Origin of the sequence: Paenibacillus sp. RC21 (assembly GCF_044907935.1) — a bacterium.
Taxonomy (GTDB): domain Bacteria; phylum Bacillota; class Bacilli; order Paenibacillales; family Paenibacillaceae; genus Paenibacillus; species Paenibacillus terrae_A.
This window is the reverse complement of the sequence record NZ_JBIYCS010000002.1, coordinates 57672-115342: the sequence shown is the minus strand read 5'-3', so window position 1 is coordinate 115342 and position 57671 is coordinate 57672. Positions and strand designations below refer to the sequence as shown.

Sequence of the window (57671 nt, the reverse complement as noted above, 5' to 3'; positions counted from 1 at the left end):
GTTCAGAATTGAGCTTGGCGAGGTTGAATCACAAATCTTGAAAATGGAAGATGTGCAAAAGGCCGTCGTGCTGGCTCATGAGGACAAGCAGGGAGAAAACCAACTGGTCGCCTATTATGTGGCGGAGCGGGAAGTCAGCTCAAGTGAATTACGTAGCTTGCTGGCTAAAGAGCTTCCAAACTACATGGTGCCTACGTACTTTGTACAACTAGAGCACATCCCGCTGACCCCGAACGGCAAAATTGATCGGAAGGCACTGCCAGCACCAGAGGGCAAATTGCAAGATGGAATAGAACATATTGCACCTAGGACGTGGGTAGAATCGAAGTTAGCGATGATCTGGAAGGAAATTTTAGATCTAGCGCAGGTCAGTGTGAAAGATAACTTCTTTGAAATAGGTGGGCATTCTCTGCGAGCGACGACGCTGGTTTCGAAAATTCATAAAGAACTGAATAAGTCGCTTCCACTGCGCAGCATTTTTGAAGCTCCAACAATTGAGCAGTTGGCGGAAGTGATGGACGGTTTGGATCAGCTGGCATACGCGTCCATTCCGTTGGCAGAAGAGCGCTCGTTCTATCCGCTGTCCTCGGCACAGAAACGGATGTATGTGCTCCAACAATTGGAATCGAACAATGTGAACTATAATATGCCGGCTGTGCTTCAGGTAAGTGGACCGCTTAATGTGGAGCGTGTGGAAGAGGTGTTTTGTCAATTAATTGAACGACATGCATCCTTGCGTACCCGCTTTGAAATGATAGGGAACGAGCCTGTACAGCTTATTGAGGACGGGGTGTCGTTCGAAGTAGAATATGCGAAAATACGGGTAGAAGGTGACCCCCGCGATGTAGCACACGCGCAGGCTGTAAACCAGAAAGTCCAAGAGCGGATTCAAGCTTTTGTGCGCTCATTCAACTTAGAAACGGCTCCGCTGCTGAGGGTGGCTTTATTGGACCTTGGGGAACATGGAACAAAGCAAGAAGCTCAGCATTTCTTAATGCTGGATATGCATCATATTATTTCGGACGGTGTATCAGCAGGGGTGCTGACCGACGAGTTTGTACGTCTGTACAGCGGTGAGGAGCTGTCTCCGCTACGAATTCAATACAAGGATTATGCTGTATGGCAGCAGAATGAAGCGCAGCAAGCGTGGATAAAACGTCAGGAAGCGTATTGGCTAGACACCTTTGATGGTGAGTTACCCGTCTTGAACCTGGCGACTGATTTTGCTCGTCCAGAGGTGCGAAGTACAGCAGGGGCTACAGTGGAATTCGAATTGGACGGGAAGGTCAGCCAGCGCCTGAAAGAGCTGGCGGCCGAAACAGGCTCGACGCTGTACATGGTGCTGTTGGCAGCCTATACAGCATTGCTGCATCAGTACACCGGGCAGGAGGATATTATTGTAGGTAGCCCGATAGCCGGCCGACCGCATGCGGATCTGGAGCCAGTCATTGGAATGTTCGTTGGGACGCTGGCTATGCGTAATTACCCAACCGCAGGGCAAACATTCCGTAGCTATGTGGAGAATGTGAAGAAACATGCATTGAAGGCGTATGAGCATCAAGACTATCCATTTGAGGAACTGGTGGACAAGCTGAAGGTGAAGCGTGACATGAGCCGCAATCCGCTGTTTGATACGATGTTTGTGTTGCAAAACACGGAGCAAAACGAGTTGAAGCTGGCTGACCTGAGCTTCCGTCCATATGGGATGGAGCAAGCCCCGGCAAAGTTTGATTTGACGCTGGAAGCCAGTGAGGGAGAAGCGGGTATTCAGTTCGGATTAGAGTATGCGACATCGCTATATCAGCGGGAAACAGTAGAGCAGATGACGCGCCACTTTGTACGATTGGTGGAGACTGTTGTGGTGAACCCGGATCTATCACTTGGAGAGCTGGAATGGGTCACAACGGAAGAAACGGTGCCTGTTCTGAAAGAGCATCAAGAACGCCAAAAAGCATTACGCTACTGGAGCAACTATCTGGCCGGGTACGAGGAACAAGCCCATTTACCGCAGGCTAAAAAGCAGAATCAGACAACATATCAGGCGGAGTATGTAAACCTGGATCTGGGTATGGAGCTGACCGCCGGAATACGACGAATCGCCGAGCAGGAAGAGGTATCGGTCAGTACGTTACTACAGGCGGCATGGGGGATTTTACTGCAAAGATATAACGGAACTGAGGACGTTGTGTTCGGCAGCGTACATTTAGTAGGTCAGGCGGCTGATATGGCAAATACAGAAGCAGTGACGGGGGCATTTATAAACACGATGCCTGTGCGTATCCAAGGCGGAGAAAACAGTTTGTTCACAGAATTAATGAAGCAAAACGAAAAGTTACTCAAGTATGCACGTGTGCATGCCACATATCCACCCCATGAGAATCAGGGGCTATCTGAGCTCATTCAGGATTGGATCAATCATAGCGTGATTTTTGCAGATGTTCTGGTCGAGGAAGAAGTGGAGCATATGAGTGATGGTGAAGAATTCGACCTCAGCCTATGGACAGCAAAGGTAGCCAAGTCAACGACCGACGACTTTAATCTGGCGGTGTTGCCAGGAAAAACGATCCAAATGAGCTTTAGCTACAATGCATTGGTGTTTGACCGTACGAGTGTAGAACAAATTCAGGGCCATCTAGTACAGCTGCTGGAGCAAGTGGTGGCGAAACCGGACATTCGAGTGCGCGAGTTGGACATTGTGACGGAGCAGGAGCGCGAACAAATTCTGGCGATTTGGGGAGATACGGCAGCAGAGTACGCGCACGAGCAGACGATTCACGGTTTGTTTGAAGCGCAAGTGTTGCAGACGCCAGAGCAGATCGCCTTGTATTTCGAAGGAGAGCAGTTGACCTACCGTGAGCTGAATAAGCGCGCCAATCAATTGGCAAGAACGCTGCGATCTTATGGAGTGCAGTCAGATCAGCGAATTGGTTTACTTGTTGAACGTTCTATTGAGATGATCGTAAGCATATTGGCAGTGCTCAAGGCTGGTGGGGCTTATGTGCCAATTGATCCGACGTATCCGCAGGAGCGAATCCAATACATGCTGGAAGATTCCGGAACAAAACTGCTGTTGACGCAAAGTCATCTGGTGGAAAAAGGGATGTTTGAGGGTCAGGTGCTGGTCCTGAATGGGAAAACATCCATATATCACAAGGATGGTTCAAACCTAGATTCGGTAAGTGGTTCAAATAACCTCGCGTATGTTATTTATACATCGGGAACCACGGGACAGCCGAAAGGAGTTATGCTGGAACACCGAGGATTGTCCAATCTGAAAACGTATTTTGATCAAACGCTACAGATTATCTCATCAGATCATGTGTTGTTATTCGCCAGCTATTCGTTTGATGCATCCTGCTGGGAAATCTTCCAGGGGCTATTCAGTGGAGCGACATTGTACGTACCGACACAAGAGACGATTTTGAATTATGAGTGGTTTGAGAAGTACATGTCGGAACATCGAATTACAGTGGCCACACTCCCACCTACCTATACGGTGTATCTGGAACCAGCACGTATGCCAGACTTACGCATTTTGGTCACAGCAGGCTCAGCAGCCTCAATAGAGCTGGTGCTTAAGTGGAAGGAGAAAGTGGCGTATTACAATGCTTACGGTCCAACAGAAAACTCGGTCGCGACATCGGTATGGTCCGTGTCTGAAGATCCGCGAGCTGAGGATCTGATTACAATCGGGCGTCCTATACCGAATCATCGCGTGTACATGGTGGATGCGCATGGTCGTCTAGCGCCGGTGGGTGTACCAGGTGAACTGTGCGTATCCGGTCCGGGGTTAGCGCGGGGTTATCTGGATCGTCCGGAGTTGACTGCTGAAAAATTCGTGAAAAATCCGTTTAGTAGCGGAGAAGCAAGTTATGAACGGATGTACCGAACGGGTGACTTGGCAAGATGGATGCCGGATGGCAACATTGAGTATTTGGGCCGGATCGACCATCAGGTAAAAATCCGAGGGTATCGAATTGAATTGGGCGAGGTCGAGGCGCAAATTTTGAAAATGGAGTCTGTACAAGAGGTCATTGTGCTGGCAAGTACGGATGAACAGGGGCCAGACCAACTGGTCGCATACTATGTGGCAGAACGTGAAGTAAGTGTAAGCGAACTGCGCAACACGTTGCTGAAAAATTTACCCAATTACATGGTTCCTTCATACCTTATGCAGTTGCAGTATATGCCCCTGACCCCAAATGGGAAAATCGACCGCAAAGCGCTACCCTTACCGAAAGGGACAGGTAGTTGGAATGAAGAATACGTTGCCCCGAGAAATGCATTAGAACAACAACTTGTTGAGCTTTGGCAAACGGTGCTTGGTGCGGAAAAGGTAGGCATTGACAATAACTTTTTTGAACTCGGAGGTCAATCTCTAAAGGCTATACTGCTTGTCTCTAAAGCACAGGAAAAAGGTATCTATCTAGGAATCCATCAGGTATTACAACATCAAACTATTCGTGGTTTGTCTGATTTGTTGCAAGCTGAACGTTGTGACACACACCATAACACATCATGGATTTCCAGTATCACGGAAGCTGAACAGTGGATTAGCAACACTTTTGATGTACAAGCTTTGCTTCAATTTGTGTCGGTTGATGAGCAAGACTATCTGTTTCTACAAGTACATCCATTTCGAGCAGATCAGGTTGATAAGATCGTTGCTTTCATTCCGTCTCATGTACATCCTGACCTGCATCCGCATTACATTGTGCCTATGGGTGGAGAGGATGCAGGCCAGTCGATTGAAGCTCTGCTCACGATGATTACAATAACAGATGATGAACAGGAAGACGTTCTTCACTCTCAATCAATGGAATTTATTTCAATAATTGATGAAATGAATGCAACTTGGAATGGTAGTTTGCTAAGCTCAGAGGCGATCGGACAGTTTCCACCGGCACCTGCTCAACATTATCATTTGCAGCATCCTGCTTCTTCTGGCACGGTGATTCATCTGAATCACTATGTAGATAAGCAACGTCTGTCCACAGCTGTTCAGCAGCTCATGCGCAGGCATGAATTACTGCGTAGCGTACTGATTCAATCGGATGGGGGTTGGGCTTGGGAAGTCCGATCAATCCCGGAGAACTTATCTTTACCTATGGTGGATCTATCGGCATATCCGATACCAACCCAGCGCAAGCTCCTTTCGTCTATCATGTCGCATCTTTATTTTGAACCGTATGAGCAGACGAAATCTTTGCAATACCGAATTGCGTTGATTCGCTTGAATTTGCGGGAACACTTATTGCTTCTGCCGTGCTCACACATTATTTTCGATGGCACGAGTAGCATGATTTTGGAGAGTCAGTTACTTGAAGAATATGAGGATCCACAACTGGAGCATACAGCAGAGGTATTCCATTATATGGACTATGTCAAACATATCCGTCAAGGACCACAGGGGATGAGTGATCAGCAAATTGTTGAGCAATATAAGCTCCAGTCATTTGTTGAGAATACAAGTCAAATTTATAAGCTGACCCGGGAATTCAAATATGGACAAATGACAACGTATCAATGGGATATAACACTACCGAGTATTTCAATGCAGAATGATTCTGTAAACCTATGGGAGATTTCGCTCCAAATGGCATTCCGATTTTTTAGTATTTATTTCCAAAAATCAGAAATTCCGTTATGGTTAACGCAGTATGGAAGACAGTATGGGGATCGGAATTACTTTGAATCCGTGGGAGAATACATTGATCATATTCCCGTGTTACTCCATAAGGAAGAAATGCCATCTTATCATGCGGTGATCAAAAAACAATTAAGCGTTGCTGCAAATCATCATTTAAACTTCTTTAATTTAATTTTTAATGAAGAAATGGAGCCTATCTATCCGCAAGCAAGCAGTATGCTAAAAAAGGGACTTGGACAATTACCAATCGTGTTCAATTACCTGGGAGAAATGCAAGAGGCCTCGAAGATGTTGAGCACCTTAAACAGAAGTACAACCTTAGTTGACGGAGAAGAAGTGATTTTCTTTGAAGCTGCCCATACTGGAGCAGTACTTCAAATATTCCTGCGCCTACCATATGAAGAGAAACATGAGGATATCTATCGAATATTGCAAGCTGCTAACGATAAGATTATTTCTGACCTAGCCATACGGCAGTAGGGAGCTGAAAACGTGAATCATTTATTCAAAGACAATCGGTTTGTCCGCTTTTTTGCTTCACGTACGGTGGCAAATATAGCGGATAGCATTTATTCCATTGTGTTGTTATATTTTGTTCAGCAATCGACGCAGTCAGTGGCATTTACCAGCTTCACGTATGCGGCGGTATCTACAGCATCTATTTTCAGCTTTTTTGTTGGCCCACTCGTAGATCGCTATTCACCCGCACGCTTGGCCAGCATTGCTTTGTTTGCGCAGGCGATTCTAATTTCGATTGTCCCGTTTCTTATTCGAGACGGGATGACCAATTTGATAATTATCCTCGCGATCGTTTTTATAGCGTCTTGCTTCTCCATGCTGTTCTATCCTGCTAACAGTAAAATGCTGCCTCAACTTGTTCGTGTACCAGATTTAATTATTAGGGCGAACTCTATGATTTCATCGTCGGACCAGATCATTAATATCGTTGGTTATTTGGCTGGAGCTTCGCTCATTATCGCTATGGGTATGCAAAACACCTTTTTACTGGCCAGCGGTATGCTGTTCCTTGCAGGTGTCGTATATATTAGACTCAGCAAACAGCTCGACACTCATTCAACGGAAGGGACACATAGCGAGGGCTCGCTAACATTAGGGCACTATTGGAGAGAACTGAAAGAAGGATATACCTTTGTAAAACGCCACACCTTTTTGCGAATTATGTTGCCATTCTTTGCTCTTGCCAACTTTTCAATGGCTTTTCTGATTATTACTATGCCCTCCATTGCTGTCGATTACGGTTCGCCAATCTATTACAGTTTGCTGTATATTTCTTATTTCATCGGCATTTTTGTAGGTTCTTTTCTGGTAAATGTGCTTAAAAGGAACGGTCTTACCATTGCAGCTGCATGGGTAGCTACAGGACTTGCCATTTTCCTGTTTTCTGTGATGCCCCAGATGTGGATGAAACTACTGGCGGCTCTCCTAATAGGTGCTTTTACAGGTATAATTAATGTATTGCAAATGTCTTTGATCCAAATTATTACTCCCTTACCGCTGTTAGGACGTGTGATCGCCTTTACGAATACCCTCTCGAATGCGGCCCTTCCGCTGGGAGCTCTGATTGGCGGCGCGTTAGCTTTGCGATTCTCACTGCCTGAGGTCTTGTTTTTCAGCGCCCTGATTACCGTATTGTCTGGACTAATCATGTTCTTTATCAAGACAGTTCGTCAGTTTGAAATTCCATTAGAGAAGGCAGGTGGGTTGGGGCATCCTCATGCAACAAATGAAGTAAGTTAAAAGTTTTAATGTCTGTTTTTCATGTAAAATAGATGATCAACTTTGTGTGGGAATTTTCTCACAACAATGCCAAGTCCTAATTATAGGGCTTGGCATTGTTTGATATGTCATGACTATTAGGGCTTACGTGCTTGTTTACTAAGATGCTTAGGACATTAACCTAGGAGAAGTGCTCAGTTTCCAGATAAAAAATATTTTTTTGCCGAATACACTTGTAATTAGAGCGCTTCCATATTAAAATGAAGTCAATCCCACTTGTACGTACAACTAATCATTTTTCATCATAATATTGATAAAAATATTATATTGTACGTACATAATAGTTTATCTAAGAATACAGCTGCAACTATACTTATTTCCTGACAGGAGGAATTTTTAATTATGAAACCGTTTAAATTTTGGTTTGCTACAGGAAGTCAGCATTTGTATGGACCCGAGACGCTCGATCAGGTACAAGAGCATTCTCGTCAAATTGTAGAGGGATTGAACCGTAGTGGTCATTTACCGTTTGAAGTGGTACTCAAGCCGGTTCTGACAAATTCCGACGCGATTCGTCGTCTCATTATTGATGCGAACGGAGATGACCTGTGTGCAGGGATTATTACCTGGATGCATACATTTTCTCCGGCGAAAATGTGGATTGCTGGCTTGACGCGTTTGGCAAAGCCTTTGTTGCACCTGCATACTCAATTTAACCGTGATATCCCTTGGGATAGTATTGATATGGACTTTATGAACCTGAACCAATCCGCGCATGGTGACCGTGAATTTGGCTTTATCGGTGCCCGTCTGGGTGTAACTCGCAAAGTCGTCGTAGGCTATTGGGAGGAAGAAGGCGTTCAGAAACGCATCGGAGGCTGGATGTCCACGGCTGCTGCTTATAGCGAAAGCCAAAATCTCAAAGTAGCCCGTTTTGGTGACAATATGCGTGAAGTAGCTGTAACCGACGGCAACAAAGTATCTGCTCAGGCCCAGTTGGGCTGGTCCATCAACGGCTATGGTGTGGGTGATCTGGTTGAGGTCGTTAATAGCGTGTCAGAGGGGGATATCAACTCTCTGTTCGAGGAGTATCACGACCTGTATGAGTTGTCCGCAGAAGCCAAGCAACCGGGTGCAGTACGTGATTCTATTTTGGAGCAGGCTCGTATTGAGCTGGGCTTGAAAAAGTTTTTGCAGGACGGAGAATTTGGAGCCTTTACGACAACGTTTGAAGACCTGCATGGTCTGAAACAACTGCCTGGTTTGGCGGTGCAGCGTTTGATGGCCCAAGGTTACGGATTCGGCGGCGAGGGTGACTGGAAAACGGCAGCGTTGACGCGCCTGATGAAGCTGATGGCGAATAATGTGGATACCTCCTTTATGGAAGATTACACATATCATTTGGAGCCGGGCAATGAACTGAATTTGGGTTCTCATATGCTGGAGGTATGTCCGACAATTGCTGTGAACAAACCGCGTATTGATGTTCAACCGTTGGGTATTGGCGGCAAAGCCGATCCGGCTCGTCTTATTTTTGAAGGCAAACCGGGTAAGGCGCTCGTAGCATCCATCATTGAGCTGGGAGGACGTTACCGTCTGATCATTAACCAAATCCATGCTGTGGAAAATAAAAACCAAATGCCGAAACTGCCTGTAGCCAGCGTTTTGTGGAAACCAGAGCCTTCGCTGGAAGTGTCCGCAGAAGCATGGATTCATGCGGGTGGAGCGCATCATACGGTGTTGTCCTATGCTGTAACCACTGAGCAATTGCTGGATTACGCAGAGCTGACAGGCATAGAAGCCGTCGTCATTGACAACAACACGAACATCCGTCAGTTCCGTCAGGAGCTGCAATGGAATGAACTGTACTGGCGTAATAAATAATGGATGCAATAAATAAACAAGTTGCTTGTTGAAGCAGCTTACTCATAGGGTTTATCAGCGAACAGCCGCATGCTATGCGGCTGTTTTGCGTATGTTGCACCATGTGTAAAACACTTATTTTAAATTAATATTTGACAATGAGAATCATTATCAAATATTATTTGAGTAATAGGGAATGAATGCATTCCATATGTCAAACAAAAGTGAGGGATGAACTTGGGTAAAATCATGATTGCTTATGCCAGTATGACTGGTAATACAGAGGAAATCGCAGAATTGATCGCCGAAGGCGTCCGCCAGGCAGGACATGAGGCGGAGTTGAAGGCTTCGTATGATTGCAGCGCGCAGGAACTGCTCGGTTATGACGGGTTCCTGTTGGGTGTATATACATGGGGAGATGGTGAGCTTCCTGATGAATTTTTAGATTTTTACGAGGAACTGGATGAGCTTGATCTATCCGGTAAAAAGACCGCTGTATTTGGCAGCGGAGATACATCCTATACACTATTCTGCGGCGCGGTTGACCTGGTAGAGGAAAAAGTCAAAGAACGTGGCGCAACTGTTATTCAGGAGAGCTTGAAGATCGAATTCAACCCACTGGACGATGAGAAGGAAAATTGCCGGGCTTACGGAAGACAATTTGCACAGGCTGGTATTGGGGTGTCCTGAGAAGAGAGCGAGGGATAGGTATGCGCAACAGCGATAGCTTAAGCGGCTTTCCTCTTCTGCACGACTATCAGCTTGAGGAGATGTGGAGAACTCCGCAGTCTACCCGTCAATCGCAGGGAAAACGCGGGCGTGAAGGCTGGAATTGGAGGCAACGGGTTCAATATGCGGTAGGGCATGCGCTAAATGAATACTTTGGAATGGAAGTAGAGGTGCGGCGGGAAATCCCCGTCCAGTATGTGCTGGAGAAATGGTGGCCCACACAGCCAACCGGCTTCGAATCGTTGTTCCATTACTGGGATGTCAAAAATAAAGTGTCAGGCGAGCTGTCTAAAATTTGTGCGTTAAATAGGGACTTGTCAGTGCCAGTGATGTTGTACGAGCAATTTTGCACGCCGGTCCCTGAGCTTGAGGTCGACATTTCGCTTATTGTGCAGGCTGCCTGGCAACTGTCAGCTGGAGCCGATTCCTTACTGATTCAGAAGTACATCGTGGATTATAATCCCAACGTTATTCATACATTTCAACATTTGACGAATGTTTTTTGTTATTATGCATTTGGCGCTCTTCCGCAGCTTACTGAGGTCTACTGTTTGCTGGAAGGCAAAAAAGTCCGCTTTATCCCGGGTCCTGCTTCTTTACAGCAATCTCTGGATTACGTTCGGTTATTGCGGGACTCCAGAGAGGATGTACACGCGACAACAGAACGATGTCGTTGTGGAGCCTGCATAGGGGAACAACGATCACAGGGCAATAGCAACAGGATGGATAAGAACAAAAAAGAACAGCAGGAGGCCAAAAACCGTAAAGAACGGTTATTGGGACCTTTGCTTTTCTCTTAGTACATTTTTTAAACCCTTTAAATGTGAATAATCCCTTTTCGTTGAAGAAGCCTTGGAAAACAAGGCTCTTTTTTATGAAATTTTTTTTGAAAAACTGAAAATTTATATTGCCTGAATAGATAAATATAACTATAATACTTCAATGTACGATATTTATATGAAAATATTTAAATATAAAAGGAGACGATGTGTGTGAGCATAGACAAGGATTACCTACGTACATAGATAATGTTCTTTCTTTATGCATGGTATCCTGCTATGTGCTTATTTTACGTTCACGGTTTGGTTTGATGGCCTAATATTTCAAAATTAAAATATTAGCGTTGAATAATAAAATTTTTTGGACAACAGGGGTGGAAGAAGTGAGTAAGAAAACCGTACTGCCAATTCTCATCATACTGCTCATTCTGAGCGGCGGAACCATTGGCTACTATTATTGGTATCAGGCAACACACTTTGTTAAGAGTGACGATGCGCGTATTCAAGCGGATCAATATAAGGTAATGCCGCAAATTTCCGGAGAGATTACACACATTGATGTGGAGGAAGGCGATGTTCTTCAGCGCAATGAACCGATTGCAGAGCAGGATGTATCGGGGCTGGATTCCAGCATGATCAGCAAGTCCGTACTGCGTGCGCCGATCAATGGTACCGTTATTAAGATTTATTCGAAAGAGCATGAAATCGGTTCTCCGGGCAGTGCTGTTGCGACCATGGTTGATATGAACAGTCTGTATGTCTCCACGAATATTGAAGAAACCGATATTGACCGCATTAAACCGGGACAGCTTGTTGACATTACGCTTGATGCAGCAGGTGACAAGACGATTCAAGGCAAAGTTCGCAAAGTGGGCGAAGCCTCAAATGCGGTGTTCTCGCTCATTCCTGCGGTAAACACAAGCGGTAACTTTAACAAGGTGACCCAGCGTGTGCCTGTAGAAATAGCTGTTAACAAGCCGAAGGATATGAAGCTCATTCCAGGAACGAACGTGGAAGTTAAAATCCATACACCTTAAAAAGGAGGGGTCCATGTGGCTGCCAATGAAACTGCTGCTGCTCCTTCGACAGATTCTTCCAAAGAACGCTGGCTTGCTTTTTTTGCCATCGTTTTAGGCGCCTTTGTCGCCATTCTGAACAACAGTCTGATCAATGTCGCCATTCCTCGATTGACGACGGACTTAGGATCAACGACGACACGTATTCAGTGGGTTATTACAGGTTACACGCTTGCATCTGGTGTAATCGTCCCGATTACCGGATATATGGAGCAGCGCATTGGATACAAAAAGTTTTTAATACTTGCGCTCAGCGTGTTCTCGCTGGGAACGGGAATATGTATTTTTGCATGGAGTGATTCTTCCCTGATCGCAGCACGGGTACTGGCTGGACTGGGAGGCGGTGTCATTATGCCGCTGAGTATGACGATTATTTACAAAATCATGCCGCGTGAACAAATCGGTATGTCCCTCGGGATATGGGGGATCGCCGCAATGGCGGCTCCAGCCGTTGGACCTACACTGAGTGGGTACTTGATTGAATGGTTTAACTGGCGTTTCTTGTTTATTGTCAGTGTGCCGGTAGCTTTATTTGCAATTTTAATGGTTATTCTTCTGATCAAGGAACCGCCTAAAGCAACACCAAAGCCGTTTGATTTGCCAGGTTTTTTGCTGGCCGCAACTTGCGCAGGAACACTCTTGTACGCACTGACAAACGGTCAGCATGATGGCTGGACTTCTTTTAAAATTATATCTCTACTGTTCGTCGCCTTCTGGGCGCTTGTCTTTCTTATTTATGTGGAAAGCGGAAAAGACAATGCTGTAATTGAAATTTCATTATTTAAAAACTCAAAATATACGATTAGTGTCATTGCCTCCAGTCTGGTCATGATGGGGATGTATGGAGGAACGTTTTTGACACCGTTATTTTTGCAAAATATTCAGCATGTGTCACCGATTGATACCGGAATCATCCTCATTCCACAGGCGATTGCAATGGCGGCTATGATGCCGATTGCCGGGCGGTTATTTGATAAATTCGGCATTGTGCCCCTGGGACTTGTTGGCCTGACGCTGACCAGCTTCATGACATATCATTTGCATCAACTTACGCCAGACACACCGCATATTTGGCTGGAAACCGTAATGGCATTTCGGGGCCTGGGAATTGGTATTTGTATGATGCCATTGTCTACCGTTGGTATGAACGCTGTTCATCCGAGCAAGGTAGCGAATGCGTCTACAGCATCCAATCTGGTGCGTACCGTTGCAGCATCTATGGCCATAGCAGTGTTGACAGCGATTATGCAAAGCCGTTCGGCAGCTCATGCCCAACAAATTTCGGAGACTGTTACACCGGACGCGGCTCATGCGCTGCAAGCGACGTTGGGCAGCTCTTGGGTGTCATCTATAAGTGGTTTAATCACGCTGGATGCCACATCAAGAGGAATTGCGGATACCTTCCTCATTTCATCCATACCGCTGTTTTGCACGATTCCACTAATCTTTTTGTTTATTCAGAGGAAGAAAGCAAAGACACAGCCGGAAGCTTTATAAAGAACTACAAAATATCGACTGGATGGCTTACATTATTTCCACGGACAGAAAGAAAGGAAATTATCATGAAAATATTGAGAGTAGAAAGTACATTAGCGGTCTTAGTGCTCGGCGGCGCAGTGCTGGCAGGCTGCTCCAGTAATAGTGGAGCGGCGCAGGATATGGTCGTTCCTGTCAAGATCAGCCAAGCGCAGCAGGGTATCATTGGGCAAGGGAACATTTATACAGGAACGGTAACTCCTTCGGAGACAGTGAATATCGTTCCAAAAGTGGGCGGTAAAGTAGTTGAACTGCCTGTGGATATTGGCTCAGAGGTCAAAAAAGGTCAAGTGCTGTTCAAGCTTGATGACAAGGACATGCGGAATAATGTAGCGAAGGCCCGCGCCGCAGCAGGTGCGGCAGCAGCAGGAGTGAGTTCTGCTCAGGCATCCCATGAATCGACGATGGTTCAAGCCAACTCGGGCGTAGTACAATCCAAAAGCGGCGTGATTCAGTCCCAAAGCGCAATCAATCAGGCGCAGGGAGCCATTAATCAGGCTACTACAGCCGTAGAACAGGCGACACACGGCGTCTCCTCGGCGGCCAATACGGTGAAGCAAACGCAGCAAGCGCTGGCGGATGCTCAGAAAAATGTAACGCGTACTCAAAGCCTGTTTGATGCGGGTGCGAGTACTCAAGCACAACTGGAACAAGCAAAAACAGCCGTTGTGAACGCAGAAGCGGCATACAACAATGCGCAGAACGCACAGGCTAATGCCCAGGACCAACTGGTGGCTGCTCAGAAGGCGCTCACTACGGCCCGTAACAGCTACGATTCAGCAAAAAACAGCTACAGTAATGCCAACAGCGGCTACAGCAATGCGCAAAATCAACTGAAGGTATCTCAAAATACAGCCGTTATCGAGTCCAGCCAACAGTCTCTCAAGCAGGCTCAGCTAAATGTGAGCATCGCTCAGGACGCACTCGACGATACAGTGATTACATCACCGATTAACGGTATTGTAGGTACGAAAAATGCAGAAGTAGGCGAAATGGTATCCGCTCAGGCTCCTGCGCTAGTCATTGCCAACCTGAGTACAGTTAATACACTGATCTATGTACCGGCTGAGCAGATCAACAATGTAAAAGCAGGCGACAAGGTACAGGTACGTGTAGCAGCTTCGAATATTGTGACAACAGGTACAGTTAAAAATGTAAGCCCGTTGGACGCAAGTGGAAAAGGATATCCTGTGAAAATTTCGGTGGCTAATCCGGACGTGAAACTGAAATCCGGTATGCTGGCTGATATCAGCTTTGTCGCTGCGAATGCACAAGAAGGTATTGTCGTTCCTACCGCAGCGATTCAAAAGGATCAAGGTAAGCAATATGTATACGTTGTGAATGGTGACCATGCGAAACGCAAGGAAGTGAAGACGGTTCAGACGACAGGCTCACAAACACTGGTTACCAGTGGCTTGAGCAACGAAGAGAATGTAATCGTAAATAATCTGGCGTTGCTGTCTGATAACTCACCGATCACCATTAGCCAATAATTCGGCTTCAAAATCTCTTGTATTATATAGTAGAGATTTATTAGGGAGTATAAGCGCAGGGCAGACCGGAGCAGTTTACCGGGCTGCCTTGTTTAATTTCATCGCTTACATTTTACATAGGATTGATGTCGTCAGGGGTCTATTTTTGACGAACATTGGTATGATAGGATAGACTAAACTGGAAATAGATAGTTTACGAGATAGGGATTTATTACATTTTCAGATCAGTGATCGGAGGTATTACGAGATGGAAGTAAAGCTGGTTGTGGATTATGAAGCTTATGAGAAGGGTCAAACGATGGCTAATTCTATTGAAGAACTGGCAGTCAAGCCAGAGAGCGCAGAAATAACGGATTTGATTATTGGAGACTGGGGCGGAGCCTATGAACAATCGCCGGAGGATTTTATACCGGTGCTGGTGAAGCACAAAGATCAATTTCCGAAGCTGCGTAAGCTGTTTATCGGGGATATGGAATATGATGAGTGTGAGGTTTCGTGGATTAACCAGACGAATCTGTCTCCGCTGTTGGAGGCGTTTCCAGCTTTGGAATCCTTTTATGTCAAAGGAAGTCAGGACCTGAGCCTGGAGCCGTTACGGCATAAAAACCTTCAGGAATTGGTTATTATTTGCGGGGGTTTGCCTGCGAGTGTCCTTCAGGAAATTCGTAATGCCGAGCTGCCTGAGCTGCGCAAGCTGGAGTTGTATTTGGGCGTGGATCAATACGGCTTTGATGGTGGCCTAAAGGATGTATTACCGTTCCTGAACGACAATCTTTTTCCAAAGCTGACCTATTTGGGGCTGAAGGATAGTGAAATACAGGATGAAATCGCGATTGCTGCGGCAAACGCACCTGTGATTGGACAACTGGAGGTACTGGATCTGTCTCAAGGCACGTTGTCCGATAAAGGGGCTGAGGCACTGCTCGCTAGTGAAAGTATCAAAGGGCTGAAGCATCTGGATTTGAGCTATCATTATATGTCGGATGAAATGGTAAAACGTTGGAAAAACTTCGGACTGTCTGTGAATGTAGAAGATCAGCAGCAAGCGGACGAGGAAGATGATTGGCGTTATCCATCGTTGACCGAGTAATCCATAAAAAGGATCCTTTACGATCAAGTTTATTCAAAAATTAAAGTGAGGCGGCTTTATGGTTGGGATATCAGACAGCAATATCAGCGAGCCGTTTATTTTGTTCGGCAATCCGGGGAATCGGCGGACCACAGGACTACAGGAGGCGCGAAGCAGATTGAAGCTGCCGCCCGCTGTTGAGATTTCCTATAAAAATGTGCTGGAAGCCATCCGGGAGAAGCAAAGTCTGGGGGAGTTATTGGCCCGAATAGCTGCACAGGCTGCGCCAGACAGCGTAAATGCTAGTGTTTATGTGCAAGAGAGCATCCGTCAGTTACAGACGGGGCGGGCGGACATTAGTCCGCTGCTTCGTCTGGATGCACCGGGTGAACGCTTTGAGGTAGAACGTGAATTGATTGCTTTGGGAGCCCCGGATACGGAGGGAGACGATTCTTTGTTGCCGTGGGCGGAATTAGCACATGGCCCAGGTATATTGGCGGCAGAAGCGCGAGGCCTGCTGGAGCAGCACGGTCGTATTTGGCACCCGGCACAATGGTTCCGGGGCTATTGCCGTCTGCTGGCGTGGCTACGGCAAGAAGCAGCCCTGCTATGGCCCTCGTCGCGCTGGATGAATGATCCGGCGGAAGTGGCTGTGATGTTCGACAAACGGCGTTGCAGCGCCGTATTGGACAAGGCGGGCATAAGGGTTCCGCCTGTGCTTGCACCACCAGACGGTACCTTTCGTGATGTTGCTGATCTACACACAGCGATGAAGGAGAGCGGGGTTCACCGTCTGTTTGTGAAAATATTTTGCGGGTCCGGTGCTTCTGGTGTAATAGCCTATCAGATGCATCCGCGGACACGGGCAGAGCTGGCAGTAACCACCATTGGAACGGAAATCGTACACGGACAGCGTGTGTATTACAATGCCGGACGCTTGCGCCGTTATACGGACAAGCAGGACATTCATGCCATCCTGGGCTGGCTATGCTCGGAAGGGGTGCATGTGGAACGCTGGATACCTAAAGCGAGTCTGAACGGACGTGTTTACGATGTACGCCAGCTTGTTTGCGAATCAGAGGCTTGTCATGCCGTTTTACGTTTAAGCCGAAGCCCAATTACGAATCTGCATTTGCGCAATGAACGGCTGTTGCTGGAGGACGCCGGGTTGCTGCAGGATACGGTAGAATCGGTTCGGCAAATTGCGGAAGCCGCGATGAGCGCTTTTCCGGCCTCTATGGTTGCCGGGCTGGATGTGCTGGTTCCTGCACATGGTGGTCGTCCCTACGTGCTGGATGTAAATCCGTTCGGCGATCTGTTATACCGGGTGAAACATCAGGGGTGGAATCCATATGAATGGGAAATGCTGCATCTCGCCAATGGGACTGCAACTTTGGAAAGGAAAGGCTTATTATGACCGATATGAACCAGATTGTCGGTTCTCATGATATTGTCATGATTACGCTTGACACGCTGCGTTACGATGTAGCCAAGCTGGAGGAAGAAAACTGTCCGAACCTGTGTGGCTCCGGGCCGTGGGAAAAACGCCATACGCCGGGCAGCTTTACCTATGCTGCACATCATGCGTTTTTTGGCGGATTCTTGCCTACACCGGCTAATACGGATAAGGCTTCTCACATACGGCTGTTTCATACTAAAGATACGGGACTGCGTACACATCCGCATACGTGGCTGTTTGATGCACCGGATATTGTATCCGGGCTGGCGTGTGAAGGTTACCGGACTATTTGCATCGGCGGTGTTATTTTTTTCACGAAAAAAAACAAGCTTGCCAAGGTGCTGCCGGGGTATTTTCAGGAAAGCTACTGGCGTATGACCTTCGGCGTTACGAATCACCGTTCAACCGAGCATCAGGTGAATCATGCCCTAAAGCTGCTGGAGAAGGCAGACCCGGCGCAGCGGCTGTTTTTGTTCCTGAATGTGTCAGCTATTCATGGCCCTAATCACTATTTTCTGGAGGGCTCAGCCAAGGATTCGGTGGAGTCCCAACGTGCAGCCTTGCGTTATGTGGATGGGCAGCTTGGGCGTTTGTTCGACGCTTTACGAAACCGGGGGAAGACATTTTGCATGGCCTTTTCCGATCATGGTACGGCTTATGGGGAAGATGGCTACGAAGGGCATCGCCTAGCTCATGAGGTAGTATGGAATGTGCCTTACCGCGAATTTGTGTTGTAGGGTACAAGAAATTTTAGATTGCACTGGTAAAATGTAAAGAATCAATCCAGCGCGAGGAGGGAGCAGAAATGAAAGCCATGAATCTGAATCACTCGCTTCTAACGGGAGCAGGAGCCAATCCCCCTGCGGGGCTGGACACAGGCTCAACATCAAGGTCTCTATGGCCTGAGAACCCTGTTGAATGGGCACGCACGATCCGTGAAGCTCCCTACCGCTCCTATTTGTACTCTTACCCGCATAAAACGGCCTATCGGCCTTTTGATACACCGCTCTCACTGCAAGAGTTGTGGGAGAAGGAGGAGCTGGAGAGCTATTTTTTGTATATGCATATTCCGTTTTGCGCGGCTCGTTGTGGATTCTGTAACCTGTTCACTTTGCCCGACAAGCGGCTGGATGTGCATAAGGAGTATGTGGATGCGCTTGAAAGACAAGCCCGACAATGGGCGCCAATCATGGGTGGTCGGCCGTTTTCACGCTTTGCCATCGGCGGCGGTACGCCAACCTTGCTGGAGGCTCCTTTGGTCGAACGATTGTTTGACATTGCGGAAAATCTGATGGGTTTAGACCCTGAACATGCTTCCATTTCGGTGGAAACGTCGCCGGATACGGTAACCGAAGATCGGCTGGAGGTGCTCAAGCGCCGCCGAACGGACCGTGTCAGCATGGGGATTCAGAGCTTTGTGGAGTCGGAGAGTGCGGCCATATACCGCCCTCAGAAGCCCAAGCTTGTGCGTGAAGCGCTTGCGCGGCTGGTGGAGTACGATTTTCCGCTGTTGAACGTAGATCTGATCTATGGTCTCCCCGGTCAAACGGCGGAAACGTGGCTGTATTCTCTGGAAGAGGCATTATCTTACGCACCGGGTGAAATTTTTATTTACCCATTATACATTCGGGAAAATACGATTTTAAAGCCGGGCTATACTGGGCTGGATCATGATATTCGTCTCAGCTTGTACGAAGTAGCACGTGAAAGACTCAAACAGGCGGGATATGTACAATATTCCATGCGCCGTTTTGCCAAAAATGATGATGCACCCGGCAAGGAGCTGCTGCCATACAGCTGTCAGGAGGAAGGCATGGCCGGTCTGGGCTGCGGTGCGCGCTCCTATACGCGTAATGTCCACTATGCCAGCCGATACGGTGTTAGTGCAGCCGCAACGCGCGGTATTATTGCTGATTATGTCGCCGCCGAGCGTCATGATCTGGCTGATTACGGCTTTATTTTAAATGTGGAGGAGAGCAAGCGGCGTTTTATTCTGAAGGCACTTCTCCATCGTGAAGGTCTGGAGCTATCTGCTTACACCGCGCGCTTCGATGCGTCTCTGGCGGATGATTTTGCAGGAATGTCCTTGTTATTGGAATCTGGTATGGCGGTGGTTGTAGACGACACACTACGACTGACCGAGGAAGGAATGGCTTATTCCGATGCGATTGGCGACTGGATGATATCTACGGCAGTACGGGAGCGGATGGAAGGCTACGTAGGCGCATGAGAGCAACCCTATATTATCGTGGCTCGTTGACTTCGTGCAACTATGCTTGCCCTTACTGCCCGTTCAGCAAAAACGTGGATAGCCGTGAAACATTGAACAAGGATCGGGCGCAGCTGGAGCGTTTTGCCGATTGGGTACGGGAACAGGGAACTTTGGGGCATCGACTATCCATATTTTTTAATCCGTATGGAGAAGCTCTCATTCATTCCTGGTACCGCAAGGCCATGATTGAGTTTTCCCATATGACGCATGTGGATAAAGTGGCTGTACAGACGAATCTGTCCACTAAGCTGGATTGGGCCAGGGAACTGAACCCGAGGACGGCTGCGCTGTGGGCGACGTATCATCCGGGAGAGACGAAGGAGCCGGCTTTTATATCTCAAGGTATGAAGCTATATGAACTTGGTATTTCCTACAGTGTCGGCACCGTGGGACTGAGACAGGCTTTTCCCGCTATTCATTCCTTGCGATCACAGCTTCCGAAGGATGTTTATTTGTGGGTCAACGCTTACAAGGATCGACCACATTATTATACCGATGCCGAGATTGATGAATTAACGGCTATAGATCCCTATTTCCAATGGAATTTGCAGGATTACAGCAGTCAGGGGCGGGCGTGTCGTGCTGGGGAGGATGTATTTTACGTACAGGGTGACGGACGTGTAAAACATTGCTACCAGGATCGGCGAGTGCTTGGTCACTTGTACAGAGATGGCCTTGAAGGACTAAGTGCCAAGCGTCCGTGCCGTATGAAGGAATGCGGCTGTTATATCGGGTACATTCATATGGAGGAGCAACCGTTTCGGGAAATGTACGGCAGTGGTCTGCTCGAAAGGGCGCCCCAGGTTACGGTATCGTCAGTTCCACACATTTAGCTAATGTCCTATAGAACGCAAAAAAGAACCGACCCTTGCATCAAGCGAAGGTCGGTTCTTCCGTTTCAATGCTTATTCTGTTAGGTGACTCTATGCGTTATTCCATCAAGTCTGGACAATGGCCGTAATTTCTTCGTCCAGATCCAGTCTGACCTGCTCGCGATAGGCACGGATATTGTACTCGGAATGCAGGTATCTCAGGATGGCCTCAATCATGTTGGCTTCCACCAGATACTGGCTGCGGCCTTGTACATGGACTTCTGCCGAATATCCTGTATCCTCTTCCCAGCTTAATTCTACAGTCACATCAGTGGGCTGGACGCCTTTGCGTTCAGCCATATGCAGACAGATGGCATTTACAATTTCATCCATACTTAAAATCATAACTTAGTAACGTCCTCCACGGGAATCATCAGGTCTGCGACGATTTTTAATAGCACGGTAGATACCTACTCCGACCATGATCAGGACGTATATAGCGAGAACGTTGACCGCAAGGCCAAGCAAGCTGCCCAGTGCGCCCATATTACCGAACAGTCCGCCGAAGAGCATACCTGCCAAACCACCCAGCATCATTCCTTTCAGGAACCCGCCGCCACCGCCAAGGAATCCACCCGTTCTGCTTGCATTACCCGCAGTTGCACTGGATTTGGTTCCGCTATCAGACTTATTGACGCCGTTGCTGTTAGTGGCCTTGCTCGGTGTAGATTGGTACGTTTTTTGCCCGGATTTAAATCCGCCGCCTCGCCTCGCGTCAGCTGTAGATGGTGCGACCATAACAATCAGCAGGGTAAAAGCCATCATCAGCATCATCATATTTTTCAAAGTAAAAGTTTTTTTCATGTTAAATATATCCCCCTTGGTATGTTGGTTTGATATAGGTCAAACAGCCGCTTACCAGTAATACGAAACGGATAGAAAAGGGTTTCAAAAAAATTAAAACATTCAAATTTTATTGATATATAAATCCTATGCCTGAATGGACTAAAGCATTCTGTCTTACGGTTTAAGTGAAAATGGATTAGTGTCCGCTCTTACATCTCCGGCGAGCAGCATACGCAGTACCATTTGGCACCACTCCAGACCCGCTTTGGCATTCATAAGCCCTTTTTGCACGAGAATGTAATCACCGAAGTTTTTGCTGCCAAAATGCAGATCCTCGTCAGGAATGTCGTTCAGAATATCCTCAAGGTGCCGTATTCGCTGAATAAAATGACGCTTGCGTTCCTCCAGCATACGGTTGGCACTGCTTTTGTCCGTCAGCCAGAGACAGAACAGCCGCAGGCTTAATTCGTCCCGTGTGACCGGAGCGGCCAGTGATTCCTGGGACCATTGCTGAAGCATATGAATTCCCTTGTCTGTAATGGTATACATTTTTTTATCAGGTTTGTCGGACTGCTGAATCCAGCGGGAAGCAAGCAATTCCTTGCTTTCCATACGCGCTAGCAGTGGATAGATCTGGCTGTGCTTGGCCTGCCAAAAAGGCTGGATACGCAGCATCAGATCATAGCCGGAGGATTCTTCTCTGGCGAGAAGGCCCAGCAGACCATAAGATAGTAAATTCATAGATTTTATCTCCTTCATCCATCTTAGTAACGGTTATAACGGCTCTACGGCAGGTGTTCTGCCGCTTCATGAAAAGTGTACACTGAAACTGTATGGTTTGACAACTTTCAGATAGGCCGTTCACAGGTTAGCCAAAATTAACTCCGATCACCATACACTCATATGTGCTTATTTTCATAAAAAAGAGGGTATCTTTAGGTCGTATTTTATGACCCAAAGATACCCTTTTTAACGTTAATTATAGGATTTTACTGCTTATTTCCATCAACAACCAGCGTTAGCTCCCCGGTGTCTGGATGGATGACCATACCGTGAACAGGCGCATTAGGCGGGAGCAAGGGGTGATTCTTAATAAGCTTTACGGTACTTCTAACCCCTTCCTCGATGTTGTCAAAACCTTTCAGCCATTTGTTTAGTTTAATCCCTGAATTTTCCAAAGTGCTTAGTACCTCTTGTGAAATCCCGCGCTCCAGCATTTCATTGACCATGTGGTCGGCATTCAGCGCGGCCATACCGCATTCGTAATGGCCTATGACGAGCACTTCATCCGCTCCCAGCTCATACAGGGCAACGAGTACGCTTCGCATAACGCTTCCAAAAGGCTGGGAGATAATCGCACCCGCATTTTTAATAATTTTGACATCACCATTGCGCAGGTTCATGGCTTTGGGTAGCAGTTCGGTCAGACGCGTATCCATACAGGTAATGATGACCATTTTTTTATTAGGGAACTTGCCTGTACGATAGGCTTCGTATTCTTTGTTTTCCACGAAAACGCGGTTGTATTCCAAAATCTCTTTGATGTGATCCACGATTGTTCCCTCCGTATGCTATTTAATGTTGAACTATTTTTTGCAGCAGACCAGCATGGAAAAGCCTAATCCAGGTTTTAGCAGGCCGGAAATCAGGCTTTACCCCTTTACAAATATGTACTATCTGACGGTTTTTCAAAGCCTTCAGGAGCTGGTCGCAAATGTTGTGTGTTGATTATACTTTTTAATATAAGTATCATCAAGTATAAGAAGTATAAAGTTTTATCCATTTTTAGATAAAGAGGTGACCTCAATTATGGCGCAACAGACGTTGGATCAATTGGCAGCTTTAAAAGAATTAGCACACAAAATCAAAAGTTATGGCGAGGCCGTGGGCTTGATGCACTGGGACTTACGGACAGGTGCTCCGCGCAAGGGCGTTGATATTCGTTCGGAAACGTTGGGTATGTTGTCCACTGAGATGTTCAAGCTGATTATTTCGGATGAAATGGGACAATTGCTGCAATTTTTTACCGCAGAAGACAAACTGGAGCAACTGGAGGACAATGATCGCAGACTGGTGGAGGAAAGTCGCAAAAATTATGAGCTGAACCGTTCGGTTCCGGCTGACCGTTATCGGGAATACAGCGTACTCGCTGCTCAGGCGGAGAGCAAGTGGGAGGATGCCAAGGAACATAGCGATTTTGCCGGATTCGAGCCTTATTTGTCTAAAATCGTAGAGATGAAGCGTGAGTTTATCGGTTATTGGGGAATCAAGAACACGGAATACGACACGCTTTTGGATCAATATGAACCGGATATGACGGTAGAGAAGCTGGATGCTGTGTTTGATCGTCTCAAAAAGCGCCTTGTGCCGCTGTTGTCTAAAATTCAGGCTTCACCAAACCAGCCGGACAAGAGCTTTCTGGATGGTGTGTTTGATGTGAAGCAGCAAGAGAAGTTCGGCCTATTCATTTTGAGACAGATGGGTTATGACTTCGACGCAGGTCGTTTGGATGAGAGCGTGCATCCTTTTGCGACAGGATTAAATCCGGGTGATGTGCGCATAACAACACATTATTTGCAAGATGATGTGACTAGCGCGATTTTCAGCTCATTGCATGAAGGTGGTCATGCGCTGTATGAGCAAAATATTGCGCCTGAGCTGGCAGGATCGCTGCTTTCTGAAGGAACCTCTATGGGGATACATGAATCTCAGTCTCGCTTGTGGGAAAATATGATTGGGCGCAGCCGTGCTTTTTGGGATCGATATTATGCTGACTTGCAAAAGCATTTTCCAGACCGTCTGGCAAAGGTCACGGCGGAACAGTTCTACCTGGCCGTTAATCGTGTGGAAAATTCACTGATTCGTATTGAAGCGGATGAGCTGACATATAACTTACATATCATTATCCGCTATGAAATTGAAAAAATGCTGTTTAATGAAAAACTGGATGTGAAGCGCCTTCCAGAAGTATGGAACGCGAAATATAAGGAATATCTGGGACTTCTCCCGCCGGATGACGGGCATGGCGTTCTACAGGATGTTCACTGGTCCGGTGGTGATTTTGGTTATTTTGCCTCTTACTCGCTTGGCAATATGTATGCAGCGCAAATTTTGGCGACACTGCGCAAGGAGTTGCCAAATCTGGATGAGCTGATTTCTGCTGGGGAGCTGGAGCCGATCAAGCAATGGTTGACTGAACGAATCTACCGTTACGGTAAGAGCCGGACGCCGTCCGAGCTGATTGTAGCCATTACAGGTGAGGATCTGAACCCGGACTATCTGGCTGATTATCTGGAAGAAAAATATACCTCCATATACAAGCTGTGATTTACTAGCTGTCATATCATCATTTGTGCATCTACCCCGCGTTCCCTGGGCGAACGTGGGGTTTTTGTGTGCGATTAACCATTGAGTAGGCAGCCGCATAACAATATATGAAGTCTATAATGCAAAAAGGTGGGGAGGGAACAGGGATGAACATCGGCGCTCGTTTCAAAGCTGTGGCGGCTGCGGCACTGCTCGGGTTGCTGCTGCTCGGCGGGTGCGCACCCAAAGGGGAGCAGACGATTGAGATTAGACTGGGCGAAGTAGCTCGAACGGTCTTTTATGCGCCACAGTATGTAGCCTTGAGCCAGGGGATGTTTGCTCAGGAGGGACTGAATGTCCAACTGGCGACGATTCCCGGTGGCGACAAGACGATGACGGCGTTGCTGTCCAATCAGGCGGATATCGCGCTTATCGGTGCAGAAACATCTATTTATGTGTATCAGCAAGGGGCAGAGGACCCCATCATTAATTTTGCCCAACTGACGCAGACGGACGGAACCTTTCTATTTGCCCGGCAAACGCAGGGTAGCTTTGACTGGGAAAAGCTGAAAGGGCAAAATTTTCTTGGACAGCGCAAGGGCGGAATGCCACAAATGTCGTTGGAATTTGCACTGCGCAAACACGGCATTGATCCACACAAGGATTTGAAGCTGATTCAAAATATTGATTTTGCCAATGTTGCCTCTGCTTTCGGTTCCGGTACAGGGGATTATGTGCAGTTATTCGAGCCGCAGGCATCTATTTTCGAAAAAGAAGGCCGGGGACGGGTAGTGGCCTCCATTGGTGTGGAGAGCGGCGAGCTGCCTTATACCGTATATATGGCTAAACGAAGCTATCTGAACGAAAATGGCGAGGCTGTACAAAAATTTACGAAGGCTGTATACCAGGCACAGCAGTGGATTGCCACGCATTCACCTGAGCAGATTGCCGAAGCCATTATGCCCTATTTCAAGGACACAGATCTGGCGGTTCTGACCAGTAGTGTCAAGCGGTATAAGGAACAAGGCACCTATGCCCTGAATCCAATAATTGAGGAAAAAGAATGGAAGAATTTGCAGGATGTTATGACTTCGGCGGGCGAGCTGAAAAGTCCGGTTGCGCTGGATCAACTGTTGAACCGAAGCTTTGCAGAGAAGGCGATTGCAGCAGGCTCATCGGGGAATGCCGACCAGCCTGCAAAAGCGGGAACAAATGGAGCCGCTGATACAGGTGTAGACGCCGGAGGCTCGCCATGACAGAAGAACGGAGTTGTCTTATTTCGGATGCAACGGTCCCGGTGGTGGCGCTGAAGCAAGTGACGCATGTGTATGTAACAGACCGGGAGGCCTCACTGGCGGTTGAGGATATCGACTTCGCTGTAGGGACAGGAGAATTTATCAGTTTGGTTGGCCCAAGCGGCTGCGGCAAAACGACAATCCTGTCCATGATCGCCGGGTTATTGTGCCCGGCGAAGGGCCAGGTGCTGCTGCAAGGTCAGCCCGTAAACGGTCCGAGTCCCGAGGTCGGCTACATGTTGCAGCAGGATTATCTGTTTCCGTGGCGTACGATCATGGATAATGCGTTATTGGGTCTGGAACTGGGCAATCGGGTAGATGAAGCCTCGCGTGAACGGACCCGACTGCTGCTGGAAGGCATGGGGCTGGGAGGGAAGGAGCATCTGCATCCGTCCCAGTTATCCGGGGGGATGCGCCAACGTGTGGCGCTGGTACGGACGCTGGCGACTAATCCAGGGCTGCTGCTGCTGGATGAGCCGTTCTCCGCGCTGGATTATCAGACCAAGCTCCAACTGGAAGACCTGATTGCCGAAACCTTGCGTGAGCGGGGGAAGACGGCTATATTGGTCACACACGATTTGGCCGAGGCGATTGCGGTCAGTGACCGGATTATTGTGCTGGGCCGAAATCCGGGCCACATCCGGCGTACCTTTGCAATTCCGGATGCGATCCGGGAAGTTCAGCCTTTTTATGCGCGCGAGCAGCCGGGCTTTAATGAGCTTTTTCATGAAATATGGGGTGAACTGGAGGCTTCGGGAGCAAAGGAGTGAGTCAAAGGATGAAGGGCGAAGCGGATCGGCTTGGACAACACTGGATTCAAGGGCTGTATCAGGAGTACCGACGCAGAAGGCGTTCGGAGCGGCGGTTGGTAACGGGTGTACAGACAGCTATTTTAGTGTTTTTATTCGTGTTGTGGGAAATTGCGGGTCGGATGAAATGGATTGATGTACTACTGTTTAGCTATCCAAGCAAAATATTTACCCAAATTGGCAAGGATGCGGTCAGCGGTGAGCTGTGGGGGCATGTCGGTGTCACGGTTGGAGAGACGTTGGCGGGTTTTTTACTGGGAACGCTGCTGGGAACATTACTGGCTGTGCTAATCTGGTGGTCGCCGTTTCTGTCGAAGGTACTGGATCCCTATATGGTTGTCTTCAACAGTATGCCCAAGGTGGCGCTGGGGCCCATTTTTATTGTCATGTTCGGAGCCGGATTTACCGCTATTCTAATGACGACCCTCTCGATTACGGTCATTATTACGACGTTAGTCGTGTATAACAGCTTTCAGGAAGTGGATTCGAATCTGATCAAGGTGGTTCGCACATTTGGTGGATCGCGGCGCGATACGTTTAGCAAGGTGATTTTGCCTGCGTCCTTTCCGGCTATCGTCTCTACACTAAAGGTGAATGTCGGCATGGCCTGGGTTGGCGTGATCGTCGGTGAATTTCTGGTAGCTAAAAACGGGTTGGGCTACTTGATCATCTACGGCTTTCAGGTGTTCAATTTCACGCTGGTGATGTCCAGTTTACTTATCATTGCGGTCGTAGCGACACTGATGTATCAGGCGGTCGTGTATGTGGAGCGACTGTTGCTGTCTGATCGTCCTCAGCGATAAGAATCAAACTTCTATACATTTCTGGATTTTTTCAAATTCCTCATTTGTGTAAAATGTGAAAATAAAGTACCATGAAAATGAAAATGATTCAAAGTTTACGAAAACAGATTTCATCCAGAGAGGACAGAATTTTTTCATGGGCTTTCGTACGATTAAAACGGCTATTGCCGCATTAATGGCCGTACTCATTGCGGATGGTTTTGGCATTCATGGAGCCACCTCGGCAGGGCTTTTGGCTATTTTGGGGGTCGATGTCACGCGCAAGAGAAGCCTTCGTACCATTTCGGCGAGATTTTTTGCATCCGTTGTGGGGCTTCTTTTTGCTTGTGTTTTGTTTGTTGTATTCGGATTCCATGATTGGGTACTGGCATTATATATTTTATCGGCGTTTCCGGTCATTGTACGGGTGGGCTTTAAGGAAGGAATCGTCACGGGTTCGGTTGTGGTTTTCCGCGTGTTCAGCGGTGGTGTGATTGATATGCAGGTGCTGCTGACCCAGCTGTGTCTGCTGGTCATCGGACTGGGGTCCGCGATGGTCGTCAATTTGGCCTACATGCCGCGCTCCGATAACACCATGCAGCAAATCCGGCAGGAAGTAGACCGGACGTTTTCCATTATATTCAGAAATATGGCCAATACATTACGCAGTCCGGCATACATATGGGATGGCAAGGAAGTTATAGAAGCGAACAGCGTCATAGCCAGAGGGGTGACCGAGGCAGGGCGTTCATTGGAAAATCAGATGCTTCGTCCGCAAGAAGGCTGGAATGTGTATTTTTATATGCGCAGGGAACAGCTGGATTCTATTCAAAATATGATGCAGCTGATCTCGCAGATGTACCAGCATATGCCGCAGGCCAAACTTTTGGCCGAGCTATTCGATCAGCTCAGCAATGACGTTCTGGCCGGACATTATACGGGACAGACGGAGAAGTTGCTGGAGCAGGTACGTGAGGAATTCAAAAAAATGGAGCTCCCCTCAACCCGGGAGGAATTCGAAATTCGTTCGGCATTGTTACAGCTTACACATGAATTACATCAGTATTTGAAAATCGCCAAAAAGGACAAGGCCCCCACTCCAGTCAAAGCTTAGAGTCGAGGGCCCAAACTAAAAAGCTACTGTCTAACGATGGACAGTAGCTTTTTCTTGTTCAGTGATGACGGACGCAGCAGGAAGGGGTCGTTTGTGCCGAATTCGACCTGCGATCCATAAGGCAACGGTGATCAGGCAAGGATAAAGCATGGCCCAGCCGACAAAAGGAAACACCACCGCAGTCGAGATGAACGACACCCAACTGATGGCTACACCCCAGCGATTACCTCGTAGCAGCTTGATACCCGCAGCACACCCGCCCAGATAGGTCAGGATAAAAGTGGCGTTGGGGAACTGAATCAGGTTGGTGAGTGAAACAGTACCGCTACCGTAAAGGGACATAATGATGACGAAACAAAGGGAAAGAAACGCGATACCCCCAATTGGCGTATGAAAACGCCGGGACAATAGACCCATCCAGCGGAAGGCGTGTCCTTGCCGGGATAAGGCATACGCGACACGTGAAGCAGCACCTACATAAGCGATAATCGTAGCTGTACAAATAAAGATGCCCGTCAAGCCCGCGATCACTGCGCCCCACGGACCAATAGCCCGGCTAATCACCCATACGAGCGAAGCGTCTGATCCACCTGCAAGGTAGCTTTGTGTCCCGACTGTAGCCAGTGCAGTAAGAAAATAAAGCAGGCCAACGATGATGGCTGCAACGGTGACACCCTTAACAGCCGCCCGCTGAGGATTGGTGAATTCCTCCGACAAATGGGAGACGGCTTCCCAGCCGATGAAGCACCAGAACAGAATCGCGGCTGCCTGACCGACAGGAAGCCAACCGTGCGGAGCAAACGGTGTGAAGTGTATCGATTTCATTTGTGGCAGCGCTGCGACAATGGCGAAGATAAGGACAGCAACGATAGCAATGACAACGGCGATCTGAATACGTCCCGCAACCTTCATACCGATCCAGTTAATGATCAGTCCAACCGCCAGCATGGCGGCGGCCAATCCCATGCGGCATCCCTCTCCCCAGCCCATGGCGGCGGTCATATAGCCAGCTCCGGTGAGTGCGGCAACAGGTGCCCCAATCGGAACTGACATCAGAAAAAACCACCCGATATAAGAGCCTGCACGCGGTGAAAAAGCCAGCGTAACAAAATGCGATACCCCTCCAGCGTTCGGGAATTTGGCGGACAGCAGTCCCATGGACAGGGCCATTGGCAAAATGAGCAGGGTCATAAAGCCCCACGCCAGTAGTGATGCCGGACCCGCCATTTCGGCGGCAAGACCGGGCACAATCAATATCCCCGAACCCAGCACCGCCCCGATATATAGCGCAATGGCCTGTGGAAGACCAATGGTGGATTGTAGTTTATGTTCATTTGTCATGCAGGTAAGCCTTCTTTCTCTTGTCATTTCCTTCAGCTTATCAGATAATCAATCTATCGGAAAAACGGAATATAACGATGGCTCGCATCGAAAAAAACGATTGAAGGAGCAACTTATGGAATCACGGCATTTGTTTACGTTTTTAAATGTGGTTGAGGCAGGCAGTTTTACCCGGGCGGCGCGTATACTGGACTATGCACAATCAAGTATAACTGCTCAAATTCAGACGCTGGAGACAGAGCTGGGCACACCTCTTTTTGACCGCATAGGTAAGAAAATCATGCTCACAGATGCCGGACGACGCCTGCTGCCCTATGCGCAGGAGATTTCCAAGATGCACGCCCTTGCTAAGGATGCGCTACGTTCAGAAACGGTGCTGACGGGTACGCTCAAAATCGGAGCGCCAGAGTCGCTGGCGGCTTTCCGCCTGCCGAGCCTGATCCGTGAGTACAGGGAGCGGTATCCGAAGGTAAAAATCGTGCTTAAACCCGGTGAATGCTGGGAATTGCGTGATATGACCCGTTCAGGTGAGCTGGATTTGGCTTTTTTGCTTCAGCCGGAAACAGAGGATAGAGAACTGCATGTCACTACGCTCATTCATGAGCCGATGGCATTGGTTGCGCCACTGGGGCATCCACTGGCTTCCTATAATAAGGTGGAGCCAGCTGACTTGAAGGACGAAACCATTTTGCACACGGAGGCGGGCTGCACCTATCGTATCCTTTTTGAGCAGTATTTGAACAGACACGGTATTTTTGCAGACCCGAGTCTGGAGTTTTGGAGTATTGAAGCGATCAAGCAATGTGTTATGGCCGGATTGGGCGTTGCGCTGCTTCCGCTGGTTACGGTGCAAAATGAGCTGCGTGAAGGGAAGATGGCGCGTTTAAGCTGGGATGACAGCGAACAGCAGGTGGCTACCCAGGTCGCCTATCACACGAAAAAGTGGAAATCCCCGGCGCTCAGCGAATTTTTACGGATTGTCGAGCAGCATGTAACACATTGGCGTGCATGAGTTCAAGCCATTAGGGCATAAGCTTATACAAATAATATTTTTTCCTTTTCGCCTATTCACTCAACATTCGCCCACAACCTGCATACATATGTATGGAATGATTGATTGTATGGAGGAGGTTCAAGTATGGCATTAAGTCATAAAAATCGTAGAGAGATTATTACAAAAGCGATCTGCGGTAAAGGTCGCAAATTCTCTACCGTAACCCATACCGTAACTCCGCCTAATAATCCGACCAGCATTTTGGGGGCGTGGATTATTAACCACCAGTATGAGGCTGTGGCGGCTGGAGACGGCATTGAGGTCGTGGGGACGTATGATATCAATATCTGGTACTCATACGATAAAAACTCGCAGACCGATGTGGCTAAGGAAACGGTGTCGTACGTGGAAAACGTGCCGCTCTCGTATCTTGATCCGAAACACCGGGCGTCTACAGTGGAAGTATCCGCCGAGGCGACACAGGAGCCAAGCTGCGTTGAGGCCAGTGTGTCTTCAGGGGGCGGCAGCGTAATTATCCGGGTCGAGCGGGAATTTGCGGTGGAACTGGTGGCAGAAACGAAGATTGTTGTAGAAGTATTCCCGAATGGCAGCAGTGACGATTTTGACAAGGACTATGATTTTGGAGCGGAAGAAGGGGACTATGAGGAGCTCGACCCCGACCTCATTGACGACGAGCTCTGACGGAAGTAACCAAAAAGAGGGCCGCTTTACTCTTTTGCGCCGGCTGAGACTGCGCAGGGGGGAAAGGCCCTCCTTTTTGTTGTTGTAGGGAAGGGAAGTCGTTCAATCGTCCGTAATCTGGTAGGGAGGGGAAGATGATGCAGCAGGCGGGACAGGCGCTCAGACGCTTCAGACAGATGTCGGATGATGAAAAGCAGCGCAGGCTGGAACGCTCCGGCATATCGGTTCGCTGGATTGACGACAACGCAGCAGATTTTGCGGTAGGCTATGCGGTGCAGATCCATCAGCTACGAATGCTGGAAATTCGAAGACGTACGATTGAAGGACACTCCAAAGTCCGCGCTTATGATCCGTCTGCGTTGGATAGCAGCTCTCAGCTGTCCGTCCGAATGGAGCGACTGGCTGTACGTACTTTGTACACACTTGGCCTCGACAGTGGCGAGGTGACGCTGACACTGCTGGGCGAGCGCAGCTGTCAGGTGCGTGAAGTCGTGGCCCAGCCATGGCTTAATGATAGACGCCTAGACACGCTATATGAAGCCGCAGCTCGCGAAGTGGATGTTCAGGAGCAGGGCCTTCCAGCGGTACAAGGGGATAAACAGCTGCTAATCGGAATGGACCCTGAATTTGTACTGGTCCGCATGCCGGAAGGACGGGTTGTACCGGCTTCGCGATATTTGGGCCGCCTTGGCGTGGCGGGATGCGATGCGGTTACGCGCCGGGGGCGGACGTTGTACCCGGTCGCTGAGCTTCGACCCGCACCAAGTGGCGATCCGGCTCTTTTGCTGACCCATTTACGCCGTGCCTTTGCGGCAGCAGCCCGGCGCATTGCCGATCGTACGCTAATTTGGCAAGCAGGCGGGATGCCGCAGTCCGGTTTTCCGCTGGGAGGGCATCTGCATTTTAGCGGAATTCCGCTGAACGGGTCTCTGCTACGTGCGCTGGACAATTATTTAGCGCTGCCTTTGGCGTTGTTAGAAGACAAACGCGCAGCCCGGCGCAGACCGCATTACGGCAATTTGGGCGATTTTCGCCGCCAACCGTACGGAGGTTTTGAATACCGTACACTACCCAGCTTTCTTGTTTCGCCGCAGCTCGCGAAAGGCGTGATTGGATTGACCTTTCTCATCGCGTCTCAATATCCGCGCTTGGAGCGTAGGCCACTGGATGAGGAAGAGGCCCATAGAGCTTTTTATGAAGGAAATCGGATTGTGCTGGGGGAATATATGGAGCCTCTTATTTTGGATATCGTTTCACTGGATGTATATCCGCAATATAAAGCTTATGTAGGGCCTTTGCTGGACAGCCTGCGTCAGGGGAAACAATGGGATGAATCGCGGGATTTGCGTCCGTTTTGGAAGCTTTCGTAAAATCTGTGATGTTGTTTGCGATGCTTGCATGTTATCGACTGTCATTTTTGCTATAATGAAAGGTAATGTAAGTTTAAACGGAACAATGTGTGGGGGTTAGTAAACGGTATGGCCAAATATACACCGATGATTGAGCAATATTTATCCATAAAAGACCAGGCGCAGGATGCGTTTTTGTTTTTCCGCCTAGGGGATTTTTACGAGATGTTTTTTGATGATGCGATTCTTGCATCCAAGGAGCTGGAGATTACACTTACCGGACGCGAGGGTGGCGGCACGGAAAAAATTCCAATGTGCGGCGTGCCTTATCATTCGGCGGAAAATTACATACAGCGCCTTATTGAAAAGGGTTATAAGGTTGCCATCTGCGAACAGATGGAGGAAGCCTCGGCTACGAAGGGGATGGTACGGCGAGATATTGTCCGTGTCGTCACTCCGGGTACGGTGATGGAAGGCAAGGTGCTGGGTGACAAATCCAACAACTACATGGTATGTGTCACCGAGACGGACGGGATGCTGGCACTGGCGGCCTGCGATTTGTCAACAGGTGAGCTGTATGTGACCTCTGTACCTGATTCGAAAGAATGGCTGTTGGATGAAATTAATATTTATGAGCCGTCAGAAATGCTGGGGGATGGTCATCTGCTCGATTTCGTAACCTCCCGAATGTCACCCGTTGGGCGTCGTGTTGTCTACACAGCCTGGGACAAGTCTAAGGATGATCTTGTGCGTGGTCAATTTGGTGAAGCAACGTGGGCAAGGCTCAACGAGGAACGTAGGCAGTGTGTATCGCGTCTGATTGCTTATTTGAATGAAACGCAAAAAAGATCGTTAGGCCAGTTGACCCAGATTTCCGTTTATGAGCCAAACCATTTTATGATTCTTGATCCATTTACCCGCCGTAATCTGGAACTGGTGGAGACGGTTCGTGAGCGCTCCAAGAAGGGATCGTTGCTGTGGTTGCTGGATCGGACGGAGACGTCGATGGGAGCTCGGTTGCTGCGACGCTGGATCGACAAGCCGCTGCTTAGCAGCCATCTGATCGAGGAACGGCTGGAGGCGGTTGATAAGCTGTACCACCAGTTTATTTTTCGTGAGGATGTGCGTGCACAGCTTAAAGAAATTTACGATCTGGAGCGCTTGGTTGGGCGAATTGCCTTTGGCAGCGCCAATGCACGCGACCTGATTGCACTCAAGCTGTCATTAACCCGAATTCCGGCTTTGCGTGAGCTATGCGCAGAATCGGAATCGGAGACACTGCGCCGAGTTGCCCAGACGCTGGATAGCTGTACAGACTTGTGTGCGTTGATTGAGGAAGCCGTAGCGGACGAGCCGCCTATTTCTGTAAGGGACGGGGGTCTCATTAAGGATGGCTACCATCAGCGTCTGGACGAACTGCGGGAGGCGAGTGTGAACGGCAAGCGCTGGATCGCCGAGCTGGAGGCCAAGGAACGTGTAGCGACTGGTATTCGGTCGCTCAAAATCGGGTACAACAAAGTATTTGGTTATTATATCGAGGTAACCAAATCCAATCTGGCTTCATTGCCGGAAGGACGATATGAACGCAAGCAAACGCTGGCGAATGCGGAACGATATATTACACCGGAGCTGAAGGAAAAGGAATCTCTGATTTTGGAAGCCGAGGATAAGATGGTAGATCTGGAGTACTCTCTCTTCTCTGAGCTTCGCAGTAAACTAAATACTGAAATTCCACGCCTGCAAAAGCTGGCAGAGCGGGTGGCAGAAATTGATGTGTACCAGTCCCTGGCATCGGTCAGCGCAGAGCGTGGCTTCGTGAAGCCTGAGCTGACAACGGGATATGATCTCGTGGTGGAGCAGGGGCGGCATCCCGTTGTGGAAGCTGTGATGAAGGATGGCAGCTTTATCGCCAATGGTACGGCGCTGGAGGAAGCAGATGCGCATATTTTGCTAATCACCGGTCCGAATATGGCCGGGAAAAGTACGTATATGCGTCAGGTTGCGCTGATCGCAATTATGGCGCAGATCGGTTGCTTCGTTCCGGCTACACATGCGAAAGTGCCGATGCTGGATCGCATTTTCACGCGCATCGGTGCGGCGGATGACCTGATCGGCGGGCAGAGTACGTTCATGGTGGAAATGGCTGATATTCAGGTCATGACAGACAAAGCGACTCCGCGAAGCCTGATCATTATTGACGAGTTGGGACGCGGTACGTCCACCAGTGAGGGGATGGCGATTGCTCAAGCTGTGATTGAATTTGTCCATGACACGATCGGCTGTAAGGCGCTGGTGTCTACGCATTTTCATGAGCTGGCTCATTTGGAGCAAAGCCTGTCCTCGCTGCGGAACTACTCCATGGCGGTACAGGAAAGCGGCGACAAGGTGAATTTCCTGCGTAAGCTCATACCGGGCGCGGCCAGTAGCAGTTACGGTATCTATTGTGCCCGTCTTGCGGGTTTGCCGGATAATATCATTGAACGTGCGAACGGGCTGTTGCATGGCTTTGAGCACGCGGCTGCCCAAGTGACGGCAGGCACCGAGGCTGTTGCAGTAGCGAAGGAAAATGTTGTTCACCGCACAGTTTCAGGAGCTGGAGCTTCTTCTTCGGACGGCACCCATTCAGACCAGACGCTACGGGAAAGCAGGGAAGTGGCGTTGCAGGCTCCACTTATGTCACAGCAAGCCAACGTTGTAAAAGAAAACACTCAGCAGGTGGTGGAAGACTCCAGTGTACTGGACCATACGGCTACCGGAGTCGTACAGCTGTCCATTTTCGGAGAGCAAGAGCTTGCTCCTGCCAAGCCGCAGCTGGAGACGGCCGAGGTTAATCCGATTGTGCGCCAGATTTTACGCAAGGTGAAAAACGCTGATGTCATGAATATGACACCTTTGCAGGCGATGCAGTTGTTAAATGAACTGAAAAACAAGGCCAACGGCCTGTAGCACCGATATCTGTAGTTAACGATATTATATTTTTATTTTCATCACACTTTGAAGTTAGGGGGAGGTTAAAAGGATGTCTAAAATTCGGGTACTGGATGAGCATATTGCCAACCAGATTGCTGCCGGTGAGGTTGTAGAACGTCCAGCCTCCGTCGTGAAGGAGCTGGTGGAAAATGCGATTGATGCGGGCGGTACGCGTGTCGACGTATGGGTAGAGGAAGGCGGACTGCAAAGCATCCGGGTGACGGATAACGGTAGTGGCATCGAGCCTGAAGATGTCGAAACGGCGTTCTATCGGCATGCGACCAGCAAAATTGGGCATGGACGCGATCTGTTCCAGATCACGAGCCTGGGCTTCCGGGGAGAAGCGCTGCCGAGTATTGCGGCTGTATCGAAAGTGGAGCTGCTGACAGCAGCCGGAGATGACGGACGTGCCCGCAAATTGGTTATTGAGGGCGGCAAGCTGGTGCTGCATGAGGATGCAGCCGCTCGGCAAGGGACGGATTTTACCATCCGGGAGCTGTTTTATAACACGCCTGCAAGGCTGAAATATATGAAAACGATCCAGACGGAGCTGGGGCACATTTCGGATGTACTTTACCGAATGGCGCTTTCACACCCCGAAGTTGCCTTCACATTGCGGCATAACGGGAATACACTGCTTCAAACGCTGGGTAATGGTGATTTGCTTCAAGTGATTGCCGCTGTTTATGGAACCTCGGCAGCGAAATCCATGCTGCTGCTGGAAGGAGAGAGTCTGGATTACCGTATTAGCGGCTATGTCAGCCGCCCGGAGTGGACCAGATCGAATCGGAATGCCATCTCGACGGTGGTGAACGGACGTTTTGTGCGTAGCTACGGGCTAAATCAGGCACTGCTTAAGGCGTATCATACCTTGCTGCCGATCAATCGTTTTCCACTAGCTGTGATCCAGCTGGAAATGCATCCTTCACTGGTGGATGTTAACGTTCATCCTGCCAAGTTGGAGGTACGTTTCAGCAAAGAAGCCGAGCTGTTTCAATTGGTTGAGGATTCGGTAAAAGCTGTTCTAGGGCAGCAGGTGCTGATTCCGAAGGCAGTCAAGCGCGAAATCGGCGGCAAGGATAGCGGCTCGTTCGTGCAGGAGCAGTTCCATTTCTCGAAGGGAAGCGGTATGGAAGGAAACTCTTCTGCTGGCGAGAGCCGAGGGGAGGCACAACCGCTTGCCGGACCTTTCCCGGAGGGCCGTGACCCGCGCCAATCTATTCGTTTGGACGGAAATGAGGAGGAACACAGGCTTGGCACGGAGCGTGAGCAACGCCAGAATAGGGAGAGACTCCTTGTCTCTGGTCGGGGGAAAACGTCTTCTGGGCAACGTGTCAGTGACGAGGAACTGGATGCAGATTTTGTGGATGGAAACGATGGGAATGGCGTTAGAGGGAACGATCCGGTGCCTGATAGTGCTTCCGGGCAGGCGTTCGCTACTCAAGAAATTCAAGGGAATAAAAGCGAATCCGGTTCATCCCCTTTGTACAGCGGCAGAGTACAGGAAGCGGCTGCTTCTGTGGCTTATCGGCCTTCTGCTTCACCGGATGCAGGAAACGCTGTGGATTCCCGATATTTCTTGGATCAGAAGAAACGTCAGTCACGACTGAATGCAGAGCAGTTGGCGGTGGTGTCGGGTGAGGCTCCCGAGATTCCCGCTTTTCCTGAGCTAAATTTGATTGGTCAGCACCATGGAACCTATTTGATTGCGCAGAACGATCAGGGGCTGTATTTAATTGACCAGCATGCTGCGCATGAACGGGTTAACTACGAATTTTATTATGAAAAATTCGGCAGTCCCGAGGCGGTATCTCAGGAGCTACTCCTGCCGATTACATTAGAATTTACGCCCTCGGAGACGGAAAAGCTGAAAACAAGGCTGCACTGGTTTGAGCAGGCGGGAGTGTATTTGGAGCATTTCGGTGGTCAAACCTTCCGTGTTAGCTCTTATCCTTACTGGCTTCCTCAAGGGCAAGAAGCGGATGTTATTGAGGAAATGGCAGGATGGGTACTGGATGAAAAAGCAATTGATCTTGCAAAGCTGCGGGAAGCAGCCTCGATCATGTGCTCCTGCCGGGCTTCGATTAAAGCGAACCAGAAGCTGACTGACCGACAGGCTGTCGTACTGCTGGAGCGTTTGGCGGCGTGCAGACAGCCGTACACCTGCCCGCATGGGCGGCCCATCGTTGTGTCCTTTTCCATATATGATTTGGAGAAGCTGTTTAAGAGAGTAATGTAAGGGAGTTTATATATGTTGCAGGATCGGGAAAACCGTGAAGAAGAAAAGCAGGCAAGGCTTCGGGAGGAACAAGCCCATTTATTGGTGACGACAGGGGATTCTCCCTCCGCTGAGGTCGTGCAGCGGGCGGAACTGCTTGCAGCCGAGCTGGGGGTGCTGTATGCCCCCCGTCGTGGTATATCGGTAGCAAGGCTGACTGTTGCTCATAGAGTTCGTCAGGCGTTGGTGCTCGTACAGGGTGGGGTGAGGCTGATTAGCCCGGAGCAACCACCGATGACTTTTCACCCGAGCATGGGCTTCATCCGCGCCAAGCGGGTGTTGAAGGGCGAGCCTGATCCGATGCTGACCGCCGCTCGGCTCGTTCCGGGGGACACCGTGCTGGATTGTACCGCAGGACTCGGAACGGATTCCCTCCTGTTTTCAATTGGAACAGGAAGTTCTGGACAAGTAACTGCTGTGGAAAGTTCTTTTCCTGTCTATGCTTTAATCAAGGATGGAATGAGGCATTACCGTTCCGGCAACGCTGCGGTAGATGAGGCATTTTCCAGCATTGACGTCCGCTTTGGTCATCATTTGGATTATTTGCGTAGCTTGCCGGATCGCAGTGTGGATATTATCTATTTTGACCCGATGTTCCGTGATCCGTTGCTCGATTCTAGTGCAATCGGTCCATTGAGAGGATTGGCTAACCCGGATGCTCTGGATGAGGAAAGTATTGTTCAGGCAAAACGTATTGCAAGGAAAACAATTGTATTGAAGGAAAAACGGGGCAGCAGGGAATTTGCCCGCCTCGGCTTCCATGTGGAGCAACGGGGCACAACGAAAACAGTGTACGGAGTGATTGATATTGATAGCGGCATCTAAGCCTAAACTACTTGTTCTTGTCGGCCCGACTGCGGTCGGCAAGACGAAATTAAGCATCGAGATGGCACGGCAATTTGGCGGGGAAATTATTTCCGGAGATTCCATGCAGGTGTACCGTCATATGGATATTGGAACTGCCAAAATTTCCGAACAGGAAATGGAAGGAATCAAGCACCATTTGATTGATATTCATGAGCCGGAATACCCATATTCGGTAGCTGCATTTCAGGAAGATTGCCGTCGTCTCATACCGGATATTCATGCCAGAGGGAAACTGCCGTTTATCGTAGGTGGGACAGGTTTATATGTGGAGTCTGTCTGCTATGAATACCAGTTTTCCGAGGTGGGAGCTGATGAAGCTTTTCGTCAGGAACAGCTTGATTATGCCGAACAATTTGGAGCCGAGGCGCTTCATGCGCGACTCCAGGCGGTTGATCCCGAAAGTGCATGTCGTCTTCATCCCAATGACCGCCGCCGAGTCGTTCGAGCGTTGGAAATTTATCATGTTAGCGGAACGACGCTCAGCTCGCAATTGGCCAGTCAAAAAAAGGAATCTCCCTATCAGCTTTGCATCGTAGGTTTGACAATGGATAGGCAAATGCTATATAAACGTATTGAAGACCGAATTGACGGGATGCTCGATCAAGGGCTTGTTGCTGAGGTAACCTCCTTAATGGAACGGGGAGTGCGAAGCGATGCCATCTCCATGCAAGGTCTAGGCTATAAAGAGATATCCTCCTACCTGCGAGGAGAGGTGTCTTTGGAAGAGGCGGTGACTTGGCTGAAACGGGATACGCGTCATTTTGCGAAGCGGCAGCTCTCGTGGTTTCGCCATATGAAGGATATCCAGTGGGTAGATGTCACCGATTTCGGAAATTTTTCTGCTCATGCAGCCCGAATACACGAAATTATAGCAGGAAAGTTCCGGACAGACCTTGAATATACTTCAAAACAATCCAAATGATTATTGGGGGTACGGCTAAAATGAACAAGTCCATTAATATCCAAGATACGTTTCTGAATCAATTGCGCAAGGATTCTATACCGGTAACGGTATACCTGATCAATGGATTTCAGGTGCGGGGAACCATTAAAGCATTTGACAACTTCACAATTGTTATCGACTCGGATGGAAAGCAGCAGCTGATCTACAAGCATGCTATTTCCACCTTTACACCGCAACGCAATGTGTCGCTTGTACAGCAACAGGAGAACGCCAGCGATAACTGATTACGGCTTGACGGTCGCCCGGGTTGATGAAACTTTTTAAGCGACCGTCTCGTCTAACCGTATAGGAATGAGACCCGGAGCAACCTGAACAGGGTTGTTCTTTTCATTCCGTTTGCTTTCATGCTGCCAACAGCAAGCTATATATACGTTCGGCAACATGTGATTAATCGCGAAAGGGAGTCAGGGGAATGCCAAACGATTCATTGTCCAGATCCGGCAATCGCAATAGAAACACACCTAAAGAGAAGCCGAAGGGCAAGAAAAAGAAAATTACAGGTAAGCAAATTGGATGGACACTGTTTATTACGGCGGCGTTAGCTATATTCTGCGCACTTGGTGGATATTTGTTTGTCATGGTAAATGGCGAACAAATTTACAAAGCCAACAAGGATAAAATTACAGTGAACGAGACATCAAAGGTTTACGATCGTAACGGTGTGCTTATGGGCGAGCTGTCCGTACAAAAAAGCGATCCCGTCAAAAGTGAAGAAATTCCGCCATTGCTCAAAAAAGCTTTTATAGCAACAGAGGATAAGCGATTTATGGAGCACCAGGGGGTTGATATTTGGTCTATCGGTCGGGCGGCCGTAAAAGATATCGTAGCCCGTTCGGCAGTGGAGGGCGGCAGTACGCTGACCCAACAGTTGGCCAAAAACCTGTTTTTGTCGCGTGACAAGACCTTTTTCCGTAAAGCGACCGAGGTATCTATTGCAATGGCGCTAGAACGGAATTTGACTAAAGATGAGATTATTACGTTGTATTTGAACCGAATTTGGTTTGGACGTTCATATTCAGGAATCAAGGCAGCTTCGGTGGGGTACTTTGGGCAATCGAACTTAAAAGAATTAAAGCTATGGCAGATCGCCACGTTAGCAGCTATTCCAAAAGGACCTTCCAAATATAATCCAATTAGTAATCCGGAAAACTCAAAGGAACGACGTGCTGTGGTTCTCCAGCTGATGTTTGAGCAGGGAATGATTGGCAAGCAGGAAATGGAAGAGGCCAAGGCTGTAGATTATGATTACAAGCAGCCGGAAAAAGTTCAAAAGTATCAAAATTTTATGGAGTATGTGATGAATGAGGCGGAGGATGCTTTGCCGGGAGTCAGCGGAAACGATCTGATCGTTGGCGGCTACAAAATTCATACGACGATGGATGCTCAGGCCCAAAATGCGCTGGATCAGGCGATGGCAGATGATAGTATGTTCGAAAAGAGCCCGGACGATCAGCCTGTTCAAGGCTCCATGGTCATTATTAATAACCAGACGGGCGGAATTGCCGCGATGGCACCCGGACGGGATTACAAAAAGGGAACCTTTAACCGCGCGACGCAAAGCCGCAGGCAGCCAGGTTCGGCCTTTAAACCTATTGCGGCGTATGCGCCGGCTCTCGAATCCGGCAAAGTTACAATGGATACACCTTTGAGTAATGAGCGACAGAGTTTTAACGGGTATAGCCCGAAAAACTTGCACGGTTACTCTTCGACCATCAGTATGACCGATGCGATTACAAAGTCTGAAAATATCCCGCCAGTATGGTTACTCAACCAGATCGGTGTGGAAAGAGGGGTCCAATTCGCGGAAAGCGTAGGCATCCCGATGGACAAAAATGATCACTCGCTCGCTATCGCATTGGGTGGACTAAGTAAAGGAACGAACACGCTTGAAATGGCACAGGCATACAGTGCTTTTGCCAATAATGGACAGTTCCAAAAAGCTTACTCCATCAAGCAAATTAACGATAGTGATGACAAAACGGTTTACACTCACAAAGAAGAATTTAAAACCGTAATGAGCGAGAAAACAGCTTATGAAATGACGCAAATGATGCAAAATGTAGTCAATAGCGGTACGGGCCGCAAAGCCCGTATTAATTGGCCTGTAGCGGGTAAAACGGGTACAACCCAGAGTGGAATTAGCGGGAACAGTGGCAACCGTGATATCTGGTTTGTTGGTTATACGCCGGAATATACTGGTGCAGTATGGATGGGCTATGACAAGCCGGACAGCAAACATATGCTGAGAAACTACAGTGGGCAGTCGGCAGCCTTTTTCGGAAGGGTCATGGGTGAAGCCCTCAAGGGGCACCCGGTTACGCAATTCAGCCAGCCAAAAGGATATGAACCACCAGTTGAGCAGAAGCCAGACGTGCCGGTTCAGGTTACCGCTCCAAGCGGACTGAGCGGGTCTTATAGTCAGGATACCCAAATTGTATCGTTGACCTGGACTGCGGCGGCGGGAGATAATGTGCAATACCGCGTGTATCGCAAAGAGGCTTCCGAAGGGGGCTTTACGGTGATTATGGAGGCGATGAAAGGCACGAGTGGTGAAGATACGTCTCCATTAGCCGGAGCCGCGTATGAATATTATGTAACGGCTTATGGAGCGGATGGTAAGGAATCTGATCCATCCAATACAATCCGTGTGGAAATTCCGGCAGAGACTACTCCGGTAGATCCACAGCAGGGAACTGATCCGAATCAGGATGGAACATTACCGGATAACAGCGGGACTACAGACGGTCAGAACGGCACCGATCAGGGGAATACAGTCCCTGGAGGTACCGATAATAGCACCAGCCCAGGGCAGGTTCCGACGATTCCTGGAGACACTAGCGGAAATGGCACTGGCAGTACAGGCAATCACAGTGGCAGCTCTGGCACCGGCAGTGACACGAATCAGGGGAATGGCGAGACAACAACACCTGATGCAGGTACCTTCAATAGTGATACCACGGTAAATCCAGTTACCACGGATCCATCTACCACAGGGACTACACCGGATGGAAGTCAGGAAACCAACTCCAACGGTCAGTCGAGCTCCAATCGTGGACATCGCAACCGAGAATAGAAGACGTATGCTGTGTGTGATTTGAATTTGTTTTATACTAAAGGTATTTTCGGACCATATTATGGTCTGGGAATACCTTTTTTTGTTGTGGCAAAGGGTGTTATTTTTGAGTGTACAGTTTAAATATGGTAAGCTGGTTTTACCAATGTTGGAGAGGAACATCATTTATGAAGCGCAAATTCGGAGACCGGGCCAACTGGCGCAGAATAACGAACCGCAAGTTTGCTTGCCGGTATGTGGAAAGTGACGTGTTTACAGGATATGTGACCTTGTATACCATTTTGAGTCTCAAGGAGCCGTTATGGAAAAGTTACGGCGGTCATACGTTTTGCATAGCGGATAAAGGGTATTCCTGGTTGCAATATTATCCGAAGGGTGCGCATTATGTAGTAACTGCTATGTTCGACAATCGGGAGCAGATTGTGGAATGGTATATTGATACCTGCCGAAATCAGGGAGTGACCGATCAGGGTGTGCCCTGGTTTGACGATTTGTATTTGGATGTTGTCGTACTTAAAAATGGCGAAATCTTTTTGGTGGATGAGGATGAGCTGGAGGATGCGTTACAGCGCGGGCATATCTCGACACAGGAGGCAGAACTGGCTAACCGTACAGCGGCTGAGGTTTTACGACGGATAGATGCCCATATATTCCCCTATTTTAAAATGTCGCTGAAACACCGGGCAGAATGGTTTCACAACGGTGACTTTAAGAGGGATCGGTGAAGGTTTTGCAGAGGATTAGAAGCACTGGGCCAAAAGATTCTGAATCAAAAAGCAGGCTGAGCGGCCCAGAGAAAAAGTTTTCAGCAGCCAAGCGTCTTGTGCTTTGTCTGCTGGTTATCATTATGATCGGTTTGGTATGGGGAGGTATTCGATTTTGGAATATGAATAACGCTGCCTCTACCACTCCGCTTCAGCAAGCACAGGTAGGAATTGTACTAGGGGCTTCCATGTGGGGAGCAGAGCCAAGTCCGGGGCTAAAGGAGAGGCTGAACGAGGCCCTGCAGCTATACCGCAACGGTACAGTAAAGCGTCTGATTGTAAGCGGAGGGCTGGACAAACCAACTTACCCGTATACAGAGGCTGAGGGGATGCAACGCTATTTGGTTGACAGAGGTATTCCAGCGCAGCATATTGTGTTGGAAAACCATGCGACCAGCACCTACGAAAATCTGCTGTATAGCCAGCGTATCATGCAGGAGTATGGTTGGACCTCGACTGTGATTATCACACATAGTTATCATGGCCCACGGGCGCTGGAGATTGCCCGATTTTTGAATTTGGAGCATCCCCAGATGGCTCTGGCAGAATCTAAAGTACTGAATATGCCGCTTCATCAATCGAGAGAAGTACTGGCTTACGCCAAATGGACGCTGCAAAAGTGGTGGCTCAGTGCCCAAACCTGGGTGTCCTGAAACGTACAAAGTTTTCTCATAAAGGCATCTTCTCTATAAACAAAATGCTTTGCACAAGCTCCTGTTGCTTTTATGCTAATAAGGACATGCCGGGCCGAATACATTAATAGGGTAAGCTGTGCCTGAAGAAATGTTGAGGTGATGGATGCATGAACGGACGGGGAATCGCCGCGGGCAAGCGGACGGAGGAGAGACCTTCCAGACAAATCAATGTCGTGCTGCGTAGCCCGGAGCCGATAGCTTCAGTAAATGTTGATGAGACGGATGCAGCAACTTCGACCAAGTCGCAGGCGTTACCGCAGTATCTTAGTCTCTATCAGGAAATTCAGAAGGAACTCGATCATCTCGTCGGCTTGGATAACATCAAAGACCTGGTATTTGAAGTATATGCTTTTTTGCAAATTGCCCATATGCGTACTGATGCGGGGCTGTTGAGTAACGCGCACGTATATCACATGATTTTCAAAGGAAATCCGGGTACAGGGAAAACGACGGTGGCCCGCATTATCGCTAAAATGCTGCAAAAAATGGGGGTACTGAGCAAGGGCCATCTGATTGAGGTGGAGAGGGCTGATTTGGTAGGCGAGTATATCGGACATACAGCGCAAAAAACGCGGGATCTGGTCAAGAAGTCTCTGGGTGGGGTGCTGTTTATTGATGAGGCATACAGTTTGGCGCGGGGAGGGGAAAAGGATTTTGGGAAGGAAGCTATTGATACCTTAGTAAAATCCATGGAGGATCAGAAAAATCAATTTATTTTGATCCTTGCCGGATACTCGGGTGAGATGGACTTCTTTTTGCGTACAAATCCAGGCTTGCCTTCCCGTTTTCCCATCCAGCTTGATTTTCCGGACTATACCGTGGATCAGCTTATCCAAATTTCCGAAATGATGGCCAAAGAACGGGATTATATTCTCATGCCTCAGTCCATACTCAAAATGAAAGAGCATCTGTTGAATGAACGCAACGACAGTCTTCATGCATTTAGCAACGCGCGTTATGTCCGCAATGTGATCGAAAAAGCGATTCGGCATCAGGCTGTCAGGTTGCTCAATCAGTACAGAAGCGGGCAGCCGGGAAAGCAGGAACTGATGACGCTGCGTCCTGAGGATTTGAAAATGGACAAAAGATAGGCGATAATAGAAATCTGAATCACATCGAATTGCATAACATCAAACGGGGGCCGGCCTGAATATCAGGTCGGTCTCTGTGCGAGAGTTAATATGGAAAATAAAGGAGCAAACAATATGGCGAACTCCACTTACGATACACAAACCGAAATGCAGGATAAGGCGGTACTGGTCAGTCTGATTACGGATGAAGTCAAGCGTTCTGGCATCAATACAGAATACTCTCTGAATGAACTTGTGAAGCTGGCCGAGACGGCTGGTGTTGAAGTGCTTAGCGTTTTGACCCAGAACAAGGAAGCAAAGGACTCCAAATGGTTTATCGGCAAAGGTAAGGTAGAGGAACTGCGCGCAGCTGCCGAGGAATTGGGAGCGAATACGGCTATTTTTGATCAGGAGCTGTCGGGGGCTCAGGTGCGAAATCTGGAAGAAAGTCTGGATCTCAAAATTATCGACCGTACGCAGCTTATTCTGGACATCTTTGCCCAGCGAGCGAAAACACGAGAAGGTATTATTCAGGTTGAGCTGGCGCAGCTGTCCTATTTGTTGCCCCGTTTGTCTGGACACGGCAAAAATCTGTCACGACTCGGCGGAGGTATCGGAACACGTGGTCCCGGTGAAAGCAAGTTGGAGACAGATCGTCGTCACATCCGTGATCGTATCAGCGATTTGAAACGTCAGTTGGAGGAGGTCACCCGTCATCGGTATTTACATAGAGAGCGCAGACAAAAGAGTGGTATTGTGCAGGTAGCGCTTGTCGGTTACACCAATGCGGGTAAATCAACGCTGTTAAAGCAACTAACGGCGGCTGATGTATATATTGAGAACCAACTGTTTGCGACGCTGGACCCTACCTCAAGAACGATGGAGTTACCGAGCGGCAAAGAGATTATTCTTACAGATACCGTTGGTTTTATTCAAAATCTTCCTCATGATTTGGTAGCTTCTTTCCGCGCTACTCTGGAGGAAGCTAATGAGGCTCATCTTATTTTGCATGTGGTAGACGCTTCTTCGGATATGCGTGACGAACAGATGAAGGTCGTGGAAACGATTTTGGAGCAACTGGGAGCAGCGGACAAGCCACAGATCGTATTGTTTAATAAAAAAGATGCTTGTACTCCTGAGCAACTGGAAATGCTTCCTTCCGGCGAGGACTATTTGAAAATCAGCTCATTCGACGAAAGTGATCTGCTGCGTCTTCGTGAGCTGATTCAGGAGCATCTGAGCGGAGATACGCTGAGATTCCGCATACCGGCAGAACGTGGGGATCTGACATCGGTGCTTTATCGGATCGGGGATGTACTTCTGACTGAATATGATGGCAATGATGTCATTTATGAGGTAGAAGTTCAACGAGGCGAGTATGAAAAATATGGTCATGCCCTCAAGGACTTCACAGAAGGCTAACATCTGATGACGTTTTTAGGTCAATTCAATGATAATGCACATTATCCGAGGAAATGATGTTATAACAACAATAGCCTAAGGCTGCGTAAAGAGAGAGGGTCATGAAGGTAAAATGGTAGTTTTTAGTCCAGAAATCCAACAAATACAGGAAACAGCAGAACGAAAAATACAGGAACGGCTACAGCGCATAGATCATATTGTAGATGCAAATCAGTGGAAGGTTATTCAGGCATTCCAGCGGAAGCAAGTGAGCGATTTTCATTTTGCCGGCTCTACGGGATATGCGTACAATGACCGAGGGCGTGAGGTACTGGAGGAGGTCTACGCCGATGTGTTCGGTGCGGAGGCGGCATTGGTCCGCCCTCATTTTGCCTCGGGAACTCATACGATTTCCACTGCTTTATTCGGCGTTCTGCGTCCAGGTGATGAGCTGTTGTATATTACGGGGCAACCGTATGATACGCTTCACAAAGTGATCGGCAAGCCCGGCGATGGGACCGGGTCATTGCAGGATTTTGGCATTATTTATGGAGAAACGGCGCTGACAGCAGAAGGTAAAATAGATTGGAAAGCAGTGGAGGCTGCAATCCATGCCAATACGAAGGTGATCGGCATCCAGCGTTCACGCGGCTATGATTGGAGAGCTTCCTTTAGTGTGGCAGATATCGAGGAAATGACAGCCCGTGTAAAGGCGATTAAACCTGACGTTATTGTCTTTGTGGACAATTGTTATGGTGAATTTACCGAAAAGCTGGAGCCTACTCAGGTCGGTGTCGATTTAATGGCAGGTTCACTGATTAAAAATCCTGGCGGCGGCATTGCCGAAACGGGAGGATACATTTGCGGTAAACAGGAGTATGTAGAGCTGGCAGCCTACCGCTTAACTGCACCTGGAATCGGAGGTGAGGTAGGGGCCATGTTAGGTACCACGAGAGGTATCTTTCAGGGCTTATTTCTTGCTCCAACACTGGTTGGGCAAGCGGTTAAAGGAAGTATATTCGCAGCTGCGGTCTTTGAAGACATGGGATTTGAAACGAAACCTGCCTGGCATGAGGAACGCACCGATTTGATTCAGGCCATTTCTTTTAGCGGACCGGAGCATTTAATTGCTTTTGTTCAAGGAATTCAGCGTGCTGCCGCTGTGGATAGTCATGTGGTACCGGAGCCGTGGGATATGCCGGGCTACGAGCATCCGGTTATTATGGCTGCAGGCACTTTTATACAAGGAGGAAGTCTGGAATTATCTGCAGATGCTCCGATTCGTGAACCCTATATTGGTTACATGCAAGGGGGCTTAACCTACTCTCATGTGAAATATGGAGTGCTGATGGCCCTGCAAACAATGAAAGAACGTAAATTATTGTGAGTTTTTCTAACATGTCATTGACACTTTGCATCAGCTAAATGTACAATAAGGTGAATAATAGATCACTGGAAGGTTGATGACAAATGGGCGACGAAATTCGCAGAAACATGGCCTTATTTCCAATAGGTATTGTCATGAAGCTAACGGACTTGTCAGCACGTCAGATTCGTTATTATGAACAGCATAACTTGATAGTTCCTGCCCGTACGTCGGGTAACCAACGTCTTTTTTCTTTTAATGATGTAGAGCGTTTGCTTGAAATCAAGGCGTTGATTGAGAAGGGTGTTAACATTGCGGGTATTAAACAAGTCATGAATCCGGTCACGAAGGAATCGGAAGAAGCTACAGTTATTACTGCAGATACGGAAGTCAAACGTCGTGAAATGTCCGATACCCAGCTTCACCGCTTGCTGAAACAACAGCTTGTGGCAGGTAAAAGACCAGGACAGGTATCCCTGATCCAAGGTGAATTATCACGTTTTTTCAATAAGAGATAATGTATAGCCTGCATTTTGGCATACTACCGCTTTACTTGCAGACCAGGCCTCATTATTTAAAAGGATTATGGAACAGCTGATTTGTATATAGTCGTTACAGAAAGGGAGAGGTTAGTGTGAGTTATACCAGAGAAGATATTCTTCGGATTGCAGAAGAAGAAAATGTTCGTTTTATTCGTTTGCAGTTTACAGATTTGCTTGGTACGATCAAGAACGTAGAAATTCCGGTTAGTCAACTGCCAAAAGCGCTGGATAACAAAATGATGTTTGACGGTTCTTCCATTGAAGGTTATGTGCGCATTGAAGAATCTGACATGTACTTATATCCTGATCTGGATACATGGGTAGTTTTCCCTTGGGTAACCTCGGATCGTGTAGCTCGTCTGATCTGCGATATTTATAAGCCGGACGGAGTTCCATTTGCCGGCGACCCGCGCGGTATCTTGAAACGTGTACTCAAGGAAGCAGAAGAAATGGGTTATACTTCGATGAATGTCGGACCTGAGCCTGAATTCTTTCTGTTCAAAACCGATGAAAAAGGTGAACCGACTACAGAATTGAATGACCAAGGTGGATATTTTGACTTGGCACCGATGGATCTGGGTGAAAACTGCCGTCGGGAAATTGTTCTTAAGCTTGAAGAGATGGGCTTTGAAATTGAAGCGTCTCATCATGAAGTTGCACCTGGACAGCATGAGATTGACTTTAAATATGCGGATGCAATCAAAGCTGCCGATCAGATCCAAACGTTCAAGCTCGTTGTTAAGACGATTGCACGTCAGCATGGTCTGCACGCCACCTTTATGCCAAAACCTTTGTTTGGCGTGAATGGCTCCGGTATGCACTGTAACCAATCGTTGTTCAAGGATAATGAAAACGTATTTTATGATGAATCAGACGAACTCGGATTGAGCCAGACGGCCCGCCATTATATGGCTGGTATTCTCAAGCATGCACGTGCGATGGCAGCAATCACGAATCCAACAGTGAATTCATACAAACGTCTTGTACCGGGTTATGAAGCTCCTTGTTATGTTGCCTGGTCTGCCAGTAACCGTAGTCCGATGATTCGAATTCCGGCATCTCGTGGTTTGAGTACCCGCGTCGAAGTTCGTAATCCTGACCCGGCTGCCAATCCTTATTTGGCACTGGCTGTGATGCTGAGAGCCGGTTTGGACGGTATCAAACGTCAAATGGCTCTGCCAGCTCCGATTGATCGTAACATCTATGTTATGTCTGAGGAAGAGCGGATTGAGGAAGGGATTCCAAGCCTGCCTGCAGACTTGAAAGAAGCCTTGTCCGAGCTTATTCGAAGCGAAGTTATCTCTGACGCTCTGGGTGACCATGCGCTGGCTTACTTCTACGAGCTTAAGGAAATTGAATGGGATATGTACCGGACCCAAGTGCATCAATGGGAACGTGATCAATATCTGACGCTTTACTAAAATGTGGAATCCCTTGGCGCTCTAAGCGTTGAGGGGTTTTTAGTTTTGTGGGGAATCTAATGTGATTTTTATGATAGTTGATATCACCCACAAATCACCCACAAAAAATTTTTATTGAAATATTTTTTGAGTGAACGATTCGTATTTGTCCATACTGTCAGATTCGATTTTTTTTAGATATATGGGCATAAACACCGGCGGTAATTCTCATTCTTCCGTGTCCAAGCCGTTCCTGTACATACTTCATTTGGACACCTGTCTCTAAAATCAAGACCGCATGAGTATGACTTAGAGAATGAATAGGTAAGGGGGGTAAACCAGCGCGCTTTAAGATGCGCGAAAAAGCATTGAATAAAGATGATTTTGGAATCGGGTTTCCAGAGTCTGTAAAATATATTGTGTAAACTCTCAAACCCATTAAAATGGAAGTAAGAGAAAGGTTGGGAAGAACACATGGGACTTTGGTCAAAACAGCAACTTCGGGAATTCATTAAAGAGAACAATCTGGTAACCGCGCAAGATGCACAGAATGCGTTAAAGGATCTATTTGCAGAGACGATTCAGGAGATGCTGGAAGCCGAAATGGATACCCACTTGGGCTATGGAAAGCATGAAGTGAAGGCGAAACTTACGCCAAACAGTCGGAACGGAAAGAGCCGTAAAACGGTAGTCAGCGAGTACGGCGAACAGGAAATCACCATCCCTCGGGACCGCCTAGGTGAGTTTGAGCCCCTGGTCGTCAAGAAGCATCAATCAAACGTAACCGGCATCGAAGAGCAAATTATCGCCTTATACGCCAAAGGGATCAGCACCAGGGAAATCCAGGATCACCTGGGACAAATGTATGGCATTGAGGTTTCTCCTACGCTCATTTCCAATGTCACGAACAAGATTGTACCTCTCATTAAAGAGTGGCAGAATCGGCCTCTGCAAGGCGTCTACGCCATCGTCTATTTGGATGCAATCCACTTCAAGGTCAAACAAGACGGGGCCATTATCAACAAGGCAGCCTACATGGTCATTGGCATCGATCTGGACGGAAACAAAGACGTGCTCGGCATGTGGATTGGTGAGAATGAGTCCTCTAAGTTCTGGCTCAGCGTGCTGAATGAACTCAAGAATCGCGGGGTTCAAGACATCCTCATTATCTGTGTGGATAACCTGTCTGGATTTTCTCAGGCGATTGCAGCCTGTTATCCCCAAACCGAAATTCAGAAGTGTATTATTCACCAAATCCGCAGCTCCACCCGTTACGTGTCATACAAGGACATTAAGAAAGTAACAGCCGACTTAAAGCCCATTTACAAGGCAGTTACCGAGGAAAGTGCCTTACTTGAACTCGACCGCTTCGAGGAAGTTTGGGGAGCCAAATATCCCCTGATTATCCGTTCTTGGCGGACCCATTGGGACGAACTTGCTACCTTTTTCAAGTACCCACCTGAAATCCGCAAACTCATCTACACCACCAATATGATCGAGAGTTACCACCGTCAGCTTCGTAAAGTGACGAAGGGAAAGAGCATTTTCCCTACCGATGAAGCCCTACTTAAAATGCTCTATTTGGCCACCGTCGATGTCACTCTAAAATGGACAGGCCGTGTCCAAAACTGGGGGCAAATGCTACTACAGCTTTCGGTCTTTTTCCCCGATCGGGTCGGTCAACACTTGCGTTAGATTCGCGTTTTCCCCCTCGGGCGAATCTATGCTTAAAAGAGTTTACACAAAATTATTGACAGACCCTTATAATTAGTTATTTTAGCTACTTCACAATTATTATATGCATTATGCTGATGGGTACCAGTCTAAGATTTTTTATTTTAAACTACTGGTATTACCTGAAAGAAAACGAAAATAAGAAATGAAAAACTTCTTTAGCTTTATTAGAATCCCAGCGTGAGTTCAATAACTTAGCTTATATTGGAAAGTTGGGTTATTGAGCTTTCATTACATAATGTTTATTTCGATGGATCAATATGAACCCTATAAAAAAACATTTAAAATCAATCAAAAATATTATCGTGTTATATAAATCCGAAAGCATCGGTAACACCCTACTGGCCAAGCTGGTGGGGTGTTATTACGTTTAGGGGGAGGAATACATATGTTTAGGTGGATATTTACCATACTTATTACAGTCCTATTAGCTGGCTGCAACGTGCAACAGCAGGAAGCAACTAGACCCAGCAAAACAGAGCCTGTAGCTAATCCAGTAACACAGGTGTCTGCCGACAAGGTTAAGCTAGAGTTTCCGTCCGATCGTTATCCCGAGACAGCGCAGCATATCCGAGAGGCCATAGCAGCCGGAAAGTCACAAGTATGTACAATTGACCGCGATGGAGCCGAGCATAACCGTGATTTGTCCCTCAAAGGCGTACCGACCAAGAAGGGCAAGGATCGTGATGAATGGCCTATGGCGATGTGTTCCGAAGGTGGGGAGGGGGCGGATATTAAGTACATAAGCCCGAAGGATAATCGTGGAGCTGGATCATGGGTAGGTCACAAGTTGGACGAATATGCGGATGGCACAAAAGTTGAATTTATCGTTAAATGAGAAATCCCCGCTAACCCTTAACTGGTCGGCGGGGATTTTTTTCGTTGAAGTCATTTCCACTTAGCCTTTCCAAATTTATTGAGTGACACATACGGTGTATGGTGTCTAAATGAAAGGAGGAGTTCATGTGAGTGAATGTGTTGGAGGAGTTGAGCGCAAGGAAGAGCGTAGGGAAAAATGTTTTTGTCCTTTCACATCGACGGGTGCAATTTTGGTACTCTTTATTCTGTTGGTTATCATCACTAAAGCATTTTGGATTTAATTTCTAAAGCAATGTCACGGTAATGCCCAATCATTGTTTAGGTAAAAAGGCTCTATTGATATGTGATCGATGAGCTTTTGTAATTATTACCTGTATACCCTGTACTCTGAAGTCTTTGTGCATATATTATGTTGTACTACAAATAAAGGAGGTTCAAGCCATGAGTGGATATGAAGGTGGAGCAGGTTATGGTGGATACGGCGGATTTCATTCTATAGGTGCAATCTTGGTATTGTTTATCCTGTTGGTAATTATCTCAAAAGCATTTTGGGTATGATTGGACTGGGGGCTCTGCTGGCGTAATGCTGGCAGAGTCTTTTTTATTGAATACCATTCACCGAATGAATTATCGAGGTGATCAGCATGAACCATACATATAAAGTGTAAAAATCAGATATCGAACTGTTTGCATCAGCATTAAGCCAGGTAAGAGCATATGTTGTGTCCGTGGACGAAGAATTACGGGTGACGTTTGAGGATTACGGTGGTCCAGTAGAAAAATTTTCGCCTGAGTCGATCAAGATTAACGGAAAATATTTCATGAGGAATCAGTTTGAATTTAGAGTAGATGTAAAGAAGGACTCCACTGGTATTTAGCCCATAGGAGTCCTTTTGGTTTATTTCTCATCACTTCTTATGAAAAGTTTTCCAATCAAGACATATATGATTAATGCAATAATCACAGCCAGGCCGTAGTCAATAATGAACTTAATGAGATTTTCTAATGTGAAAAATCCAGTTCCTGTGTTGTATTGAAAAAATTCTAGCCTTCCGTAAGTTAGATTCCCGATAATGTTGCCGATGAGCAGTGCGATGATAAATCTCCAAATATTTTTCACCAAATACCTCCTTTAAATCAAAAATAGAAGTTGATATAAAACTAACTATAATTTACCATAAATAGTGTAACGATTACATAAATGGTAAATGAATATAAAAAACAATGAGGAGTTGAAGTGATGAAAAAAGTTTGGATAACCTCACTTATGGCCGCAACTTTACTAACAGGTGTGATTGCGGTACCAGCCTCAATGTACGCATTGCCTTCTACAGACTCTAGTAGTGTTTCTAGTAGTGCTAAGGATTCTCTTAGTGAATCAGAATTACAAGATATCGAAGGTATTTCCGAATATTTCAATTTGTCTGAGCAGGAAAAAAATGATTTTATTAAAGCCATCCAAAATAAAGAAGACCGTGGAGAGTATCAAACACAAGGGAAATTGAGTTGGGCAGTAAAAGCTTTAAAAGCAGGATTTGATAAACTTCCGGCCTCAGTGAAAGCTTTTATTGGAGTTGAGGGTTTCTTACAGATCCTAGGTGTTGTTGACAACTTCACTGGAGCTATTGAAGATGCAATATATGCAGGAGCTTTGCAAGTGACTGGGAATGAAACTGCTGCCTGGTGGGTTACTAAAGCTTTAATGTTACTTTTATAGGATATTCCACAATAAGATGAATGGTGTAGATTTTGAATACTCTAAGCAAAAAAAAGCTCTGCTAACCTTAATTGGTCGGCAGAGCTTTTTTTATTTGCTAAGTTTGTATAGGCAGTATTGGTTAAGTGAAACATTTTCGGCTGCTGCCCGTTCTGCTAACTGCTGGTGCAGACTTTTGGGTACACGTAAATTAAACTTGCCGCTGTATTCATTCTCTCCTACAGGTTCAGGTATAGGGTCGCCATGTTCCAACTTAACAGACAAATAGCCTTTCATGGCTTCAAGAACACTTTCATAAGCTTCAGCAAAGGTCTCTCCGTCACTTTGGCAACCGTCTAATTCCGCTACTGTTGAGTAAAAGTAGTGTCCGCTTTCGTCGTTCATTGGTCGAATCTGTATAGTGTACGGGAGCGACATGTAATACGCTAAATCCTTTTGTTGATTATTTGCCATTATATATCGGCTAGGATATATTGAGGATAAGGAAAGGGGAGCGCTCACTCCCCGATCCGACCCAGTACGTCTTTGACGCACGCCGCCTTTAATGGGTTTTTCTTTTTGACGGTGATTAGGTCGCCTTTATCATTTCGGAATTGGCAATGTGACGTTCCATCGTGCCTTGCCTTTATGTATCCGTAATGTTCAAGTACCTTTTCGACCTCTTCAAATCGAATCCCGTTTGGGCGGTCTTTCATTTTCTGGATCAATTTATTTATCCTAGCCATGTCTCACCTCCTGCATATATGGTACCATATATAGTACCATAAAGCAAGAGAATGAGACATTTATTTTGGAATAGTATTCTTTGTTTTATAAGAACGCATGTTTGTATATAATGACTAGTGAAGGAGTTGGTTGCTTTGTTACCTGATATCGAACGCAAGCTACTACGGATACTCTACAACTTTTCAGCAGGCCGCCGTAGGATGCCCACAATGAAGGAACTGGAGATCAAGACAGGCAGAAGTGTAGCGGACATAAAGGCGGGGCTGCTGGTTCTTGAGAAGAATAACTATATTACGTGGGCGGATAAGTCCTCATTGCGGGATATCGTCATTATCGAAGGATGGGACAGGGACCAGAAGATCATCATGCCACCCGGAAATGCGAATAGATATTTTACCGAATACTAAGCCAGGAGCAATCCGAGGTTTATTTTTTGTTCGTTGGTAAAAATAATCCCTTGTACAGAACGTATGTTCGATATATAATTTGAACATAAAACATCAGGAGGCTACATACATGGGAAAGAAACTTGAAGGCAATGGAATATGGGAAAGCTCTAGGATAATTATCCCCGAGCACAAGGAAGCATATTTGAAGCTAATGAAAGACCGTCAGCGGCGCGGCAAGCCGGAGTTGGACGACCAAGAGGTTACAGCTAATAGAGCAGACGCTTATAGACTCCTACAACTTACGTACGACTGTCACGTTGACTGTATTTAGCCCGTTCGATGATACGGTTATGACGGGTGTCGTTACGTCTATAAACACAGCCAGACGGGAAGTGAAGCTGTCCAAATACGAAGATGATTTTAGTTGGGTTAAGTTGGAGGATATTATTTCTGCAAGTACATAAAAGGTTCCCAGGTAACCGGGGCTTTTTTTACGTCCTTTACCAAGCTGAAAATTTGTTTACTATTTAATATTTTCCGTATATATTAATATTTGGAAATTAGTATTTTCATAAATTTTTCCTATAGAACTAGATTAAATTAACAGAGGAGATTACTTCAATGTGCATTTCATTAAGAATAGAACGCAAATCCGGTAGTGAGCCAATCGAGTTTGTAAAAGGTGAAATCACTAGCTTTACTTATATGAACAATAGTCCCAAAACCTTTTAGCTAAGTCTTCAGATTTGGCACATTCACTACATATTCGAAGCAAAATTCAGCTTCATTCGCTTCCTTCAGTTATAGACAATGCGGATAATTCCAACATGCTGTATACATGGGCAAACACAGAATATAAACCTGATAGTGAGGACTACTATCGAAAATGTAATATCCAAGTCGTGAGAAATGAAAACGCGATCCGAGATATTACGTTTACACACGCTTATGTAGATAAGTATCAAGAACAGATTGATACCAGCAAAGAGATACTTGAGTTTGAACTTGTTTTAAAACAAAAAGAAGATCAATTGGGAAAAATTCAATACAGTCCTCAGTTAGAACCTAAGGAAACAAGAGAAAAGGATCAGTCTGATGTCTCGCAAAAAGTACTGGAAGGCGCATATAGTAAGAATATGTTAGTGTATGCAGGAAATAATACTTTTCCGTTTGAAAATCCTCTTGTAGAACTAGAAAAGGCTTGGGTGCGAGGTGTAGAACAAGTAAAAGATTCGACAGACACTGTAATACATTATCCTGATCGTAAAGCATTTACATTAGTAGCTGTTCCTATAGCTCGAAAGAAGTATGGAGACATCACAGCCAATTTACTTAAACATTCACTTGATTACAAACCAGGAAACTTAAACTTTAACGAATGGTCATATGAGGCACAGCAAGTTAAAAAATCTAAAGAGCACATCGCAATAGTTAATGAGGAAGTCAAAAAAGCTAACGCTAATAAAGTTAAAAGTTTCTCATATAATGGATCTAAGGGATTAGAAAGTAATAGAGATTTATATAATGCTTTTCACAACATGTATTATAAAATAAATGGAAATTACGTTGACGGGCAATGGAAAATTACTGCAATATATTATGATGTATATAATTTCGAATATAATTTTAAACAAATGTTTACTGGGGATAACAAACTTGGTTGGGCTGCGGCCAATCTAACAAATTTAATGGAATCATGGGGAACGCTTAATGAGTATACATCTTATGTTACAGTAACTGATATAAGAAAAGCTTGGAAGTGAGGTATGAATTGCAGATGAAGCGTAGATACATCATTATCTTGATTGCTATACTAGTTACAACTTCTACTCTAATTTTCCTGGTGAGTTCTGGAGATAATACGAAGTATAAATACCCATCAG

General features: G+C 47.4%; 50 protein-coding genes and 2 pseudogenes (2 of these 52 cut by a window edge). 43 read left to right on the top strand and 9 right to left on the bottom strand.

Translation table 11 applies throughout. The annotated features are described in order from the left end of the window. The 13 genes and pseudogenes from ABIA61_RS05695 to ABIA61_RS05635 all read left to right on the top strand — a co-directional run. Positions 1–6130: pseudogene (locus ABIA61_RS05695) on the top strand (amino acid adenylation domain-containing protein) (its annotated part extends 10094 nt beyond the left edge of the window); the annotation flags it as partial. 12 nt (positions 6131–6142) lie between these two features. Continuing rightward, positions 6143–7408, top strand: coding sequence for an MFS transporter (locus tag ABIA61_RS05690; RefSeq protein WP_283652152.1), 1266 nt, complete (start codon positions 6143–6145; stop codon positions 7406–7408). Positions 7409–7789: 381 nt separating this feature from the next. Further along, entirely contained in the window at positions 7790–9271 is a 1482-nt protein-coding gene (araA, locus tag ABIA61_RS05685; RefSeq protein ID WP_283652151.1) for an L-arabinose isomerase, read from the top strand. Positions 9272–9481: 210 nt separating this feature from the next. Further along, positions 9482–9940 (top strand): flavodoxin, encoded by a 459-nt coding sequence (locus ABIA61_RS05680; RefSeq protein ID WP_044647765.1) that lies wholly within the window; start codon positions 9482–9484, stop codon positions 9938–9940. A gap of 20 nt (positions 9941–9960) precedes the next feature. Continuing rightward, positions 9961–10779 carry a hypothetical protein gene (locus ABIA61_RS05675; protein ID WP_283652150.1) on the top strand — a complete coding sequence of 273 codons (819 nt, stop codon included), beginning with the start codon at positions 9961–9963 and terminating at the stop codon, positions 10777–10779. A gap of 362 nt (positions 10780–11141) precedes the next feature. Continuing rightward, a complete protein-coding gene (locus tag ABIA61_RS05670; RefSeq protein WP_283652149.1) occupies positions 11142–11795 on the top strand; it encodes an HlyD family secretion protein in 654 nt (217 codons plus the stop codon). Between the two features lie 15 nt (positions 11796–11810). Further along, positions 11811–13331, top strand: a complete 1521-nt coding sequence (locus tag ABIA61_RS05665) for a DHA2 family efflux MFS transporter permease subunit (RefSeq protein ID WP_283652148.1) — start codon at positions 11811–11813, stop codon at positions 13329–13331. Positions 13332–13396: 65 nt separating this feature from the next. Then, a complete protein-coding gene (locus tag ABIA61_RS05660; RefSeq protein ID WP_283652147.1) occupies positions 13397–14863 on the top strand; it encodes an efflux RND transporter periplasmic adaptor subunit in 1467 nt (488 codons plus the stop codon). 247 nt (positions 14864–15110) lie between these two features. Then, positions 15111–15953: an STM4015 family protein gene (locus ABIA61_RS05655; RefSeq protein WP_283652146.1), complete on the top strand. Its 843-nt coding sequence runs from the start codon at positions 15111–15113 to the stop codon at positions 15951–15953. Between the two features lie 58 nt (positions 15954–16011). Next, positions 16012–17349, top strand: a complete 1338-nt coding sequence (locus ABIA61_RS05650; RefSeq protein WP_283652145.1) for an STM4014 family protein — start codon at positions 16012–16014, stop codon at positions 17347–17349. Continuing rightward, positions 17346–18128 (top strand): STM4013/SEN3800 family hydrolase, encoded by a 783-nt coding sequence (locus ABIA61_RS05645; RefSeq protein ID WP_404580454.1) that lies wholly within the window; start codon positions 17346–17348, stop codon positions 18126–18128. Before ABIA61_RS05650 ends, ABIA61_RS05645 begins: the two co-directional genes overlap by 4 nt. A gap of 68 nt (positions 18129–18196) precedes the next feature. Next, the gene (locus ABIA61_RS05640) at positions 18197–19621 is read left to right on the top strand and encodes an STM4012 family radical SAM protein (RefSeq protein WP_283652143.1); all 1425 of its coding nucleotides are present in this window, start codon (positions 18197–18199) and stop codon (positions 19619–19621) included. After that, the gene (locus ABIA61_RS05635) at positions 19618–20496 is read left to right on the top strand and encodes an STM4011 family radical SAM protein (RefSeq protein WP_404521292.1); all 879 of its coding nucleotides are present in this window, start codon (positions 19618–19620) and stop codon (positions 20494–20496) included. The genes ABIA61_RS05640 and ABIA61_RS05635 overlap by 4 nt, the downstream gene beginning before the upstream one ends. A gap of 105 nt (positions 20497–20601) precedes the next feature. On the opposite strand, the gene ABIA61_RS05630 is transcribed toward ABIA61_RS05635, so the two are convergent. From ABIA61_RS05630 to ABIA61_RS05615, 4 genes are all read right to left on the bottom strand, one after another. Further along, positions 20602–20880 (bottom strand): YxcD family protein, encoded by a 279-nt coding sequence (locus ABIA61_RS05630; protein ID WP_134914723.1) that lies wholly within the window; start codon positions 20878–20880, stop codon positions 20602–20604. A 3-nt stretch (positions 20881–20883) separates the two neighbouring features. Further along, a complete protein-coding gene (locus ABIA61_RS05625) occupies positions 20884–21339 on the bottom strand; it encodes a hypothetical protein (protein ID WP_283652141.1) in 456 nt (151 codons plus the stop codon). A gap of 156 nt (positions 21340–21495) precedes the next feature. Then, complete coding sequence (locus ABIA61_RS05620; RefSeq protein WP_044647777.1) at positions 21496–22062, bottom strand: PadR family transcriptional regulator; 567 nt, start codon at positions 22060–22062, stop codon at positions 21496–21498. Positions 22063–22310: 248 nt separating this feature from the next. Then, entirely contained in the window at positions 22311–22874 is a 564-nt protein-coding gene (locus ABIA61_RS05615; RefSeq protein ID WP_283652140.1) for a beta-class carbonic anhydrase, read from the bottom strand. Between the two features lie 256 nt (positions 22875–23130). On the opposite strand from ABIA61_RS05615, the gene ABIA61_RS05610 reads away from it, so the two are divergent. From ABIA61_RS05610 to ABIA61_RS05590, 5 genes are all read left to right on the top strand, one after another. After that, positions 23131–24648 (top strand): carboxypeptidase M32, encoded by a 1518-nt coding sequence (locus ABIA61_RS05610; protein WP_283652139.1) that lies wholly within the window; start codon positions 23131–23133, stop codon positions 24646–24648. 146 nt (positions 24649–24794) lie between these two features. After that, positions 24795–25883, top strand: a complete 1089-nt coding sequence (locus ABIA61_RS05605) for an ABC transporter substrate-binding protein (RefSeq protein ID WP_404580453.1) — start codon at positions 24795–24797, stop codon at positions 25881–25883. Next, positions 25880–26692: an ABC transporter ATP-binding protein gene (locus ABIA61_RS05600; RefSeq protein ID WP_404521296.1), complete on the top strand. Its 813-nt coding sequence runs from the start codon at positions 25880–25882 to the stop codon at positions 26690–26692. The genes ABIA61_RS05605 and ABIA61_RS05600 overlap by 4 nt, the downstream gene beginning before the upstream one ends. Positions 26693–26700: 8 nt before the next feature. Beyond that, the gene (locus tag ABIA61_RS05595) at positions 26701–27534 is read left to right on the top strand and encodes an ABC transporter permease (RefSeq protein WP_404521319.1); all 834 of its coding nucleotides are present in this window, start codon (positions 26701–26703) and stop codon (positions 27532–27534) included. Positions 27535–27670: 136 nt separating this feature from the next. Further along, a complete protein-coding gene (locus ABIA61_RS05590; protein WP_283652136.1) occupies positions 27671–28627 on the top strand; it encodes an aromatic acid exporter family protein in 957 nt (318 codons plus the stop codon). Between the two features lie 30 nt (positions 28628–28657). Here the strand turns inward: ABIA61_RS05590 and ABIA61_RS05585 are convergent, their stop codons facing one another. Continuing rightward, the gene (locus ABIA61_RS05585; RefSeq protein ID WP_404521298.1) at positions 28658–29968 is read right to left on the bottom strand and encodes an amino acid permease; all 1311 of its coding nucleotides are present in this window, start codon (positions 29966–29968) and stop codon (positions 28658–28660) included. 115 nt (positions 29969–30083) lie between these two features. Here ABIA61_RS05585 and ABIA61_RS05580 point away from each other — a divergent pair, with 115 nt between their 5' ends. From ABIA61_RS05580 to glnA, 16 genes are all read left to right on the top strand, one after another. Further along, positions 30084–30980 (top strand): LysR family transcriptional regulator, encoded by an 897-nt coding sequence (locus ABIA61_RS05580; protein WP_044647805.1) that lies wholly within the window; start codon positions 30084–30086, stop codon positions 30978–30980. A 126-nt stretch (positions 30981–31106) separates the two neighbouring features. After that, positions 31107–31664 carry an outer spore coat protein CotE gene (locus ABIA61_RS05575; RefSeq protein WP_014281435.1) on the top strand — a complete coding sequence of 186 codons (558 nt, stop codon included), beginning with the start codon at positions 31107–31109 and terminating at the stop codon, positions 31662–31664. Between the two features lie 134 nt (positions 31665–31798). Beyond that, positions 31799–33034 carry a putative amidoligase domain-containing protein gene (locus tag ABIA61_RS05570; RefSeq protein ID WP_283652134.1) on the top strand — a complete coding sequence of 412 codons (1236 nt, stop codon included), beginning with the start codon at positions 31799–31801 and terminating at the stop codon, positions 33032–33034. A gap of 108 nt (positions 33035–33142) precedes the next feature. Continuing rightward, positions 33143–35959: a DNA mismatch repair protein MutS gene (gene mutS, locus ABIA61_RS05565; protein WP_404580452.1), complete on the top strand. Its 2817-nt coding sequence runs from the start codon at positions 33143–33145 to the stop codon at positions 35957–35959. Between the two features lie 73 nt (positions 35960–36032). Next, a complete protein-coding gene (mutL, locus tag ABIA61_RS05560; protein WP_404580451.1) occupies positions 36033–38222 on the top strand; it encodes a DNA mismatch repair endonuclease MutL in 2190 nt (729 codons plus the stop codon). 12 nt (positions 38223–38234) lie between these two features. Then, complete coding sequence (locus tag ABIA61_RS05555) at positions 38235–39086, top strand: class I SAM-dependent methyltransferase (protein ID WP_404521308.1); 852 nt, start codon at positions 38235–38237, stop codon at positions 39084–39086. Further along, entirely contained in the window at positions 39070–40050 is a 981-nt protein-coding gene (gene miaA, locus ABIA61_RS05550; protein ID WP_404580450.1) for a tRNA (adenosine(37)-N6)-dimethylallyltransferase MiaA, read from the top strand. The genes ABIA61_RS05555 and miaA overlap by 17 nt, the downstream gene beginning before the upstream one ends. 20 nt (positions 40051–40070) lie before the next feature. Beyond that, positions 40071–40316 carry an RNA chaperone Hfq gene (hfq, locus tag ABIA61_RS05545; RefSeq protein ID WP_283652129.1) on the top strand — a complete coding sequence of 82 codons (246 nt, stop codon included), beginning with the start codon at positions 40071–40073 and terminating at the stop codon, positions 40314–40316. A 188-nt stretch (positions 40317–40504) separates the two neighbouring features. Continuing rightward, positions 40505–43165 carry a PBP1A family penicillin-binding protein gene (locus ABIA61_RS05540; RefSeq protein ID WP_404521312.1) on the top strand — a complete coding sequence of 887 codons (2661 nt, stop codon included), beginning with the start codon at positions 40505–40507 and terminating at the stop codon, positions 43163–43165. Between the two features lie 167 nt (positions 43166–43332). After that, positions 43333–43890 (top strand): ribonuclease FAU-1 family protein, encoded by a 558-nt coding sequence (locus ABIA61_RS05535; protein ID WP_283652128.1) that lies wholly within the window; start codon positions 43333–43335, stop codon positions 43888–43890. Then, positions 43887–44582, top strand: coding sequence for a YdcF family protein (locus tag ABIA61_RS05530; protein WP_283652127.1), 696 nt, complete (start codon positions 43887–43889; stop codon positions 44580–44582). Before ABIA61_RS05535 ends, ABIA61_RS05530 begins: the two co-directional genes overlap by 4 nt. A 149-nt stretch (positions 44583–44731) precedes the next feature. Beyond that, positions 44732–45715, top strand: a complete 984-nt coding sequence (locus tag ABIA61_RS05525; protein WP_137063337.1) for an AAA family ATPase — start codon at positions 44732–44734, stop codon at positions 45713–45715. 114 nt (positions 45716–45829) lie between these two features. Then, a complete protein-coding gene (hflX, locus tag ABIA61_RS05520; RefSeq protein WP_404580449.1) occupies positions 45830–47116 on the top strand; it encodes a GTPase HflX in 1287 nt (428 codons plus the stop codon). A 112-nt stretch (positions 47117–47228) separates the two neighbouring features. After that, entirely contained in the window at positions 47229–48482 is a 1254-nt protein-coding gene (locus tag ABIA61_RS05515; protein WP_404580448.1) for a methionine gamma-lyase family protein, read from the top strand. Between the two features lie 83 nt (positions 48483–48565). Further along, positions 48566–48979, top strand: a complete 414-nt coding sequence (locus tag ABIA61_RS05510; RefSeq protein WP_007430683.1) for a MerR family transcriptional regulator — start codon at positions 48566–48568, stop codon at positions 48977–48979. A 116-nt stretch (positions 48980–49095) separates the two neighbouring features. Then, positions 49096–50424: a type I glutamate--ammonia ligase gene (gene glnA / locus ABIA61_RS05505; protein ID WP_044647796.1), complete on the top strand. Its 1329-nt coding sequence runs from the start codon at positions 49096–49098 to the stop codon at positions 50422–50424. 157 nt (positions 50425–50581) lie between these two features. Here the strand turns inward: glnA and ABIA61_RS05500 are convergent, their stop codons facing one another. After that, a complete protein-coding gene (locus ABIA61_RS05500; RefSeq protein ID WP_404580447.1) occupies positions 50582–50842 on the bottom strand; it encodes a tyrosine-type recombinase/integrase in 261 nt (86 codons plus the stop codon). A gap of 35 nt (positions 50843–50877) precedes the next feature. Here ABIA61_RS05500 and ABIA61_RS05495 point away from each other — a divergent pair, with 35 nt between their 5' ends. The 4 genes from ABIA61_RS05495 (at position 50878) to ABIA61_RS05480 (ending at position 53834) form a co-directional block, all read left to right on the top strand. Next, on the top strand, positions 50878–52098 hold the full coding sequence (locus tag ABIA61_RS05495; RefSeq protein WP_404580446.1) for an IS256 family transposase: 1221 nt from the start codon (positions 50878–50880) through the stop codon (positions 52096–52098). A gap of 427 nt (positions 52099–52525) precedes the next feature. Continuing rightward, complete coding sequence (locus tag ABIA61_RS05490; RefSeq protein ID WP_283652124.1) at positions 52526–52975, top strand: NucA/NucB deoxyribonuclease domain-containing protein; 450 nt, start codon at positions 52526–52528, stop codon at positions 52973–52975. A gap of 422 nt (positions 52976–53397) precedes the next feature. Beyond that, entirely contained in the window at positions 53398–53514 is a 117-nt protein-coding gene (locus ABIA61_RS05485) for a sporulation protein YjcZ (RefSeq protein WP_160789428.1), read from the top strand. 119 nt (positions 53515–53633) lie between these two features. Beyond that, complete coding sequence (locus ABIA61_RS05480; RefSeq protein ID WP_283656280.1) at positions 53634–53834, top strand: hypothetical protein; 201 nt, start codon at positions 53634–53636, stop codon at positions 53832–53834. A gap of 20 nt (positions 53835–53854) precedes the next feature. On the opposite strand, the gene ABIA61_RS05475 is transcribed toward ABIA61_RS05480, so the two are convergent. Next, complete coding sequence (locus tag ABIA61_RS05475; protein WP_283652123.1) at positions 53855–54076, bottom strand: hypothetical protein; 222 nt, start codon at positions 54074–54076, stop codon at positions 53855–53857. A 120-nt stretch (positions 54077–54196) separates the two neighbouring features. On the opposite strand from ABIA61_RS05475, the gene ABIA61_RS05470 reads away from it, so the two are divergent. Beyond that, complete coding sequence (locus tag ABIA61_RS05470) at positions 54197–54673, top strand: hypothetical protein (RefSeq protein ID WP_283652122.1); 477 nt, start codon at positions 54197–54199, stop codon at positions 54671–54673. A gap of 90 nt (positions 54674–54763) precedes the next feature. Here the strand turns inward: ABIA61_RS05470 and ABIA61_RS05465 are convergent, their stop codons facing one another. Together ABIA61_RS05465 and ABIA61_RS05460 are read right to left on the bottom strand one after the other, a co-directional pair. Continuing rightward, on the bottom strand, positions 54764–55090 hold the full coding sequence (locus ABIA61_RS05465) for a type II toxin-antitoxin system HicB family antitoxin (protein ID WP_483874940.1): 327 nt from the start codon (positions 55088–55090) through the stop codon (positions 54764–54766). Positions 55091–55170: 80 nt separating this feature from the next. Next, positions 55171–55398, bottom strand: a complete 228-nt coding sequence (locus tag ABIA61_RS05460) for a type II toxin-antitoxin system HicA family toxin (RefSeq protein ID WP_283652120.1) — start codon at positions 55396–55398, stop codon at positions 55171–55173. A gap of 135 nt (positions 55399–55533) precedes the next feature. On the opposite strand from ABIA61_RS05460, the gene ABIA61_RS05455 reads away from it, so the two are divergent. The 4 genes and pseudogenes from ABIA61_RS05455 to ABIA61_RS05440 form a co-directional block, all read left to right on the top strand. Further along, positions 55534–55806, top strand: a complete 273-nt coding sequence (locus ABIA61_RS05455) for a hypothetical protein (RefSeq protein WP_283652119.1) — start codon at positions 55534–55536, stop codon at positions 55804–55806. Positions 55807–55915: 109 nt separating this feature from the next. Next, positions 55916–56252: pseudogene (locus tag ABIA61_RS05450) on the top strand (YolD-like family protein). Positions 56253–56615: 363 nt separating this feature from the next. Continuing rightward, positions 56616–57551, top strand: coding sequence for a hypothetical protein (locus ABIA61_RS05445; RefSeq protein ID WP_404580445.1), 936 nt, complete (start codon positions 56616–56618; stop codon positions 57549–57551). Positions 57552–57631: 80 nt separating this feature from the next. Further along, a protein-coding gene (locus tag ABIA61_RS05440; RefSeq protein ID WP_404580444.1) for a hypothetical protein crosses the window boundary here: on the top strand, positions 57632–57671 show its 5' end (the start). It continues 278 nt past the right edge of the window; only the first 40 of its 318 coding nucleotides appear in the window; its start codon is at positions 57632–57634; its stop codon lies beyond the right edge, outside the window.

Bases quoted from the DNA above. Each gene is read 5' to 3' on its own strand.
- ABIA61_RS05630 (WP_134914723.1), bottom strand. From the start codon at position 20,880: ATGATTTTAAGTATGGATGAAATTGTAAATGCCATCTGTCTGCATATG.
- ABIA61_RS05680 (WP_044647765.1), top strand. From the start codon at position 9,482: ATGAACTTGGGTAAAATCATGATTGCTTATGCCAGTATGACTGGTAAT.
- ABIA61_RS05650 (WP_283652145.1), top strand. From the start codon at position 16,012: ATGGTTGGGATATCAGACAGCAATATCAGCGAGCCGTTTATTTTGTTC.
- mutS (WP_404580452.1), top strand. From the start codon at position 33,143: ATGGCCAAATATACACCGATGATTGAGCAATATTTATCCATAAAAGAC.
- mutL (WP_404580451.1), top strand. From the start codon at position 36,033: ATGTCTAAAATTCGGGTACTGGATGAGCATATTGCCAACCAGATTGCT.
- ABIA61_RS05640 (WP_283652143.1), top strand. From the start codon at position 18,197: ATGAAAGCCATGAATCTGAATCACTCGCTTCTAACGGGAGCAGGAGCC.
- ABIA61_RS05445 (WP_404580445.1), top strand. From the start codon at position 56,616: ATGCTGTATACATGGGCAAACACAGAATATAAACCTGATAGTGAGGAC.
- ABIA61_RS05590 (WP_283652136.1), top strand. From the start codon at position 27,671: ATGGGCTTTCGTACGATTAAAACGGCTATTGCCGCATTAATGGCCGTA.
- ABIA61_RS05515 (WP_404580448.1), top strand. From the start codon at position 47,229: ATGGTAGTTTTTAGTCCAGAAATCCAACAAATACAGGAAACAGCAGAA.
- hflX (WP_404580449.1), top strand. From the start codon at position 45,830: ATGGCGAACTCCACTTACGATACACAAACCGAAATGCAGGATAAGGCG.
- ABIA61_RS05510 (WP_007430683.1), top strand. From the start codon at position 48,566: ATGGGCGACGAAATTCGCAGAAACATGGCCTTATTTCCAATAGGTATT.
- ABIA61_RS05600 (WP_404521296.1), top strand. From the start codon at position 25,880: ATGACAGAAGAACGGAGTTGTCTTATTTCGGATGCAACGGTCCCGGTG.
- hfq (WP_283652129.1), top strand. From the start codon at position 40,071: ATGAACAAGTCCATTAATATCCAAGATACGTTTCTGAATCAATTGCGC.
- ABIA61_RS05470 (WP_283652122.1), top strand. From the start codon at position 54,197: ATGAAAAAAGTTTGGATAACCTCACTTATGGCCGCAACTTTACTAACA.
- araA (WP_283652151.1), top strand. From the start codon at position 7,790: ATGAAACCGTTTAAATTTTGGTTTGCTACAGGAAGTCAGCATTTGTAT.
- ABIA61_RS05570 (WP_283652134.1), top strand. From the start codon at position 31,799: ATGATGCAGCAGGCGGGACAGGCGCTCAGACGCTTCAGACAGATGTCG.
- ABIA61_RS05580 (WP_044647805.1), top strand. From the start codon at position 30,084: ATGGAATCACGGCATTTGTTTACGTTTTTAAATGTGGTTGAGGCAGGC.
- ABIA61_RS05610 (WP_283652139.1), top strand. From the start codon at position 23,131: ATGGCGCAACAGACGTTGGATCAATTGGCAGCTTTAAAAGAATTAGCA.
- ABIA61_RS05635 (WP_404521292.1), top strand. From the start codon at position 19,618: ATGAGAGCAACCCTATATTATCGTGGCTCGTTGACTTCGTGCAACTAT.
- ABIA61_RS05540 (WP_404521312.1), top strand. From the start codon at position 40,505: ATGCCAAACGATTCATTGTCCAGATCCGGCAATCGCAATAGAAACACA.
- ABIA61_RS05525 (WP_137063337.1), top strand. From the start codon at position 44,732: ATGAACGGACGGGGAATCGCCGCGGGCAAGCGGACGGAGGAGAGACCT.
- ABIA61_RS05620 (WP_044647777.1), bottom strand. From the start codon at position 22,062: ATGAATTTACTATCTTATGGTCTGCTGGGCCTTCTCGCCAGAGAAGAA.
- ABIA61_RS05605 (WP_404580453.1), top strand. From the start codon at position 24,795: ATGAACATCGGCGCTCGTTTCAAAGCTGTGGCGGCTGCGGCACTGCTC.
- ABIA61_RS05490 (WP_283652124.1), top strand. From the start codon at position 52,526: ATGTTTAGGTGGATATTTACCATACTTATTACAGTCCTATTAGCTGGC.
- ABIA61_RS05660 (WP_283652147.1), top strand. From the start codon at position 13,397: ATGAAAATATTGAGAGTAGAAAGTACATTAGCGGTCTTAGTGCTCGGC.
- ABIA61_RS05595 (WP_404521319.1), top strand. From the start codon at position 26,701: ATGAAGGGCGAAGCGGATCGGCTTGGACAACACTGGATTCAAGGGCTG.
- ABIA61_RS05645 (WP_404580454.1), top strand. From the start codon at position 17,346: ATGACCGATATGAACCAGATTGTCGGTTCTCATGATATTGTCATGATT.
- ABIA61_RS05465 (WP_483874940.1), bottom strand. From the start codon at position 55,090: ATGTCGCTCCCGTACACTATACAGATTCGACCAATGAACGACGAAAGC.
- ABIA61_RS05495 (WP_404580446.1), top strand. From the start codon at position 50,878: ATGGGACTTTGGTCAAAACAGCAACTTCGGGAATTCATTAAAGAGAAC.
- ABIA61_RS05585 (WP_404521298.1), bottom strand. From the start codon at position 29,968: ATGACAAATGAACATAAACTACAATCCACCATTGGTCTTCCACAGGCC.
- ABIA61_RS05555 (WP_404521308.1), top strand. From the start codon at position 38,235: ATGTTGCAGGATCGGGAAAACCGTGAAGAAGAAAAGCAGGCAAGGCTT.
- ABIA61_RS05655 (WP_283652146.1), top strand. From the start codon at position 15,111: ATGGAAGTAAAGCTGGTTGTGGATTATGAAGCTTATGAGAAGGGTCAA.
- ABIA61_RS05575 (WP_014281435.1), top strand. From the start codon at position 31,107: ATGGCATTAAGTCATAAAAATCGTAGAGAGATTATTACAAAAGCGATC.
- ABIA61_RS05535 (WP_283652128.1), top strand. From the start codon at position 43,333: ATGAAGCGCAAATTCGGAGACCGGGCCAACTGGCGCAGAATAACGAAC.
- ABIA61_RS05460 (WP_283652120.1), bottom strand. From the start codon at position 55,398: ATGGCTAGGATAAATAAATTGATCCAGAAAATGAAAGACCGCCCAAAC.
- ABIA61_RS05500 (WP_404580447.1), bottom strand. From the start codon at position 50,842: ATGGGTTTGAGAGTTTACACAATATATTTTACAGACTCTGGAAACCCG.
- ABIA61_RS05485 (WP_160789428.1), top strand. From the start codon at position 53,398: ATGAGTGGATATGAAGGTGGAGCAGGTTATGGTGGATACGGCGGATTT.
- ABIA61_RS05675 (WP_283652150.1), top strand. From the start codon at position 9,961: ATGCGCAACAGCGATAGCTTAAGCGGCTTTCCTCTTCTGCACGACTAT.
- ABIA61_RS05625 (WP_283652141.1), bottom strand. From the start codon at position 21,339: ATGAAAAAAACTTTTACTTTGAAAAATATGATGATGCTGATGATGGCT.